The 57,112-nt window shown below is 46.5% G+C and carries 57 protein-coding genes (2 of these 57 running past the window's edge); 25 read left to right on the forward strand and 32 right to left on the reverse strand.

Translation table 11 applies throughout. The annotated features are described in order from the left end of the window. From dnaA to BKB51_RS14235, 6 genes are all read left to right on the forward strand, one after another. A protein-coding gene (gene dnaA / locus BKB51_RS14210) for a chromosomal replication initiator protein DnaA (protein WP_085901753.1) crosses the window boundary here: on the forward strand, positions 1-365 show its 3' end. The gene continues 1,066 nt to the left of window position 1, outside the view; the window shows 365 of its 1,431 coding nt (coding positions 1,067-1,431); its start codon lies beyond the left edge, outside the window; its stop codon occupies positions 363-365. Positions 366-682: 317 nt separating this feature from the next. Further along, the gene (dnaN, locus tag BKB51_RS14215) at positions 683-1,801 is read left to right on the forward strand and encodes a DNA polymerase III subunit beta (protein ID WP_085901839.1); all 1,119 of its coding nucleotides are present in this window, start codon (positions 683-685) and stop codon (positions 1,799-1,801) included. 56 nt (positions 1,802-1,857) lie between these two features. Then, entirely contained in the window at positions 1,858-3,030 is a 1,173-nt protein-coding gene (gene recF, locus BKB51_RS14220) for a DNA replication/repair protein RecF (protein WP_338066212.1), read from the forward strand. Between the two features lie 36 nt (positions 3,031-3,066). After that, entirely contained in the window at positions 3,067-5,520 is a 2,454-nt protein-coding gene (gene gyrB / locus BKB51_RS14225; RefSeq protein ID WP_198946747.1) for a DNA topoisomerase (ATP-hydrolyzing) subunit B, read from the forward strand. Between the two features lie 126 nt (positions 5,521-5,646). Next, positions 5,647-7,779, forward strand: coding sequence for a transglycosylase domain-containing protein (locus tag BKB51_RS14230; RefSeq protein ID WP_085901755.1), 2,133 nt, complete (start codon positions 5,647-5,649; stop codon positions 7,777-7,779). 144 nt (positions 7,780-7,923) lie between these two features. Next, the gene (locus tag BKB51_RS14235; protein WP_085901756.1) at positions 7,924-9,420 is read left to right on the forward strand and encodes a peptidoglycan-binding domain-containing protein; all 1,497 of its coding nucleotides are present in this window, start codon (positions 7,924-7,926) and stop codon (positions 9,418-9,420) included. A gap of 18 nt (positions 9,421-9,438) precedes the next feature. On the opposite strand, the gene BKB51_RS14240 is transcribed toward BKB51_RS14235, so the two are convergent. Both BKB51_RS14240 and BKB51_RS14245 read right to left on the reverse strand, forming a co-directional pair. Beyond that, positions 9,439-10,155 (reverse strand): M48 family metallopeptidase, encoded by a 717-nt coding sequence (locus BKB51_RS14240; RefSeq protein WP_085901757.1) that lies wholly within the window; start codon positions 10,153-10,155, stop codon positions 9,439-9,441. 219 nt (positions 10,156-10,374) lie between these two features. After that, positions 10,375-10,992, reverse strand: a complete 618-nt coding sequence (locus tag BKB51_RS14245; RefSeq protein ID WP_085901758.1) for an SCO family protein — start codon at positions 10,990-10,992, stop codon at positions 10,375-10,377. Between the two features lie 303 nt (positions 10,993-11,295). Between BKB51_RS14245 and BKB51_RS14250 the strand changes: the two genes are divergently transcribed. The 4 genes from BKB51_RS14250 (at position 11,296) to BKB51_RS14265 (ending at position 14,071) form a co-directional block, all read left to right on the forward strand. Next, positions 11,296-12,003, forward strand: a complete 708-nt coding sequence (locus BKB51_RS14250) for an EI24 domain-containing protein (RefSeq protein ID WP_085901759.1) — start codon at positions 11,296-11,298, stop codon at positions 12,001-12,003. A gap of 94 nt (positions 12,004-12,097) precedes the next feature. Further along, entirely contained in the window at positions 12,098-12,499 is a 402-nt protein-coding gene (locus BKB51_RS14255) for a hypothetical protein (RefSeq protein ID WP_125911847.1), read from the forward strand. 112 nt (positions 12,500-12,611) lie between these two features. Continuing rightward, on the forward strand, positions 12,612-13,109 hold the full coding sequence (locus tag BKB51_RS14260) for a DUF2244 domain-containing protein (protein ID WP_085901761.1): 498 nt from the start codon (positions 12,612-12,614) through the stop codon (positions 13,107-13,109). 20 nt (positions 13,110-13,129) lie between these two features. Continuing rightward, positions 13,130-14,071, forward strand: a complete 942-nt coding sequence (locus BKB51_RS14265) for a cobalamin biosynthesis protein (RefSeq protein ID WP_158090239.1) — start codon at positions 13,130-13,132, stop codon at positions 14,069-14,071. Between the two features lie 117 nt (positions 14,072-14,188). Here BKB51_RS14265 and BKB51_RS14270 read toward each other — a convergent pair whose 3' ends face one another. Continuing rightward, positions 14,189-14,890, reverse strand: a complete 702-nt coding sequence (locus BKB51_RS14270) for a lipid-binding SYLF domain-containing protein (protein WP_085901763.1) — start codon at positions 14,888-14,890, stop codon at positions 14,189-14,191. Positions 14,891-15,148: 258 nt separating this feature from the next. On the opposite strand from BKB51_RS14270, the gene BKB51_RS14275 reads away from it, so the two are divergent. Further along, a complete protein-coding gene (locus BKB51_RS14275; RefSeq protein ID WP_085901764.1) occupies positions 15,149-16,759 on the forward strand; it encodes a GMC family oxidoreductase in 1,611 nt (536 codons plus the stop codon). On the opposite strand, the gene BKB51_RS14280 is transcribed toward BKB51_RS14275, so the two are convergent. Together BKB51_RS14280 and BKB51_RS14285 are read right to left on the reverse strand one after the other, a co-directional pair. After that, the gene (locus BKB51_RS14280; RefSeq protein ID WP_085901765.1) at positions 16,751-17,641 is read right to left on the reverse strand and encodes a metallophosphoesterase; all 891 of its coding nucleotides are present in this window, start codon (positions 17,639-17,641) and stop codon (positions 16,751-16,753) included. The genes BKB51_RS14275 and BKB51_RS14280 overlap by 9 nt on opposite strands. Before the next feature lie 161 nt (positions 17,642-17,802). After that, complete coding sequence (locus BKB51_RS14285; protein ID WP_085901766.1) at positions 17,803-18,690, reverse strand: DMT family transporter; 888 nt, start codon at positions 18,688-18,690, stop codon at positions 17,803-17,805. Between the two features lie 97 nt (positions 18,691-18,787). Here BKB51_RS14285 and BKB51_RS14290 point away from each other — a divergent pair, with 97 nt between their 5' ends. Both BKB51_RS14290 and BKB51_RS14295 read left to right on the forward strand, forming a co-directional pair. Further along, positions 18,788-19,669, forward strand: a complete 882-nt coding sequence (locus BKB51_RS14290; RefSeq protein WP_158090240.1) for a LysR family transcriptional regulator — start codon at positions 18,788-18,790, stop codon at positions 19,667-19,669. A 197-nt stretch (positions 19,670-19,866) separates the two neighbouring features. Further along, positions 19,867-21,408, forward strand: a complete 1,542-nt coding sequence (locus BKB51_RS14295; protein ID WP_085901768.1) for an inorganic phosphate transporter — start codon at positions 19,867-19,869, stop codon at positions 21,406-21,408. A gap of 32 nt (positions 21,409-21,440) precedes the next feature. Here the strand turns inward: BKB51_RS14295 and BKB51_RS14300 are convergent, their stop codons facing one another. Together BKB51_RS14300 and cobS are read right to left on the reverse strand one after the other, a co-directional pair. Beyond that, the gene (locus tag BKB51_RS14300) at positions 21,441-22,103 is read right to left on the reverse strand and encodes a histidine phosphatase family protein (RefSeq protein ID WP_085901769.1); all 663 of its coding nucleotides are present in this window, start codon (positions 22,101-22,103) and stop codon (positions 21,441-21,443) included. Positions 22,104-22,112: 9 nt separating this feature from the next. Continuing rightward, a complete protein-coding gene (gene cobS, locus BKB51_RS14305; RefSeq protein ID WP_085901770.1) occupies positions 22,113-22,973 on the reverse strand; it encodes an adenosylcobinamide-GDP ribazoletransferase in 861 nt (286 codons plus the stop codon). A gap of 222 nt (positions 22,974-23,195) precedes the next feature. Here cobS and cobT point away from each other — a divergent pair, with 222 nt between their 5' ends. Beyond that, on the forward strand, positions 23,196-24,224 hold the full coding sequence (cobT, locus tag BKB51_RS14310; protein ID WP_085901771.1) for a nicotinate-nucleotide--dimethylbenzimidazole phosphoribosyltransferase: 1,029 nt from the start codon (positions 23,196-23,198) through the stop codon (positions 24,222-24,224). A 65-nt stretch (positions 24,225-24,289) separates the two neighbouring features. On the opposite strand, the gene BKB51_RS14315 is transcribed toward cobT, so the two are convergent. Together BKB51_RS14315 and BKB51_RS14320 are read right to left on the reverse strand one after the other, a co-directional pair. Then, entirely contained in the window at positions 24,290-25,147 is an 858-nt protein-coding gene (locus BKB51_RS14315) for an ABC transporter permease (RefSeq protein ID WP_085901772.1), read from the reverse strand. Further along, on the reverse strand, positions 25,148-25,966 hold the full coding sequence (locus tag BKB51_RS14320; protein ID WP_085901773.1) for an ABC transporter ATP-binding protein: 819 nt from the start codon (positions 25,964-25,966) through the stop codon (positions 25,148-25,150). 164 nt (positions 25,967-26,130) lie between these two features. Between BKB51_RS14320 and BKB51_RS14325 the strand changes: the two genes are divergently transcribed. Together BKB51_RS14325 and BKB51_RS14330 are read left to right on the forward strand one after the other, a co-directional pair. Next, positions 26,131-27,504, forward strand: coding sequence for an ActS/PrrB/RegB family redox-sensitive histidine kinase (locus tag BKB51_RS14325; RefSeq protein WP_198946748.1), 1,374 nt, complete (start codon positions 26,131-26,133; stop codon positions 27,502-27,504). A 146-nt stretch (positions 27,505-27,650) separates the two neighbouring features. After that, positions 27,651-28,205, forward strand: coding sequence for an ActR/PrrA/RegA family redox response regulator transcription factor (locus BKB51_RS14330; protein WP_085901774.1), 555 nt, complete (start codon positions 27,651-27,653; stop codon positions 28,203-28,205). An 81-nt stretch (positions 28,206-28,286) separates the two neighbouring features. On the opposite strand, the gene BKB51_RS14335 is transcribed toward BKB51_RS14330, so the two are convergent. Beyond that, on the reverse strand, positions 28,287-29,603 hold the full coding sequence (locus BKB51_RS14335) for a hypothetical protein (protein WP_085901775.1): 1,317 nt from the start codon (positions 29,601-29,603) through the stop codon (positions 28,287-28,289). A 221-nt stretch (positions 29,604-29,824) separates the two neighbouring features. On the opposite strand from BKB51_RS14335, the gene rfaE1 reads away from it, so the two are divergent. Beyond that, entirely contained in the window at positions 29,825-31,321 is a 1,497-nt protein-coding gene (gene rfaE1 / locus BKB51_RS14340; protein WP_085901776.1) for a D-glycero-beta-D-manno-heptose-7-phosphate kinase, read from the forward strand. Between the two features lie 105 nt (positions 31,322-31,426). Here the strand turns inward: rfaE1 and BKB51_RS14345 are convergent, their stop codons facing one another. Both BKB51_RS14345 and BKB51_RS14350 read right to left on the reverse strand, forming a co-directional pair. Further along, positions 31,427-31,840 carry a hypothetical protein gene (locus BKB51_RS14345; RefSeq protein ID WP_125911848.1) on the reverse strand — a complete coding sequence of 138 codons (414 nt, stop codon included), beginning with the start codon at positions 31,838-31,840 and terminating at the stop codon, positions 31,427-31,429. Positions 31,841-31,929: 89 nt separating this feature from the next. After that, a complete protein-coding gene (locus BKB51_RS14350) occupies positions 31,930-32,559 on the reverse strand; it encodes a carbonic anhydrase (RefSeq protein ID WP_085901778.1) in 630 nt (209 codons plus the stop codon). Between the two features lie 141 nt (positions 32,560-32,700). Here BKB51_RS14350 and BKB51_RS14355 point away from each other — a divergent pair, with 141 nt between their 5' ends. Beyond that, positions 32,701-33,291 carry a DNA-3-methyladenine glycosylase I gene (locus tag BKB51_RS14355; RefSeq protein WP_338066539.1) on the forward strand — a complete coding sequence of 197 codons (591 nt, stop codon included), beginning with the start codon at positions 32,701-32,703 and terminating at the stop codon, positions 33,289-33,291. A gap of 33 nt (positions 33,292-33,324) precedes the next feature. Further along, positions 33,325-33,792, forward strand: a complete 468-nt coding sequence (locus tag BKB51_RS14360; RefSeq protein ID WP_085901780.1) for a CreA family protein — start codon at positions 33,325-33,327, stop codon at positions 33,790-33,792. Positions 33,793-33,854: 62 nt separating this feature from the next. On the opposite strand, the gene BKB51_RS14365 is transcribed toward BKB51_RS14360, so the two are convergent. The 17 genes from BKB51_RS14365 to ccmA form a co-directional block, all read right to left on the reverse strand. Next, positions 33,855-35,015 carry a mechanosensitive ion channel family protein gene (locus BKB51_RS14365; RefSeq protein ID WP_085901781.1) on the reverse strand — a complete coding sequence of 387 codons (1,161 nt, stop codon included), beginning with the start codon at positions 35,013-35,015 and terminating at the stop codon, positions 33,855-33,857. 115 nt (positions 35,016-35,130) lie between these two features. Then, complete coding sequence (locus tag BKB51_RS14370; RefSeq protein WP_085901782.1) at positions 35,131-35,757, reverse strand: hypothetical protein; 627 nt, start codon at positions 35,755-35,757, stop codon at positions 35,131-35,133. A 291-nt stretch (positions 35,758-36,048) separates the two neighbouring features. Then, entirely contained in the window at positions 36,049-36,360 is a 312-nt protein-coding gene (locus tag BKB51_RS14375; RefSeq protein WP_085901783.1) for a P-II family nitrogen regulator, read from the reverse strand. A 1-nt stretch (position 36,361) separates the two neighbouring features. Beyond that, positions 36,362-37,342 carry a sodium-dependent bicarbonate transport family permease gene (locus BKB51_RS14380; protein ID WP_085901784.1) on the reverse strand — a complete coding sequence of 327 codons (981 nt, stop codon included), beginning with the start codon at positions 37,340-37,342 and terminating at the stop codon, positions 36,362-36,364. Positions 37,343-37,571: 229 nt separating this feature from the next. Then, entirely contained in the window at positions 37,572-38,285 is a 714-nt protein-coding gene (locus tag BKB51_RS14385; protein ID WP_085901785.1) for an ABC transporter permease, read from the reverse strand. Next, on the reverse strand, positions 38,285-39,052 hold the full coding sequence (locus BKB51_RS14390) for an ABC transporter permease (protein WP_085901786.1): 768 nt from the start codon (positions 39,050-39,052) through the stop codon (positions 38,285-38,287). The genes BKB51_RS14385 and BKB51_RS14390 overlap by 1 nt, the downstream gene beginning before the upstream one ends. Before the next feature lie 138 nt (positions 39,053-39,190). After that, positions 39,191-39,952 (reverse strand): ABC transporter substrate-binding protein, encoded by a 762-nt coding sequence (locus BKB51_RS14395; RefSeq protein ID WP_085901787.1) that lies wholly within the window; start codon positions 39,950-39,952, stop codon positions 39,191-39,193. Between the two features lie 45 nt (positions 39,953-39,997). Next, entirely contained in the window at positions 39,998-40,795 is a 798-nt protein-coding gene (locus BKB51_RS14400; protein WP_085901788.1) for an ABC transporter ATP-binding protein, read from the reverse strand. Positions 40,796-40,919: 124 nt separating this feature from the next. Then, positions 40,920-42,152, reverse strand: coding sequence for a c-type cytochrome biogenesis protein CcmI (ccmI, locus tag BKB51_RS14405; protein WP_085901789.1), 1,233 nt, complete (start codon positions 42,150-42,152; stop codon positions 40,920-40,922). After that, positions 42,149-42,652 carry a cytochrome c-type biogenesis protein gene (locus BKB51_RS14410; protein WP_085901790.1) on the reverse strand — a complete coding sequence of 168 codons (504 nt, stop codon included), beginning with the start codon at positions 42,650-42,652 and terminating at the stop codon, positions 42,149-42,151. The genes ccmI and BKB51_RS14410 overlap by 4 nt, the downstream gene beginning before the upstream one ends. 35 nt (positions 42,653-42,687) lie before the next feature. Then, positions 42,688-43,245 (reverse strand): DsbE family thiol:disulfide interchange protein, encoded by a 558-nt coding sequence (locus BKB51_RS14415; protein ID WP_085901791.1) that lies wholly within the window; start codon positions 43,243-43,245, stop codon positions 42,688-42,690. Then, positions 43,242-45,242: a heme lyase CcmF/NrfE family subunit gene (locus tag BKB51_RS14420; protein WP_085901792.1), complete on the reverse strand. Its 2,001-nt coding sequence runs from the start codon at positions 45,240-45,242 to the stop codon at positions 43,242-43,244. Before BKB51_RS14420 ends, BKB51_RS14415 begins: the two co-directional genes overlap by 4 nt. Then, entirely contained in the window at positions 45,239-45,694 is a 456-nt protein-coding gene (ccmE, locus tag BKB51_RS14425) for a cytochrome c maturation protein CcmE (RefSeq protein WP_085901793.1), read from the reverse strand. Before ccmE ends, BKB51_RS14420 begins: the two co-directional genes overlap by 4 nt. Beyond that, positions 45,691-45,897 (reverse strand): heme exporter protein CcmD, encoded by a 207-nt coding sequence (ccmD, locus tag BKB51_RS14430; protein WP_085901794.1) that lies wholly within the window; start codon positions 45,895-45,897, stop codon positions 45,691-45,693. Before ccmD ends, ccmE begins: the two co-directional genes overlap by 4 nt. A 197-nt stretch (positions 45,898-46,094) precedes the next feature. Further along, the gene (locus BKB51_RS14435) at positions 46,095-46,829 is read right to left on the reverse strand and encodes a heme ABC transporter permease (protein WP_085901795.1); all 735 of its coding nucleotides are present in this window, start codon (positions 46,827-46,829) and stop codon (positions 46,095-46,097) included. Positions 46,830-47,018: 189 nt separating this feature from the next. Continuing rightward, a complete protein-coding gene (gene ccmB / locus BKB51_RS14440) occupies positions 47,019-47,705 on the reverse strand; it encodes a heme exporter protein CcmB (protein WP_085901796.1) in 687 nt (228 codons plus the stop codon). After that, positions 47,702-48,376, reverse strand: coding sequence for a heme ABC exporter ATP-binding protein CcmA (gene ccmA, locus BKB51_RS14445; RefSeq protein WP_158090241.1), 675 nt, complete (start codon positions 48,374-48,376; stop codon positions 47,702-47,704). The genes ccmB and ccmA overlap by 4 nt, the downstream gene beginning before the upstream one ends. Before the next feature lie 527 nt (positions 48,377-48,903). On the opposite strand from ccmA, the gene BKB51_RS14450 reads away from it, so the two are divergent. The 6 genes from BKB51_RS14450 (at position 48,904) to BKB51_RS14475 (ending at position 54,386) form a co-directional block, all read left to right on the forward strand. Further along, complete coding sequence (locus tag BKB51_RS14450) at positions 48,904-49,842, forward strand: ArsR/SmtB family transcription factor (RefSeq protein ID WP_085901798.1); 939 nt, start codon at positions 48,904-48,906, stop codon at positions 49,840-49,842. A gap of 6 nt (positions 49,843-49,848) precedes the next feature. Beyond that, on the forward strand, positions 49,849-50,712 hold the full coding sequence (gene metF, locus BKB51_RS14455; protein WP_085901799.1) for a methylenetetrahydrofolate reductase [NAD(P)H]: 864 nt from the start codon (positions 49,849-49,851) through the stop codon (positions 50,710-50,712). Beyond that, positions 50,712-51,554 carry a homocysteine S-methyltransferase family protein gene (locus BKB51_RS14460; protein ID WP_085901800.1) on the forward strand — a complete coding sequence of 281 codons (843 nt, stop codon included), beginning with the start codon at positions 50,712-50,714 and terminating at the stop codon, positions 51,552-51,554. The genes metF and BKB51_RS14460 overlap by 1 nt, the downstream gene beginning before the upstream one ends. Before the next feature lie 201 nt (positions 51,555-51,755). Continuing rightward, a complete protein-coding gene (locus BKB51_RS14465; protein WP_085901801.1) occupies positions 51,756-53,201 on the forward strand; it encodes a cytochrome ubiquinol oxidase subunit I in 1,446 nt (481 codons plus the stop codon). Continuing rightward, positions 53,191-54,195, forward strand: coding sequence for a cytochrome d ubiquinol oxidase subunit II (gene cydB / locus BKB51_RS14470; RefSeq protein WP_085901802.1), 1,005 nt, complete (start codon positions 53,191-53,193; stop codon positions 54,193-54,195). The genes BKB51_RS14465 and cydB overlap by 11 nt, the downstream gene beginning before the upstream one ends. Continuing rightward, complete coding sequence (locus tag BKB51_RS14475; RefSeq protein ID WP_085901803.1) at positions 54,195-54,386, forward strand: hypothetical protein; 192 nt, start codon at positions 54,195-54,197, stop codon at positions 54,384-54,386. Before cydB ends, BKB51_RS14475 begins: the two co-directional genes overlap by 1 nt. 46 nt (positions 54,387-54,432) lie before the next feature. Here the strand turns inward: BKB51_RS14475 and nadC are convergent, their stop codons facing one another. The 3 genes in view from nadC to nadA are tightly spaced (at most 43 nt apart) and all read right to left on the reverse strand, a layout consistent with a single transcriptional unit that may run on beyond the window. Further along, on the reverse strand, positions 54,433-55,284 hold the full coding sequence (gene nadC, locus BKB51_RS14480; protein WP_198946749.1) for a carboxylating nicotinate-nucleotide diphosphorylase: 852 nt from the start codon (positions 55,282-55,284) through the stop codon (positions 54,433-54,435). A 39-nt stretch (positions 55,285-55,323) separates the two neighbouring features. After that, complete coding sequence (locus BKB51_RS14485; RefSeq protein WP_085901804.1) at positions 55,324-56,913, reverse strand: L-aspartate oxidase; 1,590 nt, start codon at positions 56,911-56,913, stop codon at positions 55,324-55,326. 43 nt (positions 56,914-56,956) lie between these two features. Beyond that, positions 56,957-57,112 carry the 3' end of a quinolinate synthase NadA gene (nadA, locus tag BKB51_RS14490; RefSeq protein ID WP_085901805.1) on the reverse strand. It continues 867 nt past the right edge of the window, so only the last 156 of its 1,023 coding nucleotides appear in the window; the start codon falls outside the window, past its right edge; its stop codon occupies positions 56,957-56,959.

A 57,112-nucleotide genomic window follows, 5' to 3' on the forward strand; every position in this document is an offset into this window, starting at 1 on the left:
CAACACTCGTTGGACGTTCGGTTACGTTGGAAACCACACAGGAAGTGTTGCACGATCTTCTCAGGGCAAATGATCGTCGTGTGACGATTGAAGAAATTCAAAAGAAAGTCGCTGAACATTTTAATGTGCGCGTGTCTGATATGCATTCTGCCCGCCGCGCCAGAGCGGTTGCCCGACCACGTCAAATTGCAATGTATCTTTCAAAGCAGCTGACATCGCGGTCATTGCCTGAAATCGGGCGCAAATTTGGTGGACGTGACCATACAACTGTCATGCATGCTGTGAAGAAGGTCGAAGAACTAAAGTCTACCGATCTTGAATTTGCAGAGGATATTGAGCTTCTCAGCCGGATGTTGGAAAACTAAGTTGGCCTTGGGGCATTTTGCGTGTCTAAATGCATTAACCAGCGAGGGGCATTCATCCTCATTTTCCTGATATCTCTTTGATGTGATTCCTTGATATGATTCCGGGATTTTGAAAATTCGCATCATAAGTAGATAAGATGTTATAATTGTTTTCCTTCTGTGAACTAACCCGCTATACTTTCCGCCCGAGTCCCACCTAGTAAGTCCTAGTACTATCAATTGTGAGACACGGGGTAATCGCGACCTTGTTCTGTGGCCTTGCACAGGGGGAGGTTTTAAATGGTACTGATGAAAGATACGGACTGAGTCATAGCATCATGAAGTTGACAATCGAACGCTCTGCATTGTTGAAATCCCTGGCACATGTTCAAAGTGTCGTCGAACGCAGGAATACTATTCCAATCCTTTCCAATGTTTTGATGGAAGCGAAAGACGGAAAGCTATCCTTGACGGCAACCGACATGGATCTGACTATTGTTGATCAGGTTGAAGCTACAATTGTTGATGCGGGTGTGACGACAGCTCCTGCACATACATTCTATGACATCGTCAGAAAGCTTCCTGACGGTTCCGAAGTTGAACTGACTGCCAATGCGGAAACGGCTCAGATGACCCTAAAGGCTGGTCGTTCTACCTTTACGCTTCAGACATTGCCGCGCGAAGATTTTCCCGCTGCTGGCGTTGCTGATCTGCCGCAGGTTTTTGGTATTCAGGCTGGTGAGCTTAAGAACCTGATTGATAGAACCCGCTTTGCGATCTCAACCGAAGAAACCAGATATTATCTGAACGGTATATACGTTCATGCGACTGAAGCCGAGGGTATTCCTGTTTTACGTGCGGTTGCTACAGATGGTCACCGTCTTGCACGGTTTGAAATGCCATTGCCGCAGGGTGCGGAAAACCTTCCCGGTGTGATTGTGCCGCGTAAAACGGTCAATGAGCTTCGCAAGCTGATTGATGAAACAAATGATCCGATTGAAGTTTCACTGTCTGAAACAAAAATCATGTTCCGTTTTGATTCAACAGTTCTGAGTTCCAAGTTGATCGATGGTACATTCCCTGATTATCAGCGTGTTATCCCAAGTGGTAACGACAAGAGCTTGGTTCTGGACTGCAAGACGTTCTCCTCCGCGGTTGATCGTGTTTCTACGATCTCCACTGAAAAGAGTCGCGCGGTTAAAATTACGTTAGACGGATCTTCTCTGACACTTTCTGCCACATCTGCAGAAAATGGCAGTGCGGTTGAAGTTCTGGAAGTAAACTATGAAGGTACGTCCCTCGATATTGGTTTTAATTCCAGATACCTTCTGGACATTGCCCAGCAAATCGAAGGTGATTCTGCCGAGTTCTTAATGGCTGATGCTGCTTCCCCGACGATTGTTCGGGATTCTGCTGATACATCTGCGCTTTATGTGCTGATGCCTATGCGTGTTTAGTCGGATCTGGATAAAACAGTCGTATGCAGGCTGCTGCCCAGAATGGAACATCATTTGTGACTGACGAAACCTTGTCAGAGAACCTTTGGCTGCGCCGGGTTGTTCTGACCCAATTCCGTAGTTACGAGCGTGCGGAAGTCACGGTTGATGCGCGCCCTGTGATCTTGACTGGGGCAAACGGGGTTGGCAAAACCAACTTGCTAGAGGCTATTTCACTTATGACCCCTGGTCGGGGGTTGAGGAGTGCATCTTTGCCGGAGATAGCAAGACGTTCGGCGCCGGAAACGCCAGAGGCTTGGGCTGTTGCAGCAGAAGTAATGACCGAAGATGGACCACGGGATATCGGAACAGGGCGTGATCCTTTAAATATGAACGGATCTTCACGAGAACGCCGGATCGTCCGTGTGGACGGAGAAAATTGCAAAAGCCAGCAAGCCTTGGCTGAAGTTTTTTCGACAATCTGGCTGACGCCACAAATGGATGGCTTGCTTCGCGATGGTGCGGCAGGTCGCCGAAAGTTTCTGGATCGCTTGGTCCTTGGGTTTGATCCTGCTCATGCAGGTAATACAAGTGCCTATGACCATGCTTTGAGAGAGCGATCTCGTTTGCTCAAAGCCGGTAATTCCGATGATGCCTGGTTGTCCACGTTAGAAGATCGGATGGCAAGACATGGTGTTGCCATTGCCGTTGCGCGGCGTGAAATGACGGAAAAGCTGATAGATGCCTGCGCCCAAACTGTTGGCGACTTTCCTATTGCTGGTTTGGCGCTGGAAGGAACAGTAGAAGGCTGGCTGGACGAGAAACCCGCCCTATTGGTTGAGGAAGATTTGAGGGCCTGTCTGGCGGATAGTCGATCAAAAGACGCCGTTACTGGCGGCGCATCGTGGGGACCGCACCGCAGTGATCTGATGGTGCATAATCAGGAAAAAGATATGCCGGCTTCCCTGTGTTCAACAGGTGAGCAGAAGGCACTTTTATTATCTATTGTTCTGGCTCATGCCCGGTTGGTGATGTTGGAACGCGGGGCTGCGCCCTTGATGCTATTGGATGAAGTTGTTGCGCACCTTGATGAGAAGCGGCGCAAGAGCCTCTTTGACGAAATACTACACTTGCGTTGTCAGGCCTGGATGACAGGAACTGATGCCAATGTCTTCACGGACATGGGTGAAAAAGCGCAATATTTAACGATTAAAGACGGGGCCGTACTATTGGCCCACACGGGGGAATAATCTCGTGAACGTCAAACTTGGAAGAAAGTGGTAAAAATGACCGAAAACGGCGATATGCTAGACCAAGAAAACGGCGGCCAGAACGGCGAATACGGCGCTGACTCTATTAAGGTGCTGCGTGGCCTCGAAGCTGTTCGGAAACGTCCCGGTATGTATATCGGTGATACCGACGATGGTTCCGGTCTGCACCACATGGTTTATGAGGTTGTCGATAACGCGATTGACGAAGCTCTTGCTGGGCATTGTGATACGGTTGGCGTAATTCTAAACGGTGATGGATCCGTGACCGTTCATGATAATGGTCGTGGTATTCCGGTTGATATTCACACTGAAGAGGGAATTTCTGCCGCGGAAGTTATTATGACACAGCTTCATGCCGGTGGTAAGTTTGACCAAAATTCCTATAAGGTTTCCGGTGGTTTGCACGGTGTTGGTGTTTCCGTTGTGAACGCTTTATCTGTGAAGCTGGAGCTTCATATCTATCGGAACGACATCGAACACTATATCTCCTTTACCCACGGTGAAGCCGATGGCCGCTTGATTGAAAAAGGCCCTGCGAATGGTAAAAAGGGGTCACATGTAACCTTCTTGCCGTCCCAAGAAACTTTCACCATGGTTGAATTTGATTTCAACACGTTAGAGCACCGTCTACGTGAGCTGGCCTTCCTGAATTCAGGTGTGCGTATCACTCTTCGTGATGATCGCCATGCAGAACCAAAAGAAACTGTGTTCATGTATGAAGGTGGTTTGAAAGCTTACGTACAGTATCTTGATCGGACGAAAACATCGCTTTTCGAAGACGTTGTTCACATGGAATCTGAAAAGGATGGGATCACCGTCGAAGTTGCGATGCAGTGGACGGACAGTTATCACGAAAACACACTGTGTTTTACCAATAACATCCCTCAACGTGATGGCGGAACCCATATGGCGGGTTTCAGAGCAGCCCTAACGCGTCAGATTAATTCCTATGCAACATCGTCTGGCCTGATGAAGAAAGAAAAAGTCAGCCTGACAGGGGATGATTCGCGTGAAGGTTTGACCTGTGTGCTTTCTGTTAAAGTACCTGATCCCAAATTCTCCAGCCAAACAAAAGACAAACTGGTTTCATCAGAGGTTCGTCCTGTTGTTGAGAACATTGTTAATGATCGTCTTGGTCAGTTCTTTGAAGAACATCCCAACGAAGCGAAGCGGATTGTCGGTAAGGTCGTTGAAGCTGCTGCTGCACGTGAAGCTGCGCGTAAGGCTCGTGAACTGACCCGCCGTAAAGGCGCTTTGGATATTTCTTCGCTGCCAGGAAAACTGGCTGATTGTCAGGAGCGAGATCCAGCCCTTTCAGAAATCTTCATAGTGGAGGGTGATTCTGCGGGGGGATCAGCTAAACAGGGACGTGATCGTGCAACTCAGGCAATTTTGCCGCTGCGTGGTAAAATTCTGAACGTTGAGCGTGCCCGTTTTGATAAAATGCTCTCTTCTACAGAAATTGGAACCCTTATTACAGCGTTGGGAACGGGTATTGGACGTGATGAGTTCAATATCGAGAAGCTTCGGTATCATAAAATTATCATCATGACTGATGCGGATGTCGACGGTAGCCATATCCGGACATTGCTGTTGACCTTCTTTTATCGCCAGATGCCAGAGATTATTGAGCGAGGATATCTCTATATTGCGCAACCACCGCTCTATCGCGCAAAAAGAGGTGATTCTATCCGCTATCTCAAAGATGATCGCATGATGGAATCTTACCTGATCAGTAATGGCGTAAAGGATGCTCTTCTTGAAACTAAAGAAGGTGTTCAGGTTGCTGGCGAAGACTTGATCGAGGTCGTTTCCAATGCGGTCACTGCCCGTAATCTGATGGTCCCTCTTATACGGAAGGTAGGGTCCGTTGAACTGGTTGAACAGGCAACAATTTTGGGTGCATTAAGCGAACCATTGTTGCTGGATGAAAATCGTGCACCTGTTGTCGCAGAAAAAATTGTTAAGCGGATGAATGAGAATCTGCCTGAATTGCAACGGGGATGGTCGGCTGAAACGAATACGGTGGATGGTGAAATCACACTGACCCGTACCCTGCGCGGTTTGACAGAACGTCGTGTGATTGATTTGACACTCGTCAGAACAGGTGAAGCGCGCCGTCTAAACAGCCTTGCTGATGAAATGCAGGAATTCTATGCAGCCAGCTCTACTTATCGCGTGAAAGATAAAGAAACGGTTATTACAGGGCCTAATGCTTTGGCAAACCTTGTCTTTGATCTGGGCCGCAAGGGCATTAACGTGTCCCGCTATAAAGGTCTGGGAGAAATGAACCCGGATCAGCTTTGGGAAACCACGCTGGATGCAAATGCACGAACCCTTCTACAAGTAAAAGTTGGCCATAGTGACGAAGCATCTGATATTTTCTCTACCCTTATGGGGGATGTGGTTGAACCGCGGCGGGACTTTATTCAGAGCAATGCGCTGGAAGTTGCTAACCTCGACGTTTAAAGCTCATTGTTTGTAACAATAAAAGGCCGGTGCTTGCATAGTCCCGGCCTTTTATTTTAAGAGGTCATCTTCTTGACACTGAGCTGCCACTAGCCTGCCAAATACGAATAGTTTATCAGTGAAATTATGGCGACGACAAAAAAGACACAAAAAAAAGCATCTAGTGCAAAAGGCGCAGGTCGAGGATCGAAGGCTCTGAAAGCTGATTCGCGTAAAAGAGTTACAAGCGCGAGCAAAAGATCGACAAAAACGCGCAAAACTGCGCCGGGAAAGAGAAAACCCAAAGCGACGAGCCGGAAAAGAACGGCTAAGCGCGGACTGTTTAAAACAATGGTTTTGTGGTGCTCTGTTCTGGCAATATGGGGAACCATACTTCTAGGTGGTCTTGTCGCATATTATGCTTGGGATTTGCCGGATGTTGGTGGCCTGGAACAGGTTTCACGCCGCCCATCTGTCACCCTGATGTCAGATGATGGTATTCGCCTGGCAAGCTATGGTGATGTCTATGGGGACGTGCTTGACGTTGATGAGATGTCCCCCTATTTGCCTCAGGCTATTATCGCGATTGAAGACCGTCGTTTTTATGACCATTTTGGCATCGATATTCTAGGTATTGCCCGGGCGATGCTGGTAAATATTCGCGCTGGTCGCATGGCACATGGCGGCTCAACTATTACACAACAATTGGCAAAGAACCTCTTTTTAAGTTCCGAGCGAAGCTTGAAGAGAAAAGTACAGGAAGCTTTGCTTGCCATTTGGTTGGAACAAAAATTTACAAAAAAACAAATTCTTACCCTTTATATGAACAGGGTTTATTTTGGTGCTGGAACCTATGGTGTCGATGCGGCCTCTCGTATTTACTTTGGCCTGTCGGCACGGAAAGTAGGTTTGTATGAATCGGCGCTTATTGCCGGTCTTTTAAAAGCGCCTTCACGCTATAATCCCACGAGTAGTGCTGCCAAAGCCGAAACCAGAACGAACCTTGTTCTCCAAGCCATGGTTGACGCCAGATTTATCACAAGTGAGGAAGCTGCGAAGGCCAAGAAAAACCGCCCGTCCTTAAAGCGGGATACAAACGGTCAGGGTAAGTTTTTTACGGACTGGGTTCTGCGTCAGGTTGATGAATATATTGGTGGCTATCGTGGGGATATTGTTGTCCACACTACACTGAATACCCGACATCAACGTTTGGCGGAAAAAAACCTTCTCAAGGCCCTGAAAGATAGTCGTAAAAAGCATCATGTTGAACAAGCAGCTGTTGTCGTAATGTCTAACTACGGGGCTGTAACGGCAATGGTTGGCGGGCGTGATTATCGAACCAGTCAATTCAACCGTGTGACGCAGGCTTTACGCCAGCCGGGATCAGCTTTTAAGCCATTTGTTTTCCTCGCGGGTATCGAAAGTGGGTTACGCCCAGATAGTCGGTTTGTTGATAAACCTATCAAGGTAGGCAAGTGGAAACCTGGAAATTATAAAGGCAAGTATTATGGCGACGTAACTTTGCGGGATGCCTTTGCCAGATCGATGAATTCTGTTGCTGTACAGGTCTCGGAAAAAGTAGGACGCAAGCAAGTGGCAGAAGTGGCGCATCGACTTGGTATTGAAACTGATCTGGATACGTCCCCTTCAATAGCCTTGGGTGCATCCGAGGTTACGTTATTAGAGCTTACGGCGGCCTACTCTGTTTTTTCTAATGGGGGGAATGCGGTTTCTGCTTACGGCATTAAAGAAATCCAAGACCGTAATGGTAACAAGCTCTATCAGCGCACAGGAAGCGGTCTTGGCCGTGTTGTAAAAACACGTAATGTGGCCATGATAAATGATATGATGAGTGCGACGGTTGCCTGGGGAACCGGGAAAGCTGCGCAAACAGGCCGTGCCGCTGCCGGGAAGACGGGGACAACGCAGGATTCAAGAGATGCTCTTTTTGTTGGCTATACACCCTATACTGTCGCAGGTGTGTGGTTTGGAAACGATAATGGTAGTCCGATGAAATCTGTTACAGGCGGGACACTTCCGGCCAAGGTATGGGGAAGTCTTGTTCGTGAAATTGAACAAAACAAGCCTGTTGCTGAATTACCAAAAGAATCACCAACGTTACTGGAAGATACTGTTGAGGAAGCATCTGGATTTCTGGAAAGCCTTTTTGGTCGATTGAAGTCCGATAATAAATCTACTGATGAAGAGAGTAATAATAAGCGTGATAAGAATGATTTAGATTACCTCCCATCCAATAGAGGAACTGGTAAATTTAAATGACTTTCAAATAATCTTTATTCTGAAATGATTCGTTTCCTTCGATTCATAAATTGCTGCATATTTTCGTCAAATTCCGGTGTTTTACTCAAAAAGGGGGTAAACAGCAGTTAGATAATAAATAACTGTATAGTCGGGAAAGAATGAATGAAAAAACTTCAGCGGTTGGTTTTTGCTGGAATAGTTGGTACGGGCCTAAGTTTAAATTTTGTCGCCTTGTCTGCGTCTTTTGATGATGCGATGGCAGCCTTTGATCGCAGAGACTATGCTGTTGCTTTTCGTGACTTTTCCGAAGTTGCAATGACAGGTAACCGTGATGCCCAGTTTATGTTGGGATATGTTTATTCCAAAGGTTATGGAACGACACAGGATTATGTTCAGGCGCACAAATGGTTTAATATTGCGGCATCCCAGGGCGATAGAGAAGCCCGTAGAGCAAGAGATAAATTGACACCCTTTATGTCAGCGCAACAAATCTCTTTGGCTCAAGAGGAGGCTGCCAATTGGCAGCCTGTGTCCGATAAGCAGACGACTGCGGGAGCAGATATAACATCTGGAAAACTTGAAACAGTTGAGAAAAAAGATGCCCCACTTATTACGTGGTCTAATCCAAGTCCACCCGAGGCAACCTCTCAAATAGATCTAACACGCGATGAAAAGCGAGAGCTTCAAAGAAGATTACGGGATGCCGGATATGATCCCGGACCAATTGATGGTCTTCCGGGAGAGCGCACTTTGAGAGCGATCAGATCGTATCAATCTGATTTTGGACTAGCTGAAGATGGTTTGGTCAGCCGTGAAATTCTGGAAGATTTGAGAAACCGCAACTTTGCTGATTCAGAACTTGAAACAGTCTTGGATTCACGTTCAGAGGTGCTTGTTAAACAGTTGAGAGAACTGGATAACGATGGGCAAAAATCCCCGTTAACCGGAACGCAATACAAGCAACGAATATCGGCGTTATTGGCTGATTATGATCGCCCTTGGTCAACCCGTGTCTTGTATGATTCATTTCGTGATGGCGACTTTGCCCTGAATCCGCGTTGGTTTGTTGAATCTGGTGATTTTGATGTTGTGAATAGGGAATATCTTTATAGCTCCGTCCCTGTTGCTGAAATAAAATCTACAGAAAAAGATAAAAATGGTGCCGAAGAAATCGTTGGTATTTTTTCTAATATTTTTCTGAAAGACAGCGGCAATTCTCAGCGTGAAAAGCAATACAAAGGCTATGCAGAACTTTATAGTGCTGCAGATATAACAAACAGTTTTTCTGCCAGAATGAACCTAAATGGTCTTCTTGATAATGGACGTCTGAACTTTGGCGTGTATCAAGGAACGTCGCGCATCAATGGCTATTCTCTTTCCTACATTACAGGTAAGAACAGCGTGATTACACTAACCCGAACATCATCAGATGGAAAAGCTGTACTGGGGACAGTTAATCTGGAGCAATCATTGAGCGCAGAAATACACAATGTTGGACTGCGTCGTGATAATCAGGGTAAAATGGAGGTTATTCTCGACGATAAGCTTCTTTTTGAGGCCAAAGATATTTCTCTGAAAGGTGATTTTGACGGCTTTGTTATCGGAAATCAGGGCGGTAATTTCCGTCTCTACGAAGTTGAAGTTTATTCTGAACAATAGAGAATATGGTGTTTTCGTTTATCCATAGGACATAAGTTGATTGCCGTTGAGCTTTAGCCATTTTTGAGATGTTTTTCTGGCATCTGTTAATTGATCGACAAGTGCCCAGAATGCTGGGCTATGGTTCATATGTTCTAAATGAGCAACTTCATGGGCGACCACATAATCAAGGACTTCTTCGGGTGAAAAGATAAGACGCCAGGAAAAGTTCAGGTTGCTTTTTGTTGAGCAGCTCCCCCACCGGCTTGTGGTATCTTTGATGCGGATAGCAGCGATTTTTTTATCAATCTTTGCTGCTTTTTCCTGTGCACGCAGATCAATTTCATAGCGAACTTGTCTTTTCAGGAAATCCCGAACTCTTCGCGGTAAATGTTCTGTGTGAGATTTAATATAAAGTTGATTAGCTTCCAGCCAGGCAGCTCCTTTTTGAGAATGCGTTTTGGTGCCTGGCTCTATTCTGACAATTTTATGGTGACGTCCGAGAATGGGAATATTTGCGCCATCTTCATAGGAAACAGGAGCTGTTTGCTTATCAAGACGATCCGCAATCCAGTTTTTTTGTCTTTCAACAAAGTCCAATATATCTGCGAAGGGATAGTTGGGCGGGCAAACAACTTTAACGGCTGCTTTTCCCGCAACTAATCTCAGAGAAAGCTTTTTTGAGGTCGGGTGGGGTTGAACAATAACCTCAAGCTTTTGCCCCTGAATATCTAGATATGTGCTTTTCTGGGTCATTGGGGCAGATTATCTGCCCGCCAGAAAGCCTGCAAGCCAGAAAAAATCTTAGAGAAAACGTAAACTAAATGGTTTTAAAATTGATAGCATTTTCAGGGGGATCAATGTTCTTAGTGTTAAATTTATCCCGTTGATCTTCGGTGCTCTGCTTTTGTCTCGGACTTCTAATTACGGAATAGGAAATTTCCATAATTAGAAGCCAAAAATGATCGAGCAGATTTATTTGGACAAGATTTCAATCAGGGAAGCGGCCATTTTATCTGATTCAGTTCCGTGACCATAGTGTTTGGCATAAAGGCCATCAGGGCCAATCAGATAGGTAATGGACGAATGGTCCATTAGATATTCATTGGATTCTTCGCTTTCGGTTTTTTGATAAAACACGCGATAAGCTTTTGCCGCTGCTGAAATTTGTTCTGTTGTTCCGGTCAAGCCAACCATTGTGGGGTAAAAGTTTTCCACATAATCGTTCATGGCAGAAACCGTATCGCGTTCCGGATCAACGGTAATAAAAACAGGTGTTATTTTCTTGGCAAGTTCCGGATCTTTTTCTTCAACAATATCCATTGCCCCTGATAGCAAAGTCAGGGATGTCGGACAGACGTCAGGACAATAGGTATACCCAAAGTAAATAAGCATGTACTTACCGAGGAAGTCCTTTTCTGTAACGGCTTTGCCAGTATGGTCGACCATGTTGAAAGGTCCGCCGATGAGAGCCCCGGATTGGTTAGAGGCGGGTTTTTGGTCGAAAACCTTCATTCCGATAAAGGCTGCAGCAGCAACAATTAAAGCAATGCAGAGGACAAAAATTGAACGTGCAATAAAACTTTTGGGCATAAGGTTTGGCTCGCGAGAAAAAGATTAATAATCACCTCTATGTTTAATGTGAATAGTGGGGGATGACAATAACCCCACCCGATCACAATTAAGAGAAAGGTTGCGGCATAATCGCCCACTTGGAGTATCATTCATAAAGACAAAGTGGCCATTTTCAACGGACTAAATTCTTTCTCGCCTTGAAAAAGGCACGTTTCCCCCTTAAAGAATTAGATCTATTTCAAGAAGTGAGGCTCTGTCTGATTATGACAGGGCTTTGCTTATGATTTTCTTCCATTGGGTTAAGCGACGGAATTTAAACTTATGTTCAGCGATCTTTCAAAAGCATTTGGTCAAACAGGCGACCCGGCTTTCAGAAAAGTGTTTTTTATCTCTACCGCTATCTCGCTGGTAATCTTTGCACTTCTGTGGGGCTTAGCAGGATATGGCGTCAGCTTTTTGGACGGATTGATTGCGAGTTGGGCTGAATCTGACGGATGGTTTACTGATACACTTGTAACTGTAGCTGAGGCCGTTTCTTGGCTTGGTGTTGCAGCTCTAAGTTTAATACTCTTTCCGTCAGTTATGTTGATTATTCTTCCCTTTTTTCTAGAGGACATTGCAAAGGCTGTTGAGGCAAAATTCTATCCGGAGCTTGGGGAAGGTCGTCAACCTCCAATCGGAGAGACGATTCTGGGGTCCATATCCTTCGTTGGCGTAACTATCCTTGTGAATATTATCGCTTTGCCTCTTTATATCCTTTTTCTGTTTATCCCTCCTTTGAACTTTGTCCTTTTCTACTTGATCAACGGATATCTACTTGGTCGCGAATATTTTGAGATGGTTGCTCAGCGTAGAATGGTTCTGAAGGATGCTAAAGTAATGCGGAAGGCGAATTCAGGAAAAGTACTGATGTCTGGTTTCTTCCTCGCATTCTTGCTGACAGTGCCAATTCTGAATATTGCGATGCCAATCTGGGCGACGGCTTTTATGCTTCATCGTTTTGAACGAATTCGCAGAGCTGTTGCGTAGTTAGAAACGAATGCCTAATTGCAAAAAAATTCTGACTCTCATTATCTTAGCTATAGCACTAAGTGCTTGTGGGAATGCCACTAAGCGGAAAGTGGTGATTGTTGGTTCGGAGTCACAGGTTTCCCAAAAGGCTGGGAATACTGAAAAGAACACTGAGGAATCAAAGGTAGAGACCGAGGCAGGCGATGATGAGGCGCAGCCTGAAGAACTGGCGGCATTGACCTATGATGCTGCACCTTTAGAGCGTGATGTGAACGATGATCCCAAGCAGCTTTTGGGAATTGATACTGAAGCACTGACAGGATTACTGGGGACCCCGTCGCTTATCAGAAAAGAAAGCCCTGCGGAGATCTGGCAATATAATGCGAAGAACTGTGTTTTGGATCTCGTTCTTTATGATGCGGTGACATCTTATGTTGAGGCGCGGGATGATCAGGTTAGGCCAATGGATAACCGTACATGCCTGCGTCGGCTACTTTTGTCGAAACAGCCGTAAACTGTAGTCATTTCTTTGGTCGCATATTCTTGTCAGACATTTTGATGGGATATTTCTGGCAAAACCATTAAGCTCTATAATTATGGCTTGGTTTTATCCGGGATGAAGTTCCATGTTGAGTTTGGAAGGTTCAGTTCCTCGTACTGAAAATCTTCTTTTTAATGCTGTGTTACGCCCTAACAGAAGCCTGAGTAAAAAGGGCTTTAAGATTTTAATGGGCTTTATCCTTTGTATTATCTTTATAAGCAGTCTTGGTTTCTTGTTGGCTGGCGCATGGCCAGTTCTGGGTTTTCTGGGACTTGATGTAGCTCTTGTCTATTTTGCCTTTCGTTTCAGTTACCGATCTGGTGGACAATATGAATTGGTCCAAATAACTGCGGATGAGATGCTTGTGACAACGGTTAATCCCTGGGGACAGAAAAGATCTTTTTCTTTTCAACCCTACTGGTTAAAGGTGTCTTTGGAAGAACAAGACGAGGAAAATTCCCTGATTGTTAGCTCACACGGTCGCTCGGTTTCTCTTGGTCGTTTTTTAGCGCCTGTCGAGCGAAAGGAACTTGCAGATAAACTTGTTTCCGTGCTCAATCGTATCAAACAAAATCAATTATAACGCGCCAAGAGGAATTATTTGTGCCGGGTGTCTATGGTTCCGCAGAGCCACTGTTTCTTTTACTCTTTGCTTTGGGCATTGAGGCTTTATACGGGGGCGTGCTTTTCCTTGAAAAGTGGTCGCCCAAACCGCGTCGTTTGTTGGCGGGAATAATTGTACGGTTTGATCGACTTCTAAACGAGTCTTCATCTTCGCCTGTCATAACTGCAGTTACAGGTGGACTGAGTTGCATCTTGTTGATCACTTTGGCCGTTATCGCAGGTTTTGGCATTTCCTTGATCAGCTTAAATGCTCCATTTCTCTGGTTGATTGAGGTTTTTGTAATTGCTTTTTGCCTGGATTACAGAAACCAGCAGGTTCGCATGCGAAAGGTGCGTAAGGCCCTGGCATTAAAAAGTTATATTACTGTGCGGGGTGAGCTCTATCCGTTGGTTTCATCTCTGTTCCGCCCCAGAGATCTTGAAAAATTATCCGAAAGTCAGTTGGCGGCAGCTTGTGTCGGGGGAATGGCGCGTGGTTTTGTCGAAGGCTTTATTACGCCAGCTTTTTGGTATGCCTTACTTGGGCTTCCCGGGCTTTTGGCTCAACAGGCGGTTTTCCAAGGTGCGCAGTTTTATAAACAACGATATTTACAGGCACCTCAGGAAAAACATTTCAGTCAGATGTATTTTATACTCGAGCGAATTTTTGTTGTTGTTCCGGATGCGTTGGCAGCACTGATGTTTATTTTCTCTACACTCTTCATTCCGAAAACATCCTTCTCGCAAGCATTTTTAAGGTGCTGGAGAGGCAAGCATATGGCTGATGCTGCGCTTGGTGGTGCTTTGCAACTGGACTTGTCTCGCCCGAGTGAGACCAACTGGCGACAGGAACTGGAGCGGGGCAACATGATTGTGTTGATTGCGGGGATTATGGCTATTGGGCTTATCGCAAGCGCTATTCTGGCTCGTTTTGCTTTTTAAATAAAGAAACCTGCCCAGATTATTTATCCAGGCAGGCTTCTATCGTGATGTGTCTTTCGCGGAGATGTTAACTTTTGAAACTAGCCTCGAAAATTACGGGGGACGTTACTGAGGACGTTATTGGGGAAGAGCTGCCCGTAGTTTATCAGAATGCGGATTTGAAAAAGCACGTTCGATGGTAATTTTTCGAGGCGTTGCACCTGCGCCATAATAGCTGCTGTTATAACTTTCCCGGGTGAAAAGTTTTGCACCTTCAAAAGCACCCCCGCCAAAAAGACCAACAGAGCTGGAGAAGGCATACACATCAACATCAAGGTTCGCTGTTGTTGACGCTTCAACACCTGCACCAAAGGGGCCAACCGCGAGTGAAAGATCACCGCCAAATTTGATTTCGCTATCCAGTATGGCATCAACAGCGCCCTGGTTCATAAGTGTAAAGACGACTTCCGAAACTTCACCACCGATTTGCAAACCAATACTTCCTGCCGCCAGTGTATAGAAGGTTGGATTGCTCCATGTACCATGGGTACCTCTGACAAGAAGGACGCCTGATCCTCCTTCACCACCGATGATAAAGCCGCCTTTGACCAGTTGCGGGATGATGATGATCCCTTTGGATTGTTTTGCGAATTCCTGCAATTTGGAATAGTCAGGGTTACTGAGCATTTTTTCCAGCGTGTAGCGGGATTCTGCGACAAGCTCTTCTGCGTCGCTTGCGGCCTGTACTTGATAAGAAAAAGATACTGCAAAAAGGGTGGTTAGAAACATCAATTTGGATGAAATGGCAGAAGTGAAAGCCTGTCTGAGGCTTTTGATCATGTCGTTCTCCTCGCTCGAAAGCGGTTGTTAGGGGCGGATATGGTTAATTCTGCAAAGCAGTATCGCAGGAAAATACCGGAAAAGGCAGAGACAATTTGTGTCAATTAGCATAATTTATTGTCTTCTACGCAAAGGACTTTACTTCAATACCAATAAACAGGCTGATTCAATTGGGATCAAGATGCACATCAGTAATTTCCTTTAATCCAAAATAAAAAGCCAAGCCCACGTTAAGCGCTTTGGTTTGGGAGTCTGACTATGCAGAGTTTAGGAACTTATGATTATGTGATTGTCGGGGCCGGAACAGCCGGCTGTGTTCTGGCAAATCGACTATCCAAAGATCCGAATAATTCTGTGCTTTTGTTGGAGGCTGGTGGAAAAGATAATTATCATTGGATTCATATTCCTGTTGGCTATCTCTACACGATTAATAATCCCCGAACCGACTGGTGTTTTTCAACGGTTAAAGAGCAGGGATTAAATGGTCGATCCTTAAGCTATCCTCGCGGTAAAGTCCTCGGCGGTTGTTCCTCAATTAACGGTATGATTTATATGCGAGGGCAGGCGAGAGACTACGATCAATGGCGGCAGATGGGGAATGCCGGTTGGGCGTGGGACGATGTTCTTCCCCTGTTCAAGCGGGGAGAGAATTACCATAAGGGAGATTCAGAATTCCACAGTGATCAGGGAGAACTCAGGGTTGAAGAGCAACGTCTTTCCTGGCCGATCCTCGATCGTTTTCAAGAGGCTGCGGCAGAGGCTGGTATTCCCCAAACAACGGATTTCAACAAAGGTAATAACGAAGGGGTTGGGTATTTTGAAGTAACGCAAAAGAAAGGGGTGCGGTTTAGTGCAGCCCGTGCGTTCCTTTACCCCGTTAAAGAGCGGAAAAATCTGACGGTTCTCACTCAAGCTCAAGCACGAAGAATAGTGTTGGAAAATAAAGTAACTAAGGGGCTGGAGCTTGATCATAAGGGGATCCGTTCGGAGGTGAAGGCAAGAAAAGAGCTTATTCTATCTGCTGGCGCGGTGGCGTCGCCTGTGTTGTTGCAAAGCTCTGGTATTGGCGGTGGAGAGCTTTTGACTGGCCACGGCGTTGAGGTGCAGCACGAACTGGCTGGTGTTGGTGAAAATTTGCAGGACCATTTGCAAATTCGAACTGTTTTTCAGGTCTCGGGTACAAAGACACTTAATGAAATGTCTCACAGTCTTTTTGCCAAAGCAGGTATGGCGGTGGACTATGCCCTGTTTCGAAAAGGTCCCTTGTCGATGGCACCAAGTCAATTAGGATGCTTCGCAAAGAGCAACCCGGGATTGGAGACACCTGATCTGGAATATCATGTCCAGCCGCTTTCAACGGATAAACTGGGTGATCCGCTTCATAAATTTCCCGGCTTTACGGCTTCGGTCTGCAACTTGCGGCCTGAATCCCGTGGTTCTGTGCATCTGAACGATCCCAAAGGTGAGGAGATGCCAAGGATTGCCCCGAATTATCTCTCGACAGAAGGAGATCGGCAGGTGGCAATTAATGCGATTAAACTGACGCGTGAGATCTGCGCAAGTCCGGCATTATCAAAGCATTCTCCGAGGGAGTATCTGCCCGGTTCTGATGTTGTTCGTGATGAAGATATCCTGAAGGCTGTCGGGGATATTGGCACAACGATTTTTCACCCCGTCGGCACCTGTAAAATGGGATCTGATTCGATGGCTGTGGTGGATGAAGAACTTCGGGTTCATGGCATAACGGGATTACGGGTTGCTGATGCTTCAATCATGCCGACCATTACCTCTGGCAATACCAATGCGCCAACAATTATGATCGCTGAAAAGGCGAGTGATTTGATTCTTGGGGCAAAGAATTCAAGCTAAATCAATCAGGGTGATTTCCGGTGGCACGCCAAAGCGGACTGGTAATATGGAACAGCCGAGACCCCCTGAAACGACAAGGTTTTTGTTGTCTTCGATAATATGCCCATAGGCATAACGATTTCCATAACGGGATGGAACAACCGGTGAGTAATTAAACAGTCGTATTTGGCCGCCGTGGGTATGTCCACAAAGGGTGACGCCAATTTTAGAACTCACTTGTGGGAAAATATCTGGTTCATGGGCAAGCAGGATACTCGGTGCATCATCTGTGATTTGTGACATTAATTTTGGAAGGTTATCTCTGCCAATATATCCCTTTTCCCTGTCCAGAAAAGCGTACTGATCTCCAAGTCCTAGAAGCCAGAACGGCTTTCCCTGATGGAATAGTTTCAAAGCTGAATTCTCTAATACGGGGATACCTTCTGCTTCAAGATCTTTCTGTGCAAGTGGAGGACCCTGTCGGGTTCGCTGGGCAACGGGATCATCCCACCAATCATGATTACCCAGGATAGCGTAAGTTCCCAAAGGTGACCTCAGTTTTGCAAAAACCCTTGCTGCGGAACGAACAGAAAGATGGCGCGATATGAATCTATGCCCGGCGACATAATCCCCAAGCAGCACAACAATATCAGGCTTGGTGTTATTTGTTTGCTCTACAATCTTCTCCAGACGTTCGATTGACATATAGGGCTCTCCTATATGGGGATCTGCCAACGCTGCTATTCTTAGTGTCATTCCTTTTGGCCAGTTGGTGGGCGAGACGGGATGGCGACAAATCGACATCCTGAAACCGGGCTCGAGAACAAAGCCATAACTGGCCAGACCTGTTAATAGGCCTGCCCCACCAAGGAGAAAGCGAAAAAATTGTCTGCGTGAATACATGACAGGTGATTAAATACCGGAATGAAAATTATAGAGTTTACATACGCCAAAGATGCCATGGAACTTTGAGCGAATTATGACTGGAGATATCAAAACTAAATTCTGTCGTATGACGCTTTTAAATAAAACGCGTGTTTTTCAATAAGCTGTTTATCGTAAGATTATTCTTCTGTTTTGAGAAAAGTAAGGACGATGCCACCGATGGCGATCAATGCTGTGCCTAAAATTACACCGAGGGTGGGGATTTCATCAAAGAAGATAAACCCGATAAGGCCTGCAAAACCAAGCCAAGTGTAATCAATAGGGCCAAGAACTGAAACCTTTGCAATCCGGTACCCTCTGATAATGCAGTATTGTGCCGATATGGCGACAGGGCCTAATAGTAGGAAAGGCAAGTTGTCGATAATTTCAGTTGATATCCATGTGGATGAGGCGGGCAGGGCAACAAGGCCAATGCCAAAAAAATTCACGTATAACAAAACAGTCATGGGGCTTTCTGCCTGACTAAGTGTTCTTATCAAAATTGCCTCGGCGGCAATGAGTAAGGCCCCGGCAATGGCAATTGCGGCGGGCCATAGATAGGAAAGATTGAAATTTTGAAAGGCACCGCGTGATATCATGACCACACCTGCGCCAATGCTGGAAATAATAATCGCACCCCAGTGGAACTTACTGATGCGTTCGCGTAGAAAAATTATTCCAAGTGCAATGATAAAGATAACGTATAACAAGCTGATTGCTGTCGCATCGAGGATTGGCATATTGGCAGAGGCATAAACAATGGCAACGCCGCCATAACACCCCAGTATAGCCCTGACAAAGTGGGTTTTGGCCCTTTTGCTTCGATAGGTGGCATGCTTGGCTCTAAAGCGAAAGGCCAGAGCTAAAAGAAGGGTGAAGCCGCTGATGTAACGGAGAAATATGACTTGTAGGGGAGAGGCAACACCTTCGGCAAATTTTCCAGATGCAAAGACAATTGAAAAGAGAGCAGTGCCAGCTAGAACCCAAAGTATAGCCTGACTGTTATCTGATTTGGTAATGGCTTGCATATTCTTTCTTGGGTTAATTTTTCTCCTGTAAATAAAAGAGAAACTATTGCAAAATCAAATGAGAAGAATTCACTCTGCGTAAGGTTATCTAATGCAAATGCTGAATAAAGTATCTTTCAATGCGATCCGTATTTTTGCTCTGGTCGCTAAACATGGCAGTATTTCGCTTGCTGCTGATGAGCTTTGTGTAACGGCAAGTGCAGTGAGCCATCAGATCAAGAATCTGGAAACCCACTTGGGGATCAGTCTGTTTGCCCGTAAGAACAACTCAATTACCTTAACGGATACCGGGCACAGCTTTCTTAGTGATGTCAGCCCAGGATTGGCAATTTTAGAACAGGCAACGGAAAAACTCTTTCGCGATAGCAACGAGGTCGTTGTTCGTGTTTCCGTTACCTTTGCTGTTCGCTGGCTTATTCCTTCCCTTGAAAGGTTTAAACATCGTTATCCTACTGCCAAGATTAGAATAGAAACCAGTGGGTTTGCGGATGTTTCGTTGGACCCATTTTCTGACATTGCGATTACCTATCGTCGAAAAGGAGATTACCGGGGTAAAGAGGATATTTTGTTATCTGATTATTGTTGTCCCGTTCTTTCGCCTGATTTACTGGCAAAATCCGGATATGGGCAACCCAAAGACATTCATCATGTGCCTGCTTTGAAATGTACCGAGAACAATTGGGACTGGGGATTATGGTGTGCCGAAGTAGGCATCGATCAAGCGACAATAGATTTTGCCGATCAGTTTGATATTGATGATGCGGCGTTACGGGCTGCCGTCGCTGGATTGGGTATGGTCTTGTCTCCAGACTTTATGATCAAGACAGAAATTGAAAACAAATCACTGATCAGATTGCCGGGATTTGAGGCTATTGAACTGGGGCGATATTGTTTGCAACAGGGCGTACATCGAGACGGGATGGTCGAAAAGTTCAGAAACTGGCTCTTTGAAGAGATGGCGATCGTTAGTAAGATCTGAGAATTTTCAGCGGAAAGAAAGCTTATATTTAACTGATGACCAGATCATGTGCCTCAGAAAGACATGTTTTTATTACCAAATATGATGTGTCATTAAACTGTCACATTAGAGTCACGAAACGATAATTTGTCATTTATCTGCAACGAAACTATCACAAATCTGAAATTACCCAATCTTGGTGTATGAAAGTTTGAAAAATGGCATCTTCTGATCCGTCAGGAAATACGAATTCATCGTCATCAGACGATATGAAGTTAGCAAAACCATCTCTGGATAAAGACTTAAGCAAAATTGTTACGATGGAAGAGGCGACGCGCTCTATATCGCAACATCTTTTTGCACCAGGCCTTGCTATTCTATTCCTGGCGGTTGCTGGTGGCTTTGCCAGTATCCTGATCGGGGCGCAGCCAAACGCGGTTTATATCATTGTTGCGGCAACTCTTGGTGGGTATATGGCGCTGAACATTGGTGCCAATGATGTGGCAAACAATGTTGGTCCTGCTGTTGGGTCACGGGCTTTGACCATGACCGGGGCGCTGATTATTGCGGCTGTCTTTGAAAGTGCCGGGGCACTGTTGGCGGGCGGTGATGTTGTTTCGACAATCTCCAAGGGGATTATTGACCCGTCACTTGTACCTGATAGCCAGACCTTTATCTGGGCAATGATGGCGGCACTGTTGTCATCTGCCCTATGGGTTAATCTTGCAACCTACATCGGGGCACCAGTTTCAACGACACACTCTGTTGTTGGTGGTGTGATGGGCGCTGGTATCGCTGCCGTGGGTTTTGGTGCCGTAAACTGGTTTACCATGAGTAAGATTGCGGCCAGTTGGGTGATCTCACCTGTCCTGGGTGGTGTTATTGCAGCTCTTTTCCTTGCCTTTATCAAAAGCAATATCATTTATCGGGATGACAAAATTGCAGCTGCGCGTCGTTGGGTGCCGATGTTGCTCGCGATCATGGCGACCGCTTTCTCGTGTTATTTGATGATGAAGGGGCTGAAGAAGATCTGGAAACCGGACTATGCAACTGTTGCTATGATTGGTGTTGCTATCTTTGTTGGATCGTATGCGTTGTTAAAGCCGGTTATTCGTAAACAGTCCGAAGGTATGGAAAATAGAAACCAGTCTTTGAGAGAGCTGTTTCATTTACCCCTGATTTTCTCTGCGGCTTTGTTGTCTTTTGCACATGGTGCGAATGATGTGGCGAATGCTGTTGGACCTTTGGCTGCTGTTTTACACGCAGTAGAATCAGGTGATATCGCCGCGAAGGTTTCTATTCCGATCTGGGTGATGATTATTGGTGCAATTGGTATCAGCCTTGGTCTTTTCCTCTATGGCCCTAAACTCATCCGTATGGTTGGAGAGCAGATTACCAAGATGAACCCAATGCGGGCTTACTGTGTGGCGCTTTCAGCTGCTATTACTGTGATCATGGCATCGGCTTTGGGATTACCGGTTAGCTCAACACATATTGCTGTGGGTGCTGTGTTTGGTGTTGGTTTTTTCAGGGAATATTACACCAAGAAAAGCAAGCGTCGTCGTCAATATGTGCGACAACACGAGCGTCACCCCGAAAGCGAACACGAAGGTGTTGTTTCTGATCGTGAAGAGATTGGGCGCCGTAAACTGGTTCGTCGGTCCCACTTTACGACCATTATTGCAGCCTGGGTGATCACAGTTCCTGCGGCAGCATTACTGTCTGCCTCAATCTTCTTTGTGATAACGTTTGTGCTATAAAACGTTTTAGATCACTGAATATGAAAAAGCTCCTACACAGGAGCTTTTTTTGTTTTGAAAGCACGCGGTTCGACATTAATGCTAACAATTCCCCAAGATGAATGATCCGAAGTATCACCTTCTTTGGTTAAGTAATAATCCAGTCTTGTCAAAGACAGATTGCCAATGGAAAGGCCAAGCGCTTTTTCGGATTTGAGATCCAGTGCATGGGCAACTGCTGCTCGAATTGTGCCGCCATGGGTTACTGCAATAATATCTTTTCCGCTATATTTTTGATTAAGAACATCAATTGATTTTGCCGTTCGGGAAATAAGATCTTCGAAACTTTCTCCACCCGGGGGGGCTTCGGATGCAGGCGCATGCCAAAAACGATGCCATGCATCACCCCGAATTTCGCCGAGTTCCTGATGCGTCATACCATGCCAGTCACCAAATGACTGTTCCTGAAAGTCGTCAATGACATCATAAGCGGGAAAGTCATTAGCCTGGATTTCTGCACGAATAGCATTGGCCGTTTGACGGGTTCGTTTGAGCGGTGTTGTCACCCAGATGGCATCATCGGGCAGGATCCCAGCGAGAGCTTGAAAACTCTCTTTGTCATGACAGTCACAATTTAGATCCAGATTACCATATATCGTGCCGTTGTTTTCGGTGACAGGCGCATGCCTGATCCACCACCATCTGGTTTGTGTCACCTGTGCCTCCTAGGCGATATAACTTAACAGGACGAGATAGGTCATGATTTCACACAGTTGAACCGCAGTGCCAAGGACATCACCGGTATACCCGCCAACCTGTCGCATTGTTAGCCATGATAAAAACAGAACCATTAGGACATTGGAGACAAGAACAATCAAGACAGATAGAGGAGGCAGAAAAATAAACAGGAAGAGTAAAGTCAGTAGCAGACTTCCATAACTGCTTCGTAGTTTGGGTTTCGCGGCGGTTGCAGCCATCCCGCTTTTCTTGGCTAGGGGAAGGTGGCTCATCATCAAGGGGGCAAGACCTCTGCCAATTATATGTGCCGAAATGTAAATGGCGAAAATCTGGGTCAGTATTGCCCATTGATAGTTGTCTGCACCCATCGGGCTTAGCTGTGCCAAAGAGAGCAAACTACCTAATAACAGAGTGCGTAGTAGAACTGAGATACCAAGGGCAAGAACACCATAGCTCCCAACGCGACTATCCTTCATAATCTCAAGCTTGCGTTCCGGATCGTGACTGCCACCAAAGCCATCAGCAACATCAGCAAGACCGTCTTCGTGCAAGGCGCCAGTGATGAGGATGCTGGAAACAATTGCGAGAAGGGCACAAACATAAAGCGGAAGCGAGAGGTAGAAGCTCAAGACCAGTACCGTGGCGCTGATAAAACCAACCAGAATGCCGATAAGGGGGAAAGACCAGGATGCTTCTGCTAGACTGCGGTTTGTTGGGTTTCCTTCTTTGTCCATTGGATAAGGCACAGGTATCCGCGTCATAAAAGCAAGGGCGATGCGTATGTCCTGTTCAAACTGCTTTATCATGTTCAGCCATTGATGTGGTTTATCGTTCTGTTGAGCTGTCATGTTGCCTTATCCGGTGTATATGCGACAAAGTGAGTGGTTCTGAGGTAAAGACAATGGCTTGCTGCTATGTTATGGCTTGGGCCAGAGCTTTAAAACCGATTAAATCGGGTTATCAACGCACAAAGAAACAAATGCCGCCCCAAAGCGGTTCTGTAAAGGTATTTGATAGCCAGAAGGCATCGCAATCCTGTGTTAAATCAGGGGCAAGGGAGATAATAAACTATGTCAGACGCGGCATCTATTTCGACGCTGGATGAAATTCATGTTCTGCTCAAGGAGTTACCGGGACCAAGTCGAGAGGCAGCAAAAGCTGCTGAAGAAAGACAGTCCCAGCTTACAAAGCCCCTGGGAGCTTTAGGACGCCTAGAGGAACTGGCAATCTGGCTTGCTGCATGGCAGGGAAAGAAGAAGCCACAGGTTGAACGTCCGTTTACCGCTGTTTTTGCCGGAAATCATGGCATTGCAGCAAAAGGGGTTTCCGCTTATCCGACCGAAGTTACCAAGCAAATGGTGGCGAACTTTATCCACGGTGGTGCGGCAGTTAACCAGCTTTGTGGGTTAGCCGATTCAGATCTTCGTGTTTACGAGCTCGCGCTTGATGAGCCAACGGCTGATTCTAGCGAGCAGCCGGCAATGGAAGAAGAAGACTTCGTGCGCGCGATTGCCTATGGAATGATGGCTGTCGAAGAAGGCATTGATGTTTTGGCTGTTGGTGAGATGGGTATTGGCAATACGACATCAGCTGCGGCGATTTGCATGGCTCTTTACGGTGGTGATGCCGCTGACTGGGTGGGACGTGGTACGGGTGTGGACGACGAAACACTTGCCTTGAAAACCAAACTAATCAATCAGGCAATTGAACTGCACAAACCAACTTTTACAGATGATCCTTTTCAGATTTTACGGTGTGTTGGTGGTCTTGAACTCGCGGCAATTGTCGGGGCTGTTATTGCGGCACGCCTTGCCCGTACCCCGGTTGTTCTAGATGGTTATACCTGTACAGCAGCAGCGGCTGTTTTGCATGCAATTGATGACAGGCTTCTTGATCATTGTGTTGTCGGGCATCAATCCGTTGAACCCGGTCATCAGGCTTTGATGGCAAATATTGGTAAAGAACCCTTGCTGGATTTCAATATGCGTCTGGGGGAAGGTTCCGGGGCTGTGCTTGCTCTGCAAATCCTGAAGGCAGCCTGTGTGTGCCATAATGGCATGGCCACCTTTGCCGAAGCCGGGGTTAGTGGCCCGGCTTAATTCTGGTCCCGGCTTAACTCTGGCCTATGTAAAAACACGAACGATTTTATGGGGGAGTAGCGTTGCTATTCCCCCATTTGTAATAAGAGGCCCCGTTTTCTGGCAACGTGATAAGCCCATAAAAACACACCGATTGCGATAGAGAAGTAGAGTACATTCAAGAGCAGGGAGTGGATGAAAAGATCAAGTTGAAAGCCTTGATCAAAAAGGATAGCGCGCATACCTTCAAAGACAGGTGCTGTCGGTAACCCCCATGCAAGGGCTTGTAGCCATTCGGGCAAGATGTCTACGGGGTAGTAGACCGCTGAAATCGGTGCAATCAGAAAGATGGTTAACCAAGCCATGGATTCAGCACCCAGCCCGACCCTGAGAATAAGAGCACAAACCAAAAGGCCAATGGTCCATCCCATCATCATCAGATTACTGAAAAAAAGTATCAGTGGTAATCCCAGATCGTAGAGCGATACCTCGTAAAAAAGGATTGCAAGAAAAGTGGCGGGGAGAATACCGATGAGCGTTCTGATCATACTCATGACCATCAGGGCAGTTAAAAACTCGTAGGGGCGAAGAGGGCTGACGGCCAGGTTGCCAATGTTCCGGGACCAAAGCTCTTCCAGAAAAGAGAGGCTGAAGCCAAGTTGTGCGCGGAAGAGAATATCCCATAGAAGCACCGCCGACACCAAAACACCTGCTGCTTGGGCGATGTAGCTACTGTTTGTTAAGAGGAACTGTGTGATGAACCCCCAGAGCACAATCTGAATAGATGGCCAGTACATAAGCTCAAAAATACGCGGCCAGGAAGCGCGCATCAGGTAAAGATGGCGCATCATGACAGACTGTATACGGATCAGCGCGGACGGGGTATGCCTTATCCGGGGAATAGTAGTTGTGGTTTGAGATGTTTGGTTTGATGAGTTTGACATCTAAATATCCCCGTACTCGAGATCGTCATGAGGCGGTTTTCTGGGGATATCTTTTGAGGATGCATCATCACCCGCTTGATTTGCTGATTTTTTTCGATCACGCGCGATATCAAGAAAGACTTCCTCCAGATTTGTCCGGCTATAGCGATGTAACAGATCAGCTGGCGTTCCCTGATCGACAATTGTGCCGTATTTCATCATCAACACATTGTCACAAATGCGTTCGACTTCTGTCATGTTATGGGACGCCAGCAAGATCGCAGCGCTGGTCCGTTTTTGATATTCTTTTATATAGCTTCTGACCCAATCCGCGGTATCCGGGTCCAGAGAGGCAGTTGGCTCATCCAGTAAAAGAATTTCAGGTTCGTTGATCAGGGCTTTGGCCACAGAAACTCTCGTTTTCTGGCCTGCGGACAAGCTTCCCGTTGGGCGGTTTAATAATTCAAGAAGGTCGAGTTCTTTGGCCAGATGCATCAAACGTTCTTTGGCGTTGATAATGCCATAGAGTTTACTGAAAAACATAAGGTTTTGCCGAACGGTCAGTCGTCTGGGCAAATCCACATAGGGGGATGAAAAATTCAGACGATGCATAACCTTGAAGCGGTCTTTGACCATATCTTCGCTAAGGACTTTAATCATTCCCGATGAGGGTAATAGAATGCCAAGAAGCATGGATATCGTTGTAGTTTTCCCTGCACCGTTTCCACCCAACAACGCGACGGTTTCGCCAGGTTTCACCGCAAAGGAAATTGATTTGACGGCAAGAACATCATCATAGCTTTTGCTGAGATTTTCGACGTGAATAGCGTGCTGGGTCATAGGCTTAATATAACATGATTGGGAAAGTAATCTTGTTCTGTTTTGCTATAGGATGATATCTATTGTGTTATGACACCACAAATATCTTATGAATTATAAAGATTTACTCCCCGAGAGTACAAAACCATGCATAGGGGGAGAGTCTAGAAGATGGAACCAAACCAGTGAGTAGTGCATTTCGATTGGAACCTGAAGTAGGATTACATCCTGACCAAGGTCGTGTTCGTTTAAGAACACTGGTTTTCATCAGGTGGATGGCAATTTGTGGACAAACGGCAGCGTTGTTAATTGCTCATTTTGGCCTTGGGTTAGAGCTTCCATTGGTTGCTGCATTTTTGGTGGTTTTGACATCCGGTGTCTTGAACGTGGCGCAGGTTGCGACGCGCCCGGCATCATCCTGGTTGCGTAACAAAGAAGCAACCATGGCCTTGGCGTTTGATTTGATCCAAATATCGGTGCTGCTGTCTCTGACAGGGGGACTGACAAACCCCTTTTCAATCCTGATTCTTGGTCCGGTAACTGTGTCAGCTTCTATTCTCACCAGACGGAGTACAATTTGCTTAAGTATCTTGGCGATTGTCGCGGTGACAGCGGATGTTTTCTTTTATTTGCCGCTTCCCTGGCCTGAAGGCAGTTTTTTCCTCCATTCGCTTTATCTCTATGGTCTGTGGGCTGCGTTGGTTTTTACAGCTATTTTTTTGGCGGTTTATGTTTCTTCACTAACCGAAGAAGCGCGATCTATGGGCATGGCGCTTGTGGCGTCGCAAATGGCCTTGGCGAGAGAGCAAAAATTATCGGCATTAGGGGGCTTGGCTGCCGCTGCTGCTCATGAACTGGGCAGTCCTTTGGGGACAATGCTTGTTGTCGCAAAGGAAATGAAAGAGGAATTGCCCCCAGATGACATTTATGTGCCGGATGTAGAGCTTTTGATTAGTGAGATTCTCAGGTGCCGAGAAATCTTACAAAACCTTGCGGCTTGGCCAGAGGAAGACGGTGGAGATCCTTATAATTTTATGCCTATCCAAAGTCTTGTTGAAGCGGCCGTTGCACCCTATGAAAAACTGGATATTCAAACGATCATAGAAGCTAAATCACGCGAAAATTCAGGGGAAGAATCTGGCATCGAACATCCGATGGTCGAACGAAGTCCTGAAATTTTACATTCGTTGGGACTTTTTGCTCAAAATGCAATTCAGTTTGCAAAAGAAAAAGTCGATATATCACTAATTTGGGATAAAAGAACCATTACCCTGACGATACATGACGATGGTCCTGGCTTTGATCAACAAGTTTTGGGGCGTTTAGGAGATCCTTTGTTATCTAATCGAGAGCCTACTCAAAAAGCTCTGGTTCAAAAAAATCAAGACCGCCGTAAAGAAGAGGATGGGGACCACATGGGGTTGGGGGTGTTTATCGCGACAACCTTGCTTTCGCACACGGGGGGTAAGGTGACGTACTTTAATCATGAAACAGGTGGCGCGGTTGTCGAAATTGTTTGGCCCCGGCACCGTTTGGAAGTTACTGCGCAATCTGTGTAAAAGGCATCATGTCCGAATTTAACGAATTTTAGGCCTATGAATATTTTGCAAGACAGCTGAGCTTAATGCATCTTTGACCGTCTGTGTCTGGAAGCATAGAATATAGTGAAATAACAAAGAATAGAATTGTCTAGGGGTAACTAGTGATGTCAGAATCGCAAGACGCGGAAAAAAAGAAGCTGCTGATTGTTGATGATGATGAGCGTTTTGCGGAACGCTTGTCTCGGGCGATGGATCGGCGCGGGTTTGGGTCTGTTATTGCCAATTCTGTTGCAGATGGTATCCGCTTGGCGCATTCAGAAGCCCAAGAATATGCTGTTGTTGATTTAAGGCTTCAGGATGGATCTGGCCTTGATGTCGTTAAAGCTATCCACGAAACATCCAAAAATGCGCGGGTTGTTGTTCTCACAGGTTATGGAAACATTGCGACAGCTGTAGCTGCGGTCAAAGTTGGTGCTTTGGATTATTTACCGAAACCTGCTGATCCGGATCAAGTCGCTGCGACCTTGTTACAATCCGGTGCTGATGGCGATATGCCTCCGCCGCCAGAGCTTCCCATGACTGCAGATCGTGTACGTTGGGAGCATATTCAGCGTGTATATGAACAGTGTGATCGCAATGTTTCTGAAACGGCACGGCGTTTGAGAATGCATCGACGGACACTGCAACGTATTCTGGCAAAGTACGCCCCGCACGCTTAAGGCTAGAAAACTTATGAGATGCCTTTGTGTTTTTATAGGTTAGGGAGGCTTTATGGATAGATTAATCCGTGAAAGACTAATCTATCCTTCGTGATCGGCTTCGGCTCTATGACGTCCCATTGCATCTGCAAGGTTCTTAGATTTTTCTTTTTGGGATGCAGCCCAGTTCTTGACAAATTTATCAATAAAAAAGCCTTGCATGAGTTTGATTCCAAGCTCATGCGATGTTGCGATAGCCTCTTCGGCCCCGCAATGGCAAAGGATCATTCTGTTGGGGTCAACTTTTTTAACAGTATTTCTGATTTCATCGCCGCGAGGTGTGGTCAAAAACTTGGTTAAATCCTGATTCCACTGTAGCTTGATCAAGTCAAAGCCCATGGTTCGGCGATCAATCATCGGTAAAGACAGGTGGGTAATACCGTCGAGGCAAATTTTATAGCCTCGCTCTCTTAGAAAATCGCGGGCAAAGGTAAAGCTACCGATATCAGCAAAAACATCTAAAAGTTGAAATTCTATCACGATTGAGCGGCGAACGGATTCCCCTAAGGTGTGATCCAGTTTCAGAAATTCATCTGACAGGGCCGTGGCGACGTTCAGGTTCAGGCTATAGGATCTGCTCAATGTTGAATCGTCATTTTGACGAAGGATGACCAGCATTCGCTTGTCGAGATAACGGGTCAGATCCTGAAAGAGCCAACGATTTGATAATAAGTCATGGGTTGGCAGTAGCGTTTGTTGAAGCTGATCAATGGAAAAGAAAAGTTCTTTGAATAAAGCCTCAGGTTTTTGGTCCTTGTTAACCAGAAAGATTGATTGACGTTTCATAAGGCTTGATAGATCAGCCTGATTAATTGCCTTGGATACTGCGTCCAAGTGCGAAGGCATAAGCGGTATTTTGGGTTTTGCAGGTGGCTTGCCGTGCATTGCCGCAATTGCTTCGGCTTTTTCCCTGCGGATCTGTGTATCAAGATCTTCGTTCATCTTGACTGCAAGGGCGATGAGATCAGCGTATTCGTGTTCCAGGTCAAACCAGCTACAGAACTGATCCGCCTGCAAGTCATAATCCCCGGCAAGCATAGGATCATCACTGAAGAGATATCGAAGTCTCAGGATCGTTTCATCAATTTGGGCGACAGTGGCCCCTGTTGTAACGACGACCAGATCGTTATTGTGTAGCCTGAAAACTGTTCCTGAAAATTTTGCAATAAGGTCTTCGCAAGCATTCTGCGCAATACGTAAATGATGATCCCGTTGGTGGTATGGGCGTAAACGCGATAAGTGAATATGTACTGCACGACGGTTATCGGTTTGTTTACCGATCCGCTTCACATAATCCAGAAAGACCTTTTCTTGGCTGAATTGGCCTTCGGGTTGTTTTGTTGAAGTCGAGTTATCCATAAGGGTAGGCTACATTACATCCAGGTTGCACCATCGTGTGTAACATTATTAACCTTGAGAGTCTTCAAAGTTCGTTAACCCTATCGAAATGACTTATATTTGAGACTTTTTCAATTAAAATATGGCTCTATCAAGCGGATTTCCTTTAAAAAACTTGCCCGTTGTCTGAATTGATAGCAAAAGATAGGCAAGAAACTTTATGAATATTGGTTTGTATTTGGATGACTTCGGAAACTCACTCTTCTATTGATTTATTGGATTTGGTTGCACGTGTCGATGATTTGGCCGGGGCGCGAGTACGGACCGTGGGCGATCTGATGCTTGATCGTTTTATCTATGGCAGTGTGGAACGGATTTCACCTGAAGGACCAATCCCTGTTCTGAAAATCAACCGTCAGGTCTCTATGTTGGGCGGATCTGGAAACGTCCTCCGTAATCTGGCTGCAATTGGTGCTTCAACAAACTTTGTTGCTGTCATCGGTGATGATGCCGTTGGCCAAGAAGTTAGCGACCTTGTTCAAAAAGAAATTGGGCAGGAGCCTCTTAATCTTGTTATCGAGGCAACGCGACAAACAACCATCAAAGAGCGTTTTGTTGCAAGTAATCAACAGCTCCTGCGGGCAGATCGAGAGATGGATCGTGCTCTTGATCCGGATACTTGTTCTCAAATTATAAAGCGCGTTCAAAAGAATCTCGCAGATGCCCCTGTAGTGATTTTATCAGATTATGATAAAGGGGTTTTGAATCAAGAAACCCTGAGCACTATTATTGCTGCTGCCCTTGAGGCAGGGTGTCAAATAATCGCAGATCCTAAAGGCCGGGATTACAGCATCTACAAGGGTGTCAGCATAGTTACGCCTAATCGCAGAGAGTTACATGAAGCAACGGGGATGTCTGTTGATGGAGATGCTGCTGTTGTTGCTGCGTGCCGATATTTGATCGAAAGCTGCGGTATCCAAGGTGTGTTAGCTACACGCAGTGAAGAGGGAATGACTTTGGTCACGTCGGAGGGCGTTGTCGAGCATTTGGGAGCCGAAGCGCGGGAAGTTTTTGATGTTTCAGGCGCAGGCGATACGGTCGTTGCCGTGCTGGGCGCGGCCCTTGCGGCTGGTTTAAATCTTCTTGAAGCATCGTGGCTTGCCAATATCGCGGCGGGTATCGTAGTCGGGAAAACGGGTACGGCAGTTGCTTATGGCAGTGAAATCAGACAAGCGCTTCTTGCTCGAAATGGGCACACTAGCCAAGCAAAGGTTGCTGAGCTGGGTGCTGTGCTGCACCGGGTCGATCAATGGCGTAAGGCGGGCTATAAGATTGGGTTTACCAATGGTAGCTTTGACCTCCTTCATCCTGGACATATTGCATCTTTGCAACAGTCCAGATCAGCGTGTGATCGTTTGATTGTCGGCTTGAACACAGATGCTTCTGTAAAGCGCTACAAAGGTGAAAATAGGCCAATCCAGGACGAGAATGCACGAGCAACGGTTTTGGCGGCGCTGGAAATCGTCGATCAAGTGGTCTTGTTTGACGAAGATACACCGCTGAAATTGATTAAAGCTATTCTACCCGATGTATTGGTCAAAGGGGCCGATTATACGCTTGATCAGGTTGTGGGTGGTGATGTTGTTATTCAGAATGGCGGCCAAGTTATCCTTGCCGATTTAAAAGACGGATTTTCAACAACGAATACCATTGCACGGATAGATAAAGGCAGCGAATAGAGTACTACTTTCCTTTTGATATGTTCAGATAACGAGAACAGACCAAAGAAATTGGCTTCTTGTGATGAAATTATTCAGATTTAAATAGTCTGAGTGTGATTGTTTCTACGCGAAAAAATGTACGAGTGCGGCAATCATGATTGCGGGGGCCAACCAGAAAGCACTCGCCAGAGCATAGGCAACATACCCAGAAGCCTGTCCTTCGGATTTTAAACGCTCGTAGGCGCGTCTTTCGCGGCCAAGTAAAAAGATCAGATAGAAACGATGTCTACCAAAGGGAATTGACCTTCGAACTTCGACGGGGTGTTTCGCATAACCACGTGCCCCAAACATCTGTTTGATGGCGTGCTTTTGATCGTCGGTGAAGCTTGCGGCAATATCGGGATCAATACGGCTAAAGTAATGCTTGATAAAAGGATCTTCTGAAGAACCGGGTCTTTTATCTGTATTTTTTTCTATACTTGCGTTTTGTGTTCTCTCGTCTAATTCAACCAATGCCATGTCCCTTGCAATGCGCACACGCGCACCACCCCCAATAATTTACCTTATCAAGGATAGTGTGACTCGATTCATTTGATTAAACGTTAATGATTTGAATCAGTTAGCTTCTATAGATTGATAAAGGCGTCTTTTTCTTTGTCGTAGCTAAACAACTCGCCTGTAGAAAAATCAAAATACCAGCCATGTAACTGGACCCTTCCGTCAGCTACCCGTTCTTGAATGAAGGGGAAAGTCATCAGGTTTTCCAATGAGTTAAGGATAGATGCTTGCTCAACAGCACGTTGTAACTCTTCGCCGTCCTTGTCACAGCAACTGGCTTTTTCTTTTGCGTCTTTTGCAATTTTTATCCAGTTGGCAATAAATGAGCTGTCATTGGAGTCGTCCAGGATGCCGTCAACAAGAGCTTTGATACCACCGCACATTGCGTGCCCCATAATAATAATATTTGGGATGTGGAGTTGAGTGATTGCATATTCCAGCGCAGCAGATGTTCCGTGGTGACGATCATCTGCGGCACAAGGAGGCACAAGGTTTGCGACATTGCGGACCATAAAAAGATCGCCAGGTAAGGTCCCTAGTATTGAAGATGGTTCAACACGGGAATCGCAGCAACTGATGACCATTGCTTTTGGTGATTGTCCTTTTTCTGCGAGCGACTGTAATAGTGCTTCATCTCTGCGGTAATCTATTGTGTGATAAGCGTGATAGCCTTTTATCAGTGAATTGATTTCGCTCATTTGGCATCCTATATAGTCATTATTGTATCCCCAGACAGGGATTGAGTATCCGGTTGTCTGTAATTTGTAAACATTTTCGCAGTTGTTTTACGCTTTTTGATGAGAGAGCGTAAGAGTTTGAAACTGAGTTGGGGGAAGATCTTGAGTAGCAATCAGGAAAAAAATCGTTGTGGCTGGGTCAGTGATGAAGCCTTGTATATTGAGTATCATGATAATGAGTGGGGTGTTCCGGTTACAGATGATCAGGAACTCTTTGAGATGCTTATTTTAGAAGGTGCGCAGGCTGGATTATCCTGGATAACTGTATTGAGGAAACGTGAAAATTACCGACAGGCTTTTGCTGGATTTGATCCGCATAAGATTGCAGAATTTACGAGCGATGATGTCGAACGCCTGATGCAGGATACGGGGTTAGTACGAAATCGTCTGAAAATTAATTCAGTTGTTAGTAACGCCCAGGCTTGGTTGGAAATTATGAAGGCAGGCGAAGGTTCTTTTCGAGATCTTGTCTGGTCTGTTGTTGAACACAAGACGCTTGTGAATGCATGGACTGATTTATCCCAGGTGCCGGCTTCGACAGCGGAATCTGAAAAATTATCCAAGCTTTTGAAAAAAAATGGCTTCCGGTTTGTGGGGCCGACAATTTGCTATGCCTTTATGCAGGCATGCGGCATGGCCAATGATCATACAGTTGATTGCTTTTGTTATGAAAAACACGCACCCAGAACTTAGTGAGCTTTGAAAATGAATTTGAAATTACGTAATATGATCAACAAGGTATCTTTGTGTTTTGGCGCTGGTTTACTTGTTTTCTCTTCGGCTGTTCAAGCGGAAGAGATTGGAGAGGTGGATACGGTTTTTAAATGGTTAGGTCCTAACCATAAGATTGTGATTGAAGCCTTTGATGATCCAAAGGTAGAAGGTGTTGCCTGTCATCTCAGCCGTGCAAAAACTGGTGGCATATCCGGGGCTGTGGGGCTGGCCGAAGATACGACTGATGCATCAATAGCCTGTCGCCAAATCGGTCCTATCAAATTCCGTGAAGAGCTCGAGGATGGCGAAGAGGTTTTTACCAAACGCACATCGCTTGTGTTTAAAACCATGCAAGTTGTTCGCTTCTTTGATGAAAAGCGTAACGTTTTGATTTATCTGGTTTATAGCGACAGAGTTATCGAAGGTAGCCCGAAAAATTCGATTACGTCTGTACCAATTATGCCCTGGAATGAAGGGTGACGAAGGTTCGTTCTGTCAAAACGGATAACGAAAATGAAGGGGCTCATAAGAGCCCCTTTTTATTAGCCCTTATTAAGCGGTGTCTCGGGCTCAAGACCAGGAAGATTTTTGATCTGAGCGGGAGATTCCGGCAGGCTTGCCACATGTAAAGTTGACGTTGGAAAGGCAAATGCGCAGTCATTACCTTCGACGATTTCTTTTAACTTGAGGGCGAAGTCTTCTTTGATATTCATCCAATCGCCCCAGTTTGTTGTCTTGGTGAAGCAATAGATCATGATGTCTATTGACGAGCTGTTGAAGGAATCAACATTGACCAGGGTTGTTGCACGGGCATCATTCGTTTCAAAAGCTTCTGTGCCGTAAAGATGATCTTTGATTTCTTGAACGATTTTGCGCAGCTGTTCGCTTGTTGTGTCGTATTCAACGCCGATTTTCCAGTAAATACGCCGATTGGTCATTTTGGAGAAGTTGATAACGGCATTATCGGCGAGTTTGGCATTTGGCACATAAACAGGCGCTTTATCAAAGCGTCTAATACGGGTGGAACGGAACCCGATGTCTTCAACAGTTCCTTCAACAATTCCTTCGATCCGCACCCAATCGCCACGGCTAAAACGTTTCTCTGCAATGATGAGAATACCGGCAATCAGGTTTTTGAACAGATCTTGGGCACCCAGAGCAACGGCAACACCAAAAAGGCCAAGACCGGCAATGATTGCGCCGACATTAATGCCCCAGAGTTCCAGAATACTGGCGGCTCCAAGCAGAACGACACAGATCTTGAGGGCTTTGATGATCCAGTCCACCATAATACTGGTGAGAACAGTCGTGAAACGGTGAAGGAGAAAATCTAGCGGATCGATCAGTTTAAAGACGGCATAAAAAAGTGTGTAGGCAATCAGGGAACGCACAAGATTATTGCCTAATACAGCGGCTTCCCCGCCAAGATTCAAATAATCGAGAGAGAAGAAGACACCAAGGGCAATAGGGATCATTCGTATTGGGCCTTCCAGGGCCTCGAGAGCGTGATCATCTACCGAGTTCTTGGTTTTGCGTGTTAGGACCTTAAGACGATTAACCACCAGCCTTGAAAACAATCCCCGTATAACAAGGAAAGCAAAGAAAATCGCTATGGATGTTATTATATGGCCAATACTGAGTCCAAAAACACCCTGATTCCAGACTTCCAGTGTTATTTCCCAGAACGTTGATAGGTTTTCCATGATATCTCCTCGTTGGTGCGCGAGGGGAGTTTGCTCAGGGAGGCCTAAGTCGTCAAGAGTGAAAGCGGATGTATTTTAGCTTCAAAAGCTTGCTTTGAAAAAAGGTCTGAATGATTTAATCGAACAATGCATCGATATCGTCTTGCCCCATGGCTTCCAGATCGATTTTCTCTTCCTCAGTCATCCCGCCGGCCATCATGTTACCGGAAAGTGTCGCTTGCCAGTCCATTTCAATTTCCATGATTTTATCGGCAGGCAATACATTGTGATTGCCATGAATAACAGCGCTGGCAATATCAATCATATGTCGGATATGTGTGGATGCATCCGGCACCAGTGCGGCAATGGAAACGTGATCACCTGCGGCGAGGGCCTGTTCTATGGCGTCTTTGCTGTCTTTTATCCCTTTGTCCGCAAGTTCAACGGCTTTATCAAAAGGAACCCTGAACTCTTGAGGGGCCGCTTCATAGGCCGCAACGGCAAGTTCCTTGGCCTGAAAACTACTGTCGAGGAAATGTTGTTGATAGCTTTTGGGTTCCCAAGCTTGAACTTCTTCAAAAAGATCCGGCATGTCAGGCACCATTTCCAGCATCATCACAGCTTCGTTGAGATGATTTAAATAATCCGTTGCTAGAAAGCTGGTCTCATCAATGTTTGAGCCAGGTAATTGTGCCCTAATACTTTCAAGATCCACGTAGCTCTCACCTTTATCAATTGCAGTTTCCTGATTAGCTAGCATCATACAGTGTCGTTAACCTATTTTCTGCCAACTATATAAATTTACCCTTAATCCCCTGCAGATAATTCGCATTTGAGAAAAAGCAGTCCCTGATTTTAACATAGGACAACGTAAAGAATATCTTAATTGGCGATATTACTTATACATTAATCACCAATTATTGATGATGGCTTCACTAATGGGCAACTTAGATGCTAACCAACCGAGAATGCGCGCCGGATAATACACACGGGATATATAATACACACCGGATTATGAAATAGCCTTTGTGTAGAGTTTATTTCTTTCGGCTTATTAAAATAACTCAGCCCGCATTACTTTTGTATCTGTCACACTGACCACACCAATATGACGATCAAGCATTGGGAAAATTGCATCCAGCGTTTTCTCCAAACGCTCAGGCTTAACCAAACACACAACCGCTGACATACCTTGTGCGCGACTAATTTGGCCCTCTCTGCTCCAGTGTCCAGAACTTCCCGACCCCCCTGAAACAGGTAGAACACTAAATCCTTTTACACCGGCCTCGATCAGTAAATCGGTGAGACGATTTTCCATGATCTTTTCGATAATTATCTCGACTCTTTTGGCTTCATGCATTTCCATTTCACGCTCCGATCACAGCAGTTGCTATAGTAACATAAAGTGGAATACCCACCGTTAGATTAAAGGGGAATGTGACCCCTAAAGACAGTGTTAAATAAATCGCCGGGTTCGCTTCAGGTACTGCTACGCGCATTGCAGCAGGAACCGCGATATAGGAAGCCGATGCAGAGAGCACCATCAATAGAACAGTACTGCCAAGTGGTAACCCGATTACAAGGGCAAAGATTAAGCCAATTGTTGCGCCTGCCAAGGGCATCAGAACTCCGAACAGAACAGAGCGCCCGGAAACAGCGCCTTTAGCATTCATCAACCCGCGCCCTGCAACAAGCCCCATATCCAGAAGGAACAGGCATAAGACGCCTTTAAAGGGGGCGCTAATAAAGGGGGATATTTCTGAAAGTCCATCTTTTCCAGTGATCAATCCTATAAAGAACGAGCCAATCAACAAAACAATTGATCCGTTTAACAGGATTTCGCGCATCAATTCACCGTCTAGCCCTTTTGAAGCTTTGTTCTTTCGAGAAATCAACCAAAGTGCAGATATGATCGCAGGTGCTTCCATCGTTGCCGCGACAGCGACCATATAGCCATCGTAGGAAATGCCTTGTATTTCCAGGATAGATGATGCTGCGACAAAGGTTACAATAGATATTGAGCCATAGTGTGCGGCAACAGCCGCAGCATCTATGGCTGACATTTTTGTCAGTATTCGTAACAAAACAAAAGCAAGGAATGGCAAGGTGGCGGATAAGATAATACCAGACAACAGGGATAATATTAGCTGTAAATCAATGCCGTATCCTGAAAGACTCGCGCCGCCCTTGAAGCCAATTGCAAAAAGTAAATAAAGCGACATGCCTTTGGCAATAGCTTCCGGGAAGTTCAAATCAGATTTGGCAATCGCAACTGAAAAACCCAATGCAAAGAAAAGAATAATGGGGGATAGTAAGTTTTGCTGCGCGAGTGAAAAAAGTTGTTCCATAAAAACCTCGTCCTAGGCGCTATAAATCGTAGCGATACAGTATATCCACCACGTAAAGCTTCGTTATTTACGTATGATTTGTTCCCGTTATCTAGAGCAGTTTTGCCATCTTGTTAAGATATTTTACTGATTTATTTGATCCAGTGATCAATTCTCATGAATCAGTAGATGATATTGCTGTGCTCAGAGAAACTATTCTTCGCTATGTCGTGCTCTTTATTGGCTTATATTAAGTCACGACCTGAATGGTTTCTTCTCGACGTTTTAGGTGCTTGTTGTAATGGTTTTCAACCAGACGGAAGATCCAGATAAACAAGAAGGTCAGGACAAAATAGAAGACACCTGCGGTAATGAAAGCCTCATAGGGTGCATAGTATCGGGATTGTACGATACGTGCTGCACCCGTCAGGTCAACAAGCGTTATGGTGCTGGCCAATGCACTGCCGTGAAGCATAAAGATAACTTCGTTGGAATAGGCTGGAAGGGCGCGTCTTAAGGCACTTGGGATGATTATACGCCTGAATATCAAGAACTGAGACATGCCACAGGCTTTTGCTGCTTCGACTTCCCCAAAGGATGTCTGTGCCATTGCCCCGCGGAAAATTTCTGTCGTATAGGCCGCTGTGTTTAAGGTAAAGCCAAGCAAGGCAAAGAAGTAAGCTCCCTTTAGAAAATCAAACTCTTTGGTTAAGTCGCTGTAGCCTTCAAACTGGCCTACGCCATAATAAAGAATAAAAAGCTGCACGATAAGCGGCGTTCCCCGGAATGCATAGGTAAAGGCAAAAACGGGATAGTTTATCAGCGGATTTTTCGATAGCCGCATGACGGCCAGTGGAATGGCGACAAGAAAACCGATCAAAAGTGAAAGCGGTACAAGCTTGATGGTGAGGAGCAAACCTTCGAAATATAGAGGTAGTTCGTCTAGTATAATTTGAAAATCCATCAGAGAGCACTCCTTACACCGGCTGAATAGCGTTTTTCAATTATCTTTAGAACCCAAATCGATAATGTTGTTAAAACAAGAAACGCGATCGCGGCAGTAAGATAAAACTTGAAGGGTTGCCGTGTTGCGCCTGCTGCAAGGCCTGCTTTACGGACCATATCTTCCAGACCGATAATAGATGTGATAGCGGTGGCCTTCATGAGAACCAGCCAGTTATTACCAATACCCGGCAGAGCGTGGCGAACCATCTGTGGAAAGAGAATACGTCGATTGATTTGAAACTTTGTCATGCCATAGGCTGTGCCAGCTTCCAGCATACCTCGATCTACAGCCATGATTGCCCCGCGGAACGTTTCCCCCATGTAGGCACCAAAGATAAAACCGATGGTCAGAACGCCTGCAATAAAGGGATTAATGTCAATATACCCCCAATCGAGGTAGGGTTCTGCCGCAACTTTCAGGGAATCTCCTGCCCCGATTACTTCACCAAACCATGCTGTGAAGTTCAATAGGTTTTCTGGCAGATTGTTGACAAAAACTTGGCCACCGAAAAAAATGAGCAGCATCAAGACAAGGTCGGGAACGCCGCGAATGATTGTGGTGTAGCTAAAGGCGATTGAGCTGGCAATCTTGTTATTTGAAAGCCGCGCAAGGGCTGCAAAGATCCCCAAAACACAAGCGACCAGCAAAGATGCCATAGAGATGGAGACGGTAATAATGCCGCCACTAACAAGGATACTATATCCGTAGCCATCAAGGTTAATCATTTTAAATCTTCCGATTTTAAGCCTTTTCAAGTAAGGCTTCTAAAAAAGCACCCCAGACCCCGGTCATGATGATCTGGGCTCTGAGGGTGCTATTTTACTATTTAACCAGGAAACAAGATGGTCATTCCATCATTGCTCTTAGTAGATATCAAAGTCGAAATACTTGTCGTTGATCGCTTTGTAAACGCCGTTCGCACGGATTGCTTTGATTGCTGCGGATAAACGATCACGAAGCTCGGTATCAGACTTCCGAACGGCAACACCAGCACCGTCGCCGAAATATTTAGGATCGCTGTAAGATGGGCCGAAAAGCTCGAAGTCTTTACCGGCGTCTGTTTTTACAAAGCCATCATCCATTGCAATGGAATCAGCAATCAACAGATCAACGCGACCAGCTGCGATATCAAGATATGCTTCGTCCTGAGTACCATAACGTTTGATTTCGGTGTCGGGGAATTCGGCTGTGATGAAAGTATCATGGATTGTTCCACGCTGTACGCCGACAGATTTGCCTTTCATGCCTTCAGCAGTAATTTCGATGCCAGAACCTTTTTTGCGAAGGAAGCGCGCTGGAGAGTTGTAATATTTCTCAGAGAAATCAACTTTCTTTTTACGCTCTTCGGTAATGGACATGGATGCGATGATTGCATCGTATTTTTTAGCGTTAAGCGCAGGAATGATACCATCCCAGTCCTGAACAACCATGGTGCACTTTACTTTCATTTCTTCACAAAGTGCATTGGCGATATCAATATCGAAACCAACAACGTTACCATTGGTGTCAATGCTGCTGAATGGAGGGTAAGCACCCTCAACACCGATACGCAGATCTTTGGCTGCGACAGCGCCAGCTGTGAATGTCATTGCTGCGGCTACAGCAGTTACAAGAAACTTTTTCATTTAATGGCTCCCTAAATTTAATTGTTATACTTGTTGTTTATTTTATTATTTTAGATTTCCAGCGATAAACTGTTTGAAACGCTCTGATTGTGGATTGGTGAAAATCTCTTGCGGATTTCCCTGTTCCAGAATATGGCCCTTGTGAAGGAAAAGTGTTTGGTTTGACACTTCCCGGGCAAATCCCATTTCGTGCGTTACGACAATCATTGTGCGACCTTCTTCAGCAAGGTCACGGATAACTTTCAAGACTTCACCAACCAGCTCTGGATCCAAAGCTGATGTGGGTTCATCAAATAACATGACAGATGGGTCCATAGCCAGAGCCCGCGCAATCGCAACGCGCTGTTGCTGACCGCCGGACATGTGCGCAGGATAGTAATCCTTGCGTTCGTAGATGCCGACTTTTTCCATCATTTCATTCGCACGTTCGGTCGCTTCCGCTTTACTTAGACCGAGTACGTGGATTGGGGCTTCTATAATGTTTTCCAGCGTGGTCATGTGAGACCAGAGGTTGAACCCTTGGAATACCATCGACAGTTTAGAGCGAATGCGTTCAATCTGTTTGTTATCAGTCGGCACAGGCTCACCAGACTTGGTGGTTTTCATGTTGATGAGTTCACCACCGACGATCACATTGCCGGAATTCGGAGTTTCCAAAAGGTTGATGCAGCGGAGAAAAGTACTCTTGCCGGACCCACTGGAGCCCAGCATCGAGATGACATCACCTTCGTTAGCAGTTAAGGAAACACCTTTTAAAACTTCGATATTGCCGAATGATTTATGAATGTCTTCACAAACAAGTGCAGGTGTTTTGTCCACCATAGCCGCGGCGTTTGACGCCATAGGTTATGTCCCCATTGTTGAATTGTCTTATTATTTTACTTCCTAATGAAATTAGTGTGGTTTTTTCATTATGAAAAGCAAAAAAAATACATACAATTTCTGTAGATGTGTTTGTGGCAAATTTTTAAAGCCCAAGTTCTTGCTTTAGCTTTTGAATTTTCTCTCGCGCCTCTTCTGCGTCCGGTTGTTTTTCTGCGGCCATTTCAGCATTCTTGATGGCTTCAAGCGCGTCTGATGATCTGTCGAGTGTATGATAGGATCGTGCCAGTTGTATCCAGCCTTGCAGATCATCGGGCGTTTCGGACAAGCGATCAGCTAATCTTTCGACCATACCATTGATCATCTCGGTTCTTTCTTCTGCACTTAATTCTGCAGCGGCGGCCATGTCTTCAGAAGAGGGGCCCGGTTGAACTTCTGCCTGTTGTTCTGCAGTTTCTGTTGGCTCCTGAGCGGGATAGGAGGCGAGGAGTTTCTCCGGATTCATCTTTTCCTGATTGGCAAGCCCGACAATTTGTGCGTCCAGAACTTGTAACCAGGGATCTGCTGCTGAGGTATAGGTCCGCAACGTTAGCCAGAGCTTGAGTGCATCTTCATTTGCACCAGCTTGGGTTAAAGCCAGGCCACTATAGAACAGCCCGCGAGGATCACGCGGATTGAGTTCAAGTGTCTTTCTAAAGAGTTCAAGTGCATCCGTTGAAACTTGACCCTCTGCCTGTGCAACCATCATTTCGGCAACGGCGCTGAAAATCATCGGATTGGGGGGATTGTTTTCCATTGCTTGTCGAAAAGCCTTTTCCGCAAGAGGGAATTGTCCGATCTCTGCGTAGGTACTGCCCAGTAGCATCCAACCTTCCAGGTTTTGCGGTTCGTTTTCCAACCGGGTTTGTAACTTTTGTGCAAGCGCCATCATTTCGGTATTGCGTTGATTGTCTTGCTGTTGAGCAATTGCCATGCGTTCTGCGGTAATATCACGTTCGGCAAGGGGCATGCCCGGAATACCGGGTTGCCCGAGATACATGTAGAGTGCTAGTCCGGCGATTGGAAATGCAACAATCAAGCTTCCCAATAAACCTTTCATCGCATTTGGCGATAAGGGTTGCCCTTTGGTTGAGGCTGATTGTTCTTGGCCTGCATTCAGGATGCGTCGTTGAATTTCGATGCGGGCGATTTCCGCCTGAGCTTCGGCAATGTTTCCCGCTTTGAGATCCTTGTCGATTTCTTTCAGCTGGTCTTTGTAGACTGCAAGATCAGATTCAGCTGTATCAGCAGGTGCTGTCTCTGCCTTTTTTGCCAATGGCTTGATGAGAACGAGAAGAGAAAGTGCTGTCAGTGTTCCAATGAGTGCCCAAAAGATCATGAGGTTTCTCCTGAATCTGAGCTTTTTGTCTTCTTGTCTTCATCCAAAAGCTGATTGAATCGCGCTTCTTCTTCTAGGCTAAGTGGCTTGACAACTTTCAGGTTTTTGTTTCCCCGGTAAAAAAAGATCAGACCGACACCGCCAACGCTGAAAACGAGGAGGGGGCCGAACCAGAGCAAGAAGGTGGCTGTGTTAAAGGGCGGGCGAAATAAAACGAAATCACCATATCGGGCAGAGAGATAGCTTTTTACGTCGTCATCACTATCACCGGCAACAAGCCTTTCTCTTACAACAATCCGTAATTCTTTTGCCAGATCGGCATTTGAGGAATCGATCGGCTCATTTTGACAAACCAAACATCTGACCTCTTTTGAGATCTCGCGCGCACGTGCTTCCAGAGCTGGATCATCAAGGATTTCGTCAGGCTCGAAAGCCTTCACAGAATTACTGTTGGCGGTGAATATCAAAAGAACGGCTGCAAAAAGGAATAAGCCACGCATTGGTAAATAATTTCCCTGATAAAGTCTGTACCAGACTATTTTTGTGCCTGAAGGTTGTCGATAATCGGTAAAATCTTGTTGTCCAGATCACCCGGGTTCAAAGGGCCAACATGTTTATAGCGTATGGTGCCTGTGGCATCGACAATAAAGGTTTCCGGGACACCATATACGCCCCAGTCGATCCCTGTTCTGCTTTTAGGATCTCGGCCGACCCGGTGATAGGGGTTCCCGTTGCGATTTAACCAATTGAGAGCATCTTCGGGTTTGTCGCGATAATTAATACCATAGAGGTTAATATCATCGCGTTTGCCAAGTTTGACCATGTCCGGGTGTTCAGCAAGACAGGGAACACACCATGAGGCAAAAATGTTCACAACAGAAACTTTGCCATTGGAGGTCAAATCAGCTCTGGAGAAGCCGGGTACACCGAGATTTTCCAAGGCCGTCAGATTAAACTCTGGTGCCGGCTTGTCGATCAATACCGAAGGCAAGATCTTGGGGTCTCTTCCCGGTTTGGTCAGGGCCCAGAAGAAATAGCCGAACAGAACCAGCGTGATCAGGAGCGGAAGCGTGAAGAGTATTTTCTTATTCATGCTGCGGCATTCTGTTGAGATTTTTGTTTACGCTTGCCCTGTTTTCTCTTTCCGGCTGGTGCCCCAACCCTGAGGCGTCGATCAGCAAGAGAAAGGAACCCGGCTAGAACCATCAAGGTACATCCGAACCATATCCAGGTGATCATCGGTTCGCGGTAAATACGCACAGTCCAGCCACCGTCTTCAACCTGATCCCCGATAACAGCGTAGTAATCACCTACAAAGGTGGAATAGATCGCAGCTTCTGTTGTCGGCATTTTTTGAACGTTATAGAGGCGTTTTTCCGGTTTTAAAATGGCCATGAATTCACCGTTTTGACTTACGGTGAAAGTACCTTCTACAGCCTGATAGTTTGGGCCAACCAACTCACGGACACCATCTAAACGGTAATCTGTCCCGGCAACCGAGATGGTCTCGCCAGGCTTTAGGACAGCAACGTCTTCGACCTTCCACGCTGTTGTTGAAATCATACCCGCGACCGCAATCGCAAGCCCCCCATGAGCAAGTGTCATGCCCCAGGCAGAGCCGGGTAGTTTCACCATGCGTTGCCAGCTTGTGGACAGAGGTGCCCGGAAAAGCTTTATCTTGTCTGCCCATTCGCTAAGGGTGCCCAACAGCATCCAAGCGGCCATGCCAAGTCCCAGAATAGCCAGAAGAGGTCCGCCTTCTGTGACATACCAAGCGAGTAAAATGGCTAAAATTGTCGCAAGTCCTGCATATTTTAAACGCCCTAGAACACCGACCAGATCGGCTCGCTTCCAGGGGAGCAATGGACCAGCACAAACACAGAGGAGAAGCGGCACCATAACAGGCACAAAGGTATTGTTATAAAAAGGCGGTCCTATTGAAACGCGGCCGCCACCCAAGGCTTCCATAAAAAGAGGATAGAGTGTGCCAAGAAAAACAGTGGCACAGGCGGTGCTGAGTAATAGGTTATTTAACAATAATCCGCCTTCGCGACTGATCGGTGAGAAAATACCACCGGCTTTGAGCGAGGGAGCGCGGAAGGCAAAAAGAGTCAATGACCCGCCAATGGCAATGGCCAGAAGGAAGAGAATAAAAACACCGCGTTCCGGGTTTACGGCAAAGGAGTGAACAGAGGTCAGCAATCCTGAACGCACAATGAAGGTGCCAATAAGAGAGAGAGAGAAGGTCAGGATTGCAAGAAGAATGGTCCAGACTTTGAGGGAGTTCCTTTTTTCCACAACGATGGCGGAGTGCAGCAAGGCAGTACCCATAAGCCATGGCATGAAGGCAACATTCTCAACGGGATCCCAAAACCACCAACCACCCCAGCCAAGCTCATAATAAGCCCACCAACTACCCAGTGCGAGACCTCCGGTCAGGAAGGTCCACGCAGTTAATGTCCAAGGGCGAACCCATCGTGCCCATGCGGCATCAACCTTGCCTTCGATAAGCGCGGCGATCGCAAAGGAAAAGGCTACGGAAAAGCCGACATATCCGACGTAGAGCATCGGTGGATGAAATGCCAACCCGGGATCTTGTAAAAGAGGATTCAAATCGCGGCCGTTTTCTGGCGGCATGAGAAGACGGGTGAAGGGGTTGGATGTAAAAATCAGGAAAGTCAGAAAACCTACGCCAATCATGGCTTGGACAGCGAGAACCCGGGCTTTGAGCGTCACAGGCAAGTTACGTCCGAAAGCAGCTACTGCAGCGCCGAAAATCGCAAGAATAAGAATCCATAATAACATGGACCCTTCGTGGTTGCCCCAAACACCACTGATTTTATAAAGCAATGGTTTTGTTGAGTGAGAGTTCTCGGCAACATTGACGAGCGTAAAGTCAGAAACAATGTAAGCCTGAGTTAGGCACCCAAAAGCAAGAATAACAAAAAGCAATTGAACCAATGATGCCTGACCACCAAAAGCCATTAAGCGGCTATCGAGTCGTTCCGCGCCGATTAACGGCAGGATTGATTGAGCAATAGCGGCAAGCAGAGCCATGATAATGGCAAACTGTCCAAGTTCAGCAATCATTCTGTTATTTGCTCCTCATCTCCGCGCCATTCTCCGGATGCCTTCAAAGCTTCAATAACTTCGGCAGGCATGTAATTCTCGTCGTGCTTTGCCAGAACTTCGTGGGCAATAAATTCACCCTTTTCATTCAGGCTACCTTCGGTAATGACGCCCTGTCCTTCGCGAAAGAGGTCAGGAAGTATGCCTTCATAGTTTACAGCGACAGTTTCTGCGCCATCTGTAATGGAAAACTTAACCTTGAGACCGCCGTCCAGCTTTTCAAAGGTTCCATCTTCGACAAGGCCACCTAATCTGAGTGCCCGACCAACAGTTACCTGTTTGGTTTTGAGGTCCGAGGGGCTGTAAAAATAGGTGATATTATCATCCAGAGCAGTTAATACGAGCGCTGTCGCAGAGGCCAGCAAAGCAATGGCGACCACGAGTACATACATTCTACGGCTTTTCCGCGTCATGGGCGGGCTGTCTCTTCCTTGTGACCAGACTGTTTGGTTGAATTCTGAATAGTTTGGAATTCAGCCAGTTCAGCTTTGTTTTTTCGCAGGCGTTGCAAGGTCGTAACAAGTAAGCCCAACATCACGGCAGCCGTTAAAAGATAGGCTGTCCAGATGTAAGCGCCATAGTTCCCCATCGAGAGAAAATTCGTTATTTGTTCCATACTGTCCTGCGTAACCTGAGTTGTGCCGGAATTAATTATACCACTTTCCGGCTTCTTCTCTTATTTTGTAGATAGACATAATTCTAACGTTTAAACACTAGCGCATTATGTCACACTAAAACCCTAAGACTTTGATTCACATCATGATCAATATTTGTTGATCTCTCACTGATTTATCAAAGCTTTTCATTGCAATCTTAATGTGCCTTATCGACAACCGCGCGGCGATACTTGCGCAACTTGGCTTCTATAAGCTCGCTTTTGATTCGTATTAATAAAACAACGATATAGAAAAGTTTGAAGGCCACCCCCATAATCATGAGCGGCCAGAGCATTGAGGGATCAATCGACGGACCGTCAGCGCGCATGACTGAAGCTGGCTGATGAAGCGTATTCCACCAGTCCACGGAAAACTTGATAATCGGTATATTCACAAAGCCGACAATGGCAAGAACGGCGGCAGCTTTATTTCCGCGTTCCTGTTCTTCGAAGGCGTGCATCAGGGCCATGTGGCCGAGGTAAAGGAAGAAGAGGATCAGCACAGATGTCAGGCGTGCATCCCAAACCCACCAAGCTCCCCACATTGGTTTGCCCCATAGAGATCCCGTTGCAAGGGCCAAAAAGGTAAAGCCGGCCCCGATAGGTGCAGAGGCTTTGGCGGCAAGATCGGCAAGGGGGTGACGCCAGATCAAAGAGCAAACAGACGCAATAGCGATTGATGTGTACACGAACATAGCCATCCATGCTGATGGCACATGAATGTACATAATCCGTACGCTTTCGCCCTGTTGGTAATCAGGGGGGGATGTGAAAAAAGACATGTAGAGGCCGACGGCCAGTGAAATTACTGTCAGGCCGGAAACCCATGGAAGCACCTGATTGGTCAGCTTCAAAAATCTGTTTGGATTGGCAAATCGGTGAAAGACCGACATTGTCCTTATCCCTTCAATTATATTCTTGTGCATCAGGCACAGGTTCATTTAACGGTGAGCAGACACTAGGGCAAAGATATATACCTTGCCTTGATATCAATCAATTTTGGGATATCAACCGATTCAGCGATATCCTTCAATTTGGCCGTACTCAACTCCTCATATTTTGAACGTTCTATTCGACGTGTTCTATTCTACCGACTGCCGCAAGGCGGCGGCTCCGGCTAGTGGCGTTATTAATAACGAAACAAGTAAGATCGCGCCAAGCAACAAAAGGTGAGGTCGCGCATTAGCGATAACCGCGCCAGCTTCCAGACTGTTCATAGCCGCATCAATAGCTCCGACACCAAAAATCAGTGTTGGTATATAAAGTGGGAGAACAAGCAGGGGAATCAAGACACCCCCGCGCCTTGCACCAAGGGTCAGTGTTGCTGCGATAGCCCCAATTAAGCTGAGGCTTGGTGTGCCCAATATCATGGCGATAAGAAGAATCGTCATGGCATCAGAATCCATATTAAACAGTAATGCGATCAAAGGAGCAGCCAGAATAAGCGGGAGCCCGGTTGTTAGCCAGTGGGCGAGGACCTTGGCGAGGACGGCAACTTCCAAGGATGTCGATGATAAAATAAGCTGTTCCAGACTTCCGTCTTCGTAATCTGCAAGAAATAACCGTTCAAGAGAGAGCAGGACGGCCAGCAGAGCTGTGACCCAAATAATACCCGGGGCAATACGTGCAAGCAAGTTCGGCTCGGGACCGAGACCAAAGGGAAACAGCATGGCGGTAAGTATAAAAAACAATACGGCCATGGTTAAATCTGATTTTTGACGGAGTGCCAGGCGCAAGTCTCTGGAAACAATATTGAGGAAAGCCTTCATATCCAGGATTCCTCGTCATTTTCAATCGCCAGAAGCTCTTTGTTATAAAGCGGACTGTAATCTTGAAGGTTTAGCCTGTTTGGATTTTCAACGTGTATGGGACTGTGCGTTGCAAAAATAACTGACCCGCCTTTTGATCTGTGAGTTTTGATAACCTCTTCCAGCAGAGCTACTGAGGCAACATCCAGTCCGACCGAGGGTTCATCCAGTAACCAAACAGATCGCTCTGACGCCAGCAAGCGTGACAGGGTCAACCGTCTGCTCTGTCCGGATGAGAGAAGATTCGCCGGGGTATGTTTGAGTGGGAGCATTCTGAAATGATCCAATGCATCGTCCAAACTCGGATCGTCTTTCGTTTTCCCTGACCAATAGGCCAGATTTTCCAAAACTGTCAAAACAGGTTTAATTGCGTTTCGGTGCCCGATGTAATGAATATGGCTCTGGAAAATTTCAGGCTCTTTCGTTGCGTCTTGTCCTTGCCAAAGAAGCTTTCCAAGTTTTGGTCGAACAAGGCCGGATAGCATACGTATCAGGCTTGATTTTCCGCTACCGTTTGGTCCTTCGAGAATAAGGGCCTGTCCTTGAGCAAGATTGAAGCTCAATCCGAGAAAGACAGTGCGCCCGCCTCTTATACAGGTAAGGTCTTCCCCTTGAAAAAGGCTGTTGCCCAATATCTAAACCCTTATTTTTTATTGGAACTAAGATGCGAAAGGCCATCATGCCTGATCGACTCTCTTGCGTATAACTAAAAAGCGTATAGCAAAAAAAATCCCCTCTCGCCAATAAGGTGTTTCCTTATGACGCAAGGGGATCGGGAGTCTTAAAAGAGGATGCGGCTGCCAGTCGGGTATCCGGCAGCCGCTAGAGTCCAGCTTTGGGGTAATGTGGAGATCTTCAGGATCTCTAGCAGAGAGGGGAAGCTCTCTACGGTTTTGAATGTAGGACCCAATTTTGAAGGGACTTAGCCCTAAATGTGGCAAAAGGATGATTTATCGCATGCCAAGGATTCTTCATATTTTTGTAAAGATGAAGAATGGACTTTATAAAATAGTGTGAAAACAAATAGATAAACTGTTGTATGTCGCATAAAAATAAAAAATGATCGCTATTGGGTTATTTTTTTTCTTGATAAATCACAATATAAAGATATTGTTATATTGATTTTGGCGCACAGCTCGCGCCTAGAGGAGATGTTACCGTGGAAGTACTACTAAAAGGATTACAGTCGATTGCCGAACCAACGCGATTGCGTGTGTTGGGTCTTTGCGCCCATGCGGAATTGACTGTGAGTGAGCTTGTTCAGATCCTTGGACAAAGTCAGCCACGTGTTTCTCGTCACTTGAAGCTGTTGATGGAGGCAGGCCTTCTGGAGCGTCATCAGGAAGGTAACTGGGCTTATTTCAGGCTGTCAGATAACCAGCCTTGTTCTGAGTTGGCGCGATTGGTCATTGATTTGATTCCGGCGGATGACCCCAAACTGGCTTTGGATTTTCAGCGCTTGGAAGACATCAAAGCAGAACGTGCGCGCAAGGCGCAGGAATATTTCCGCAAAAATGCATCTGACTGGCACGAGATCAGGTCCCTTCACATCGATACCTCTTCTATTGAAGCGGCATTCCAGGAAACGTTGTTGAGAGAGCCTGTAAAGGAACTGCTGGATATTGGTACTGGCACCGGGCGCGTGCTGGAACTTGTCTCGGGTGAAGTTGGTTCCATTGTTGGCTTGGATATTTCTCGCGAGATGCTGGCGATTGCCCGAAACAATATTGACCGTGCCGGTTTGACAAACTGTCAGGTGCGTCAGGGCGATATGTATCAAATCCCCTTTGGAAATGAACGCTTTGATGCGGTTTGTCTGAATATGGTGCTGCACTATGCCCTCGACCCACGAATGTGTTTGCGCGAGGCCGCAAGGGTTATCAAACCCGGAGGTCGTTTAATTCTGGTGGATTTCGCGCCCCATCGTATGGATAGCCTGCGTGATGATCATGCACATCATTGGTTGGGCTTTGATGATAAACAAATCGAAGAGTTTTGCGATGATGCAGGGTTAACCCTCTCTGATCCAGAACATCTTCCGGGTGATCCGCTGACAGTCTGCATTTGGACAGCACGTCGCGATCCCAATACGGAGTAAAGAAGAATGAAAAGACCTGATATCAGTTTTGAACTGTTTCCGCCGGCTTCGGCAAACGGTCTTGATAATCTGACAAAGGCAGTAACGCGCCTGAAAGCTTTTGAGCCGAAATACTACTCTATTACCTATGGGGCCGGTGGCTCCGGGCAGCAGAAATCAAAAGACCTTTTGGAAAAGCTGTCAGAAGATAAAGACCTGACACTTGCTGCCCACATTACAATGGCGGGGGCCTCAAAAGCTGACATTCTGGAAACCGTCAAAGGCTGGCGTGATCTGGGGGTGAGCCGTCTGGTTGCTCTACGGGGTGATGCAGAGGAGCCTGGTGCTGCCTTTAAACCTCACGAAAATGGTTTTCAGGATTCTGTTGAGTTTATTGCAAGCCTGAGAGAACTGGGTGATTTCGACATTGCCGTTGCGGCCTATCCTGATCCACATCCTGATAGCAAATCACTGGCTGATGATCTGGCTTTTCTGAAACAAAAACAGGATGCTGGTGCCACAACAGCAATCACACAGTTTTTCTTTGAAGCAGAGAGTTATTTTCGCTTTGTTGAGGAGGCGAGAAAAGCGGGTATTACAATCCCGATTATCCCGGGAATTTTACCGATTAATAATATTACCCAATTAAAGCGTTTTGCTGATCGTTGTGGTGCAACTATCCCGGATTGGGTCAGTAAGGCCTTTGAGGGATTGGAAGATAATCCTGAAACGGCTGCTGCTGTTGCTGTATCGCTTTGTCTGGACCTGTGCCGTGATTTGATTGATGGCGGTGTTGACGCTTTCCATTTTTATACCCTCAACCGTTCTCCTTTAACGGAAGCTGTATGCCGGCTTCTATCTATTCAAGCTGAAGAGAAGGAAGCAGCATAATGAGAAACTTTATTGATGCGCTAAACAGCCGTGTTTTATTAACTGATGGTGATTTGAAACCCGCCCTGCGTGAAGCAGCAACTGATCTCAAGCGCGCTACCTTTGGAAACGAAGACTGCCTTGCTGCTTTGAATATTTCCCGTCCGGATTTGGTAACGGCGGCTCACAAAGACTTTTTGGAAGCCGGTGCGGATGTGATCAGAACACACACGCAAGATGCTTCGCTGGATGTTTTGACAAAATTCGATATGCAGGATGAAACCTTCATTATCAATCACCTTGCCGCTGAAGCTGCTTGTCTGGCTGTTGATTCGCTGCCAGGTGGTGACCGTCGTCGATTTGTGCTGGGTGTTGCAGACCAATCCAATGCAACAGGTACTGACAATGAGCTACGCTACGGCGCTTATATTCAGGTGCAGGGACTGGTGTCTGGCGGCGTTGATGCGCTGACGTTCAAGCCTGTGTCTGATTTGGAACAGGCACGTGCACAGTTGGCATCTGCAAGACAGGCTCTTTTAGAATTGGGGTCTTCCGTTCCATTGCTTTTGGACTATTCCGAAGATCACGATTTTACAGACGATACCGTTGGCGATCTTGTAGATGGTGTTTGTTATGTTGAAAACGGTGATACGATAAAAGCTGGTTTCCCGGTACATCAGGTTGGACAGAAAATCCTTGTCCATGGGGGACGTTCTCCGAAAGAGACTTTAAAGCTTGATGCGGCGCTGCGTAAAAAGGCTGCCGATGGCTATCGCCCGGTAACACGTCCGAATGTATCACCGCGTGAGACCATTGTACCTGTATCCAGTTGGAATGACTATTCCGTGGTTGCCAACAACTAAAGCATCTTGAATGCACAGTTTGTTAAAGAGGGTGGCATGTTGATAAAGATGCTACCCTCTTTTTTTATTCCCTCGGTCTAAAACCCTACTTTTTGTGTGAGACAAAACGCTCTTTCATGGTGTCTTGCGCTAATATCCATTTGGCGTGACTATAGATTCAGATCAACAACTGAGGGCACTCTGATCTGGGTGCGATTGGATATGGTTGAGTTTCTGGATGCCGCGCTTCTGGCGCGTGTGCAATTTGCTTTTACGATTTCGTTTCACATTGTCTTTCCTGCCTTTTCTATCGGATTAGCAAGTTACCTTGCTGTTCTCGAAGGACTTTGGCTGTGGACAGGTCGAGATGTTTTCTTACGTATTTTCAAATACTGGATAAAAATCTTTGCCGTTGTCTTCGGAATGGGTGTGGTTTCCGGCATTGTCATGAGCTATCAGTTCGGGACGAATTGGAGTGTATTTTCTGACAAGACGGGGCCTATACTTGGTCCGCTGATGGGGTATGAAGTCCTGTCGGCCTTTTTCCTGGAAGCCGGATTTCTGGGTGTCATGCTTTTTGGTATGAACAAGGTCGGTAAAAAACTGCATTTCTTCGCGACGCTGATGGTGGCAATTGGCACTCTGTTCTCTGCTTTCTGGATATTGTCTGTGAACTCCTGGATGCAGACACCAGCAGGCTACGGTATCAACGAAGTTGGGCAGTTTGTCCCTGTGGATTGGTGGGCAGCTGTTTTCAATCCTTCATTCCCTTACCGTCTGGTTCATATGGTTTTAGCGGCTTATCTGACAACGGCCTTTGTTGTCGGTGGTGTTGCTGCGTGGCATCTGTTGCGGGACAAAACGAACCAATCTGCGCGGATCATGTTTTCAATGGCGATGTGGATGGCGGTTATCGTTGCGCCAATCCAAATTATTGCGGGTGATTTGCATGGGCTGAATACGCTTGAACATCAGCCAGCTAAAATTGCGGCAATGGAAGGACACTTTGATACAAAAAAAGGGGCTCCGCTTATTCTCTTTGGTTTGCCGTCAATGCAGGATGAGACCGTTCATTTTGCACTGGAAATTCCAAAATTGGGCAGTTTGATTTTAACACATGATCTTAATGGCGAAGTCAAAGGCCTGAAAGAATGGGCTCTGGAAGACAGGCCTAATGTGCCCATCGTTTTTTGGTCGTTCCGCATCATGGTCGGTTTGGGATTTCTGATGGTAGCTTTGGGGGGGTGGAGTTTCCTTCGACGCATGCAGAAAAAGTTGTATGAGACGCCGTTAATGTTACGGTTTGCTACCTGGATGGCGCCATCTGGTTTTATCGCTCTTTTGGCGGGATGGATTACGACAGAGGTCGGAAGGCAACCTTACACAGTCTATGGTCTGTTGCGCACGTCTGATTCCATATCACCGATTGATGCGCCTGCAGTCGCAATATCTCTACTTGCTTTTGTTGTCGTCTACTTCGCGGTGTTCGGTGTCGGGGTGGTTTATATTCTTCGTCTGATGAAACGAACGCCCGACACGGATATACCCGACGATTACAAACCCGATGAAGCCCCGATACGTGCCACAAGTATGTTCCCGATTGAAACACTTTCTTCTGGTGACAAAGCGCTAACGCAAGGTGCAGGAGGTAAGACAAATGGAAATTGATCTCGCGCTTATCTGGTCTTTGTTGATTGCGTTTGCGGTCCTTGCTTACGTTTTACTAGATGGTTTCGATCTGGGTATTGGTATTTTGTTTCCCTTCTTTAACAAGGGAAGTGAACGTGATTATGCCATGAATACCATTGCTCCGGTGTGGGATGGAAACGAGACCTGGTTGGTTCTTGGTGGGGGTGGGCTTTTTGCCGTTTTCCCCTTGGCTTATTCTGTTGTGTTACCTGCCCTTTATGCGCCTTTGACCATTATGTTGTTGGGGTTGATCTTTCGGGGTGTTGCTTTTGAATACAGGTGGCGAAGCGAGAACTCTCAAGGGCTTTGGGATCTGGCTTTTTTTGGCGGCTCCCTTGCCGCTGCTTTTTGTCAGGGGATCGCCTTGGGTGCTTTGGTGCAGGGCATCGACGTGGTTGATCGTGCCTATGCCGGCGGATGGTGGAATTGGCTAACGCCGTTTTCACTGCTCACAGGTATATCGGTTGTTGTGGGTTACATTCTATTGGGGTCTACATGGTTGATTTTAAAGACTGTTGGTCCTGTTCAGGAAAAAGCACATCGCTATGCAAAGCCAGCATTGTTTGGACTTTTGGGTTTAATCGGGGTTGTCAGTATTTGGACACCGTTTCTTAATCCTGAGTTTCTGGCGCGTTGGTTTACCATGCCACAGATAATCTATACGGCTCCGGTCCCGCTTCTTGTCTTGGTTTCAGCACTGGTTTTATTGCGAGGCCTCAAAGAAAAGAACGATGTCTGGCCTTTCTTAGCAAGCTTGGGGTTATTTGTTCTGACTTACATAGGTTTGGGGATCAGTTTCTTTCCCTACATGGTGCCCCCCAGCCTGACAATCTGGCAAGCGGCGGCACCTGACGTAAGTCTGGAGTTCTTGCTTATTGGTACAGCAGTGCTCGTGCCGTTAATCCTGGGTTATACGGCCTATGCCTATTGGGTATTCCGGGGGAAAGTTGATCCCGATGAAGGGTACCATTGATGGCGACGAATAGCTCTGCGAACAAGACTTTGGCTGATCCTCAAGTAAAGGACCAGTCGGAAAAAGCAAATCAATCTGAGCCGCAGAGCTTCCGGTATAGATTGATTTGGTTTGTTGGGTTATGGCTTGGGGGTGTTTTCGCTTTGGGCGTTGTTGGGTATACTATCCGTGCCTGGCTTGGGCTTTCTTGAGTACGGGCTTGAGTATCGGGCATGAGTATCAAGTTTGAGTTTGGGGTTAGAGAATATCGAGCCCCAAGTCCAGACAGGGGGCGCTATGGGTTAGCCATCCCATTGAGATAACATCAACTCCGGTTTTTGCAATGGCACGTGCTGTTTCTCGGGTGATGCCGCCAGATGCCTCTGCAATGGCCTGTCCATCAATCATCACTACGGCCTCACGTAAGGTTGGTAAGTCCATATTGTCTAATAGAATGATGTCGGGGCGATGAGGCAAAGCCTGTTTTAGTTGATCAAGCCGATCAACTTCGACTTCGATTTTCACCATGTGCCCAATTTGAGATCTGGCAGTTGCAATGGCTTTCCCGATATCGCCTCCAACTGCAGCAATATGATTATCTTTGATCATCACACCGTCATAAAGACCAAAGCGATGATTGTGTCCGCCGCCGCACCGCACGGCGTATTTTTCAAAAGCACGCAGGCCTGGGGTGGTTTTTCTTGTACAGGTAACGCGCACAGGCAGATCATCAACCAAATCAACGATGTTACGGGTTGCAGTGGCAATTCCCGATAGATGGCCCATGTAGTTCAGGCCAACACGCTCACCGCTCAGGATTGCGCGGGCAGGACCTGTTATTGTGGCAACGATACTTCCGGGAGAGAGGCGCGTGCCATCTTCCAATAAAATTTCAACAATCACCTGTTCCGATAGCTCTGCCATTGCGGCCTGTAGAAATGCGGAGCCAGAAACGATACCGCTCTGTCTGCTCACAATCGATGCTGTGAGTTGAGCATCTTCCGGGATCATTGATTGGCTGGTGAGATCCCCGGTTGATCCTAGATCTTCCAAAAGAGCGACCTTTACGGCCTGTGAAATAAGGGGTGAGGGCAGGGGCGTTATTTTCATCGTTTAAACTTTTATCGTCTAACTTATCTTTGGGGGAGTCTATGAAGCCAGCTTGATTGCAACACTTGTTGTATCGGTGGCGACATCCTTTGTGTCTTTGTTCAGTTTAAGCGTGCTGTGGCGCTGGTATTGCGGATCGCTTTCGGGGTAATCGAGACGGTAATGTCCCCCTCTGCTTTCCTTTCGCTCAAGTGCTGTCGTCGCAATCAGGCGACTGACGGTCATGATGTTTCTCAATCGCGTTGATGCATGAGGATGATTTATTTCAAGACGATCCAATTCTTTTAACAGTGTTTTCAATCCATTTTCATCCCGGCAAAGTCCTATGTAGCAATAGTTCAGGGTTTGTAGTTGATGAATTGCTTCGTTATCGTTTTTCGCACTGCTGGAGCGAGTATTGGGGTTTTTGAAAATCTCTATTTCAGGGATGTTTCTTGCCGGGTTTTCGGCAAGGAAGTCGCAGACATCTTTACTGACAAGAGGGGCAAATACCAAAGCTTCGAGCAGGGAGTTACTGGCCAATCTGTTCGCGCCGTGCAAGCCGGTGCAGGCGGCTTCGCCACAAACCCAGAGGCCACCGAGATTTGTTCGCCCGCGATTATCGGTTTCTATGCCGCCCATATGATAGTGCGCTGCCGGGACGACGGGAATAAGGTCTTTTACCGGATCAATGTCATGATTTTCGCAGTGAGCATATACCGTGGGGAAGTGCTCGGGAAAGGCCTTGCCGATAGATTTGCGGCAATCAAGATAACAGCGATGCCCCTTTTGTATCTGCCGCCATATACCTCTGGCGACAACATCCCGTGGCGCTAATTCGGCGAGAGGATGTTCATCCTTCATAAATCGTTTGCCTGTCTCGTTAACTAACCAGGCGCCATCCCCTCGTAGAGCTTCTGTTGCCAAGGGGCGGGGAGTGGCCTCCACATCTATGGCTGTGGGGTGAAACTGAACGAATTCGAGATCTTTAAGTTTGGCGCCTGCGCGGGCGGCCATGGCAAGCCCATCCCCGCAAGCGGCGAATGGATTGGTGGTTGCGCTGTAGATTTGCCCGATGCCGCCAGTTGCAATAATCGTGGCGTCAGCACTGATCGTCTGTGATTTATTGTCTTGCAAAAGGGTTGCCCCAAAAACCTGATTGTTTTGGCATAACAAATCGATTGCTTCTGCATTCTCGAGAACGGTAATGTGTGCGGCCTCTTGTACCCGTCGACGCAGAACCCGCATGACTTCCCTGCCGGTCGAATCTCCGTTGGCATGGACAACGCGTCTGTGGCTATGGGCAGCTTCCCTGCTGAGGCTCAGGCCCTTTTCGTCATGATCAAAGATCACCCCAAGATCGATCAGATCGCGAATGCGCTCTGGCCCGAGATCGGTAACCAATGCGGCAATGTCTTCATCTGCAATGCCGCCGGCGACAGCGAGTGTATCCGCGAGATGGCTTGCAGGACTATCGGCAGGGTCTAGTGCCGCTGATATTCCCCCTTGTGCCCAAGTGCTGGATGCTTCTTGTCCAAGTGGTCCCTTCGATAAAAGCGTGACAGCTTTGGGCGCAAGACGTAATGCCGCCATCAAGCCGGCGAGGCCCGCGCCAATTACCAAAACATCTGTCGTTGTGCTTTTAACCATGTCGGCTGATCATATCGGTGGGATTGGGCACGGGGAAACCTCCTTAACTTGCGTCCAGCATGCGTTGAACTGCAAGGCGTGCCCGATCAGCAAGCGCAGGGTCGACGGTAACCTCGTGCGACATGTTTTTTAAGGATTCACAGATGTTCATCAGGTTGATGCGTTGCATGTGAGGGCAAAGGTTACAGGATCGGATGAA

This window comes from Kiloniella majae (assembly GCF_002118315.1).
GTDB classification, from domain to species: Bacteria; Pseudomonadota; Alphaproteobacteria; order Kiloniellales; family Kiloniellaceae; genus Kiloniella; species Kiloniella majae.

What these genes read in the sequence shown, in the direction of transcription:
- BKB51_RS14285 (WP_085901766.1), bottom strand. Translation starts at nt 18,690, where the DNA reads ATGCAAGCCATTACCAAATCAGATAACAGTCAGGCTATACTTTGGGTT.
- BKB51_RS14280 (WP_085901765.1), bottom strand. Translation starts at nt 17,641, where the DNA reads ATGTATTCACGCAGACAATTTTTTCGCTTTCTCCTTGGTGGGGCAGGC.
- ccmI (WP_085901789.1), bottom strand. Translation starts at nt 42,152, where the DNA reads ATGATCTTTTGGGCACTCATTGGAACACTGACAGCACTTTCTCTTCTC.
- BKB51_RS14320 (WP_085901773.1), bottom strand. Translation starts at nt 25,966, where the DNA reads ATGACCCAGCACGCTATTCACGTCGAAAATCTCAGCAAAAGCTATGAT.
- rfaE1 (WP_085901776.1), top strand. Translation starts at nt 29,825, where the DNA reads ATGACTTCGGAAACTCACTCTTCTATTGATTTATTGGATTTGGTTGCA.
- ccmB (WP_085901796.1), bottom strand. Translation starts at nt 47,705, where the DNA reads ATGAAGGCTTTCCTCAATATTGTTTCCAGAGACTTGCGCCTGGCACTC.
- BKB51_RS14475 (WP_085901803.1), top strand. Translation starts at nt 54,195, where the DNA reads ATGGCGACGAATAGCTCTGCGAACAAGACTTTGGCTGATCCTCAAGTA.
- BKB51_RS14460 (WP_085901800.1), top strand. Translation starts at nt 50,712, where the DNA reads ATGAGAAACTTTATTGATGCGCTAAACAGCCGTGTTTTATTAACTGAT.
- BKB51_RS14420 (WP_085901792.1), bottom strand. Translation starts at nt 45,242, where the DNA reads ATGATTGCTGAACTTGGACAGTTTGCCATTATCATGGCTCTGCTTGCC.
- BKB51_RS14350 (WP_085901778.1), bottom strand. Translation starts at nt 32,559, where the DNA reads ATGAGCGAAATCAATTCACTGATAAAAGGCTATCACGCTTATCACACA.
- BKB51_RS14240 (WP_085901757.1), bottom strand. Translation starts at nt 10,155, where the DNA reads ATGACCCAGAAAAGCACATATCTAGATATTCAGGGGCAAAAGCTTGAG.
- BKB51_RS14315 (WP_085901772.1), bottom strand. Translation starts at nt 25,147, where the DNA reads ATGTCAAACTCATCAAACCAAACATCTCAAACCACAACTACTATTCCC.
- BKB51_RS14380 (WP_085901784.1), bottom strand. Translation starts at nt 37,342, where the DNA reads ATGGAACAACTTTTTTCACTCGCGCAGCAAAACTTACTATCCCCCATT.
- BKB51_RS14435 (WP_085901795.1), bottom strand. Translation starts at nt 46,829, where the DNA reads ATGTCGGTCTTTCACCGATTTGCCAATCCAAACAGATTTTTGAAGCTG.
- dnaN (WP_085901839.1), top strand. Translation starts at nt 683, where the DNA reads ATGAAGTTGACAATCGAACGCTCTGCATTGTTGAAATCCCTGGCACAT.
- BKB51_RS14370 (WP_085901782.1), bottom strand. Translation starts at nt 35,757, where the DNA reads ATGATGCTAGCTAATCAGGAAACTGCAATTGATAAAGGTGAGAGCTAC.
- nadC (WP_198946749.1), bottom strand. Translation starts at nt 55,284, where the DNA reads ATGAAAATAACGCCCCTGCCCTCACCCCTTATTTCACAGGCCGTAAAG.
- ccmE (WP_085901793.1), bottom strand. Translation starts at nt 45,694, where the DNA reads ATGACGCGGAAAAGCCGTAGAATGTATGTACTCGTGGTCGCCATTGCT.
- BKB51_RS14235 (WP_085901756.1), top strand. Translation starts at nt 7,924, where the DNA reads ATGAAAAAACTTCAGCGGTTGGTTTTTGCTGGAATAGTTGGTACGGGC.
- BKB51_RS14385 (WP_085901785.1), bottom strand. Translation starts at nt 38,285, where the DNA reads ATGGATTTTCAAATTATACTAGACGAACTACCTCTATATTTCGAAGGT.
- BKB51_RS14245 (WP_085901758.1), bottom strand. Translation starts at nt 10,992, where the DNA reads ATGCCCAAAAGTTTTATTGCACGTTCAATTTTTGTCCTCTGCATTGCT.
- cobT (WP_085901771.1), top strand. Translation starts at nt 23,196, where the DNA reads ATGTCAGACGCGGCATCTATTTCGACGCTGGATGAAATTCATGTTCTG.
- BKB51_RS14400 (WP_085901788.1), bottom strand. Translation starts at nt 40,795, where the DNA reads ATGGCGTCAAACGCCGCGGCTATGGTGGACAAAACACCTGCACTTGTT.
- BKB51_RS14270 (WP_085901763.1), bottom strand. Translation starts at nt 14,890, where the DNA reads ATGATCAAAAGCCTCAGACAGGCTTTCACTTCTGCCATTTCATCCAAA.
- BKB51_RS14390 (WP_085901786.1), bottom strand. Translation starts at nt 39,052, where the DNA reads ATGATTAACCTTGATGGCTACGGATATAGTATCCTTGTTAGTGGCGGC.
- BKB51_RS14365 (WP_085901781.1), bottom strand. Translation starts at nt 35,015, where the DNA reads ATGGAAAACCTATCAACGTTCTGGGAAATAACACTGGAAGTCTGGAAT.
- BKB51_RS14395 (WP_085901787.1), bottom strand. Translation starts at nt 39,952, where the DNA reads ATGAAAAAGTTTCTTGTAACTGCTGTAGCCGCAGCAATGACATTCACA.
- BKB51_RS14375 (WP_085901783.1), bottom strand. Translation starts at nt 36,360, where the DNA reads ATGGAAATGCATGAAGCCAAAAGAGTCGAGATAATTATCGAAAAGATC.
- BKB51_RS14360 (WP_085901780.1), top strand. Translation starts at nt 33,325, where the DNA reads ATGATCAACAAGGTATCTTTGTGTTTTGGCGCTGGTTTACTTGTTTTC.
- BKB51_RS14330 (WP_085901774.1), top strand. Translation starts at nt 27,651, where the DNA reads ATGTCAGAATCGCAAGACGCGGAAAAAAAGAAGCTGCTGATTGTTGAT.
- BKB51_RS14415 (WP_085901791.1), bottom strand. Translation starts at nt 43,245, where the DNA reads ATGAATAAGAAAATACTCTTCACGCTTCCGCTCCTGATCACGCTGGTT.
- cydB (WP_085901802.1), top strand. Translation starts at nt 53,191, where the DNA reads ATGGAAATTGATCTCGCGCTTATCTGGTCTTTGTTGATTGCGTTTGCG.
- ccmD (WP_085901794.1), bottom strand. Translation starts at nt 45,897, where the DNA reads ATGGAACAAATAACGAATTTTCTCTCGATGGGGAACTATGGCGCTTAC.
- BKB51_RS14485 (WP_085901804.1), bottom strand. Translation starts at nt 56,913, where the DNA reads ATGGTTAAAAGCACAACGACAGATGTTTTGGTAATTGGCGCGGGCCTC.
- BKB51_RS14290 (WP_158090240.1), top strand. Translation starts at nt 18,788, where the DNA reads ATGCTGAATAAAGTATCTTTCAATGCGATCCGTATTTTTGCTCTGGTC.
- BKB51_RS14275 (WP_085901764.1), top strand. Translation starts at nt 15,149, where the DNA reads ATGCAGAGTTTAGGAACTTATGATTATGTGATTGTCGGGGCCGGAACA.
- BKB51_RS14410 (WP_085901790.1), bottom strand. Translation starts at nt 42,652, where the DNA reads ATGCGTGGCTTATTCCTTTTTGCAGCCGTTCTTTTGATATTCACCGCC.
- BKB51_RS14250 (WP_085901759.1), top strand. Translation starts at nt 11,296, where the DNA reads ATGTTCAGCGATCTTTCAAAAGCATTTGGTCAAACAGGCGACCCGGCT.
- gyrB (WP_198946747.1), top strand. Translation starts at nt 3,067, where the DNA reads ATGACCGAAAACGGCGATATGCTAGACCAAGAAAACGGCGGCCAGAAC.
- BKB51_RS14260 (WP_085901761.1), top strand. Translation starts at nt 12,612, where the DNA reads ATGTTGAGTTTGGAAGGTTCAGTTCCTCGTACTGAAAATCTTCTTTTT.
- BKB51_RS14335 (WP_085901775.1), bottom strand. Translation starts at nt 29,603, where the DNA reads ATGGATAACTCGACTTCAACAAAACAACCCGAAGGCCAATTCAGCCAA.
- BKB51_RS14295 (WP_085901768.1), top strand. Translation starts at nt 19,867, where the DNA reads ATGGCATCTTCTGATCCGTCAGGAAATACGAATTCATCGTCATCAGAC.
- BKB51_RS14465 (WP_085901801.1), top strand. Translation starts at nt 51,756, where the DNA reads ATGGTTGAGTTTCTGGATGCCGCGCTTCTGGCGCGTGTGCAATTTGCT.
- cobS (WP_085901770.1), bottom strand. Translation starts at nt 22,973, where the DNA reads ATGACAGCTCAACAGAACGATAAACCACATCAATGGCTGAACATGATA.
- BKB51_RS14230 (WP_085901755.1), top strand. Translation starts at nt 5,647, where the DNA reads ATGGCGACGACAAAAAAGACACAAAAAAAAGCATCTAGTGCAAAAGGC.
- metF (WP_085901799.1), top strand. Translation starts at nt 49,849, where the DNA reads ATGAAAAGACCTGATATCAGTTTTGAACTGTTTCCGCCGGCTTCGGCA.